The organism is Variovorax sp. Root434 (assembly GCF_001426595.1).
GTDB lineage: Bacteria > Pseudomonadota > Gammaproteobacteria > Burkholderiales > Burkholderiaceae_C > Variovorax.
Window position 1 is genome coordinate 352,930 of record NZ_LMEK01000006.1, and the last position, 43,382, is coordinate 396,311.

Genomic DNA, 43,382 nt, shown 5'->3' on the forward strand with positions numbered 1-43,382 from the left:
CACGCCGCGCGAGATCGTGGTGCAGGAAACCGTGATGTCGCGCATCGGCGTCGACCGGGTGCTGAAGTTCGCCTTCGAGCTCGCGCAGTCGCGGCCGAAGAAGCACCTGACCAGCGCTACCAAGTCGAACGGCATCTCGATCACCATGCCGTACTGGGACGAGCGCGTGGCGGAGATGGGCAAGAACTACCCGGGCATCAAGCTCGACAAGTTCCACATCGACATCCTCACGGCGCACTTCGTGCAGCGGCCCGACTTCTTCGACGTGGTGGTGGCGAGCAACCTGTTCGGCGACATCCTGTCGGACCTGGGGCCGGCCTGCACCGGCACCATCGGCATCGCGCCGAGCGCCAACCTGAATCCCGATCGCACCGCGCCGTCGCTGTTCGAGCCGGTGCATGGCTCGGCGCCCGACATCGCCGGCAAGGGCATCGCCAACCCGATCGGGCAGATCTGGTGCGGCGCGATGATGCTGGAGTTCCTGGGCCACAAGCAGGCGCACGACGCCATTCTTTCGACCATCGAAAAGGTGCTCGCGCCCCAAAGCGGAGCGCCGCGCACCCCCGACATCGGCGGAACGGGCAGCACCAGCGACGTGGGCAAGGCGATCGCCGCCGCCCTTTGAGCCGCCCTGAAAAAGGGCTTCACGAAAGGCCTCTAAAATCGCGCGCTCCGCTGATCGGCATGGCCTCGCGTCTTATTGACACCCTGCAGACCAGTGGTTGTAATCCTCGCTGGCAGCGCGCTGCCGAGGCGTCAGTCTTGCCAGGCTCTGGGGTCGCATCGTTTGCGGCCAGGTCGCAGCTGACGGAAGCCGACCAACTTTTTCCTACAAGGGGCCCTTGTGAACAAGACCGAACTGATTGAGCACATCGCAAAGAACGCCGATATTTCCAAAGCCGCAGCGACGCGTGCACTCGAATCCACTATTGGCGCCATTCGCACCACGCTCAAGAAAGGCGGCTCCGTTTCGCTCGTCGGTTTCGGCACTTTTGCAGTAGGCAAGCGCGCGGCCCGCACCGGCCGAAATCCCCGCACCGGCGACGCGATTAAAATCAAGGCAGCCAAGATCCCGAAGTTCCGTCCGGGCAAGGCGCTGAAAGACGCGCTGAACTAAGACGTTAGACTCGGAAAGTATTCCCGGTGGGGTGCTTAGCTCAGTTGGTAGAGCGGCGCCCTTACAAGGCGTAGGTCGGGGGTTCGAGCCCCTCAGCACCCACCACCCGAAATACTATTAAAATCAAGGGCTTAGAGCGATCTAGGCCCTTTTTCTTTGCCCACTTTGCCGCCCGGAGTGACAGCCTAGAACAGCCTTTGCCAACCAAAAACAGCGATCTACCACCCGTGCGAATCGCGTAAAGTGCGTAGCTTCACGGACACGCGGGGAGCAACATGGCGGGGAAGCGGCAGCGGCCGAATGGCTGGGAATACGTCATCAAGCGCGCTGGCTTGCTCGACAAGCCGATCTATCTCACCTTTGCCGATGAGACTGAGGGCGATGCGTTCGTCGCTCGGGTCGAGAAGCTGCTCGATAAGGGCATAGTGCCCACAGAGCTGCAAGTACCTTCGCGCATCGTCACCATCGCCGACCTCGTGCGAGAGTACGAGCGTGATGCGCACCCGAAGTCAAAGGATCGGGCCGCGCTTGGAACGATCATCAAGACCAAGGGGGCGGCCCGGCTGACTGCCATCACGGCCGGCTGGGTCGATGACTGGATCTCGGAGATGAAGCGCCTCGATAAGCTTGCTCCGGCCACCATCCGCGCGAAGGTGGGGGCATTGGCACGCTGTACTGACTGGGGCATGCGCAAGGGTCACTTGGTGATGCCCGACCACCCGCTGCGCACGCTGCCCGATGGCTACGCCCAGTACACCAAGACCGATGCGGCGCTCGCCGGCGGCGCCCGGGTTGATGTCGAGCGCGATAGGCGTCTGGAGCCTGGTGAATTCGAGCGGGTTTCCGCGGTGATCGTCGGCGGCATCCTTCCCCGGAAGCAGCGGCCTTTGACGTTGGACGATCCGAAGGGCCTCTGGTGCCTTTTCGTCCTGGCCGTAGAGTCGGCAATGCGGCTGCGCGAGATGTTCACACTGACGCTCGATCAGATCGACCTCGGCAAGCGCACGGCCTTCCTCGACAAGACGAAGAACGGCGACAAGCGACAGGTGCCGCTCTCCAGCGTGGCCGTGCAGGCGCTGACAGCCTACTCAGAGATTCGAGTTGCGGCCGGTGCAAAGGGGCGCGATGTCATGTTTCCGTGGTGGGATGGAGACACCAGTTCGACAAAACTCGACAGAACTTCGGATTATTTGTCGAAGCTGTTCATCGGGATTTTCGAGGCGGCGAAGTGTCCGGGCCTGAAGTTTCACGACCTCCGGCACGAGGCAACGAGTCGTCTTTTCGAAAAGACGACTCTCTCCGAAACTCAGATCATGAAGATCACCGGCCACAAGTCGCACCGCATGATGATGCGGTATGCGAACCTACGAGGCAGCGACCTGGCGGCGCGGCTTTGGTGACTTTGAGGGCCTACGCATCCGCGCTGCGGTGTCTCGAATGACCGCGTTCTCGATGAAGTCGAGCACGTCCTTCGTCATCATCACGTATGCACGGCCGACCTGGGCGGCGGGCAGCTCGCCCTTGTGGATCATCTTCTTCACCGTCTCCGGGTGAATCTTCAACAGTTCGGCCGCGCCTGGCACGTCCACGGTAAGGGTCATGGTCGGCCTTTCGGGATGATCGTGTGCTTCGCGACCCATTCGCGCATATGGGCCCAGCGCTGGCGAGCGATTTCGTCGGCAGACGTTTCTACGCGCACGTCCCTGCGGTGACGCCCGTACTCGGGGTAGTAGGGGCGCACCGGGCCGCAGAATTCCACGTCGACCCATTTGTGCGATTCGATGTGCTCGTCGTTCTCGTAGACGATTTCGCGCACCATGGCCGGAGCGAGGTTGAAGGCCTTGGCGACTGCATCCCAGTCCTCGGGGTCGATAGGCTCCATGCCGAGGCCGCGAGCTTGGCCCAGCACGCCGAGCGTGCAGAACTCGCCTTCTTCCGTCATCAATGATTCCGCGGCCAGCGTTTTGGCCGGCATAGCATCCAGCGCCTTCGCCAGCTCGTGCAGCGCAGCCTGGCCGCGTTTGCCTTGGATGGCACGCCTTACGGCGCCGCGCCAGAGGCCGCCAGTGCCGTCCTCGTCGTAGTCGTCGCTGTATCCGCTGCGGCTCATGCTGCGCCGCCTTTCGAGCGAGCCTCGATACGATCGGCGTTTCCGATGGCTGCGATTGCAAGGGCGGCGATCTTCACTAGGCGGTCGCGGGGCCGGCAGGCTTGAGCGCTGAGCTGGCATAGTTGCTTTTCGAGGTAGTGCGCCCATGCGGCGGCGCCGTGCCCGTCATCGTGGTCCGCGCCGCCCCACTGCTCATCCTGTCGATTGCATTCGGCGCTCACGTCGCGGAAGGCCATCAAGCGGCGCCACCTTGTGCCATCGAGCGTGTCGCAGAAACTCGTCGTCAGTTCGTCATTGACGTTAACGGGACGGCGACGCGTGCGAGGTGGAGCGACTGGCTTCCAGCCTGCCGGCGGCGCGTATCCGATGTAGGCGTGCAGCTTGCCGTCGTGAACGAGCTGTGCGATTCGGGAGTCGATGGCACGGTGTATGTCGGCGACCGTGTGCGGCATGCACGGTTCGTCGCAATCGTGATCGCATTCCCCGCAGCCCGGCCAGTCACCGGCGTGGCTTGCGATGGCCTTTGCCAATGTGGCTTCGTCCCAGTCGTTGACCGTGCGTTCGCTGGCCCAGTCAAATGCGGCCTTCACGATGGCCGAGATTGCTGCGTCGCCCAGCTGTGCTTCGGGGGTGATGTTATTCGTCAAAGCGAACTCCTTGTGCGCTCGGTTGCGCGGTGATGTGCTTGCGGTGAGGGCATGCGATGTGGCTGCACTCGACGGCTCCGCGCGCGACGGCGCCCATTGCGTCGCCGCGGCGGGCGCATCCGTTGCACGCGGTGGGGAGGGGCGGCGCCGTGTAGATCGGGCCGGCGAGCGGGTGCGGCGTGCCGGGCACGTCGTGCACGCGAAGCGGGCTGGTGCAGATGGCTTCAGGCGGTGCCATGCGATGCCTCCCCTTGTGCGACTGCGCGCGCCTGGCTTGCGGCCTGGCATCGGATGAGGTGATGGGAAATTCCTGCGGCCTCGGCCATCTGCTGCGGCGTGCTGTGGCGCAAGATTTCTTCGTAGACCTCCAGTCCGGCGGCAATGGCTTGCAGGCCGAGTCCGTCGAAGCCGTAGTGACCATGCCGGCCGCGAATGCCGTCGCAGCGGATCATTGCGTCGCGCGCGGCGGCCAGCGGTGCGACGCAAACGGGGTCGATCTGCTCGGCGCGCACGAGGCCGACATTGATGCAAGCCGCGAGGCGGTCGAACATGTCGTCATCCATCGTGCCGGCGCGGAGCTGGCAGAAGGCATCGTGCAGCTTCGTCATCGTTTCCGTGACGGTTTCGGCGGGCGTGTCCTGCCGAGCTTGCACGAGCAGCGCCCAGATGGCGGGGTCCACGCGGGGGATGTGCGGGCGGCGCTTCATGCGGCCTCCATGATTCCGGTGATCACATCGCGCGCGACCGGTGGGCACACGGCATTGCCGAGCATGTGCATAGCGGCCTTGTGCTGCGGTGGGAGCTGGTAGTCCGCGGGGAAGCCCATCGCGGCGCGCGCTTCGTCGGCACGCAGCATCCGCATGCGGTTGCCGCGTACCACGCCCCAGCGGTCAACTGTGGTGATGGTGCCGATGGGGCGGCCGAGGCTTCGACCGGTAAGGCCCGAGCCGCTGCTGTAGTACGGGATCAGGAAGCGACCGCAGCCGAGGTCTTTGCGGCCTTGGTGGATGCGCCGCAATGTTGCCGGGCTGCGCTTCGCGGTGCGGATAGGCGACCACTTGCCGGCGTCGAAATTCACGATGGCGCTCGCGGGCGTGTGCTCGCGTTGGGGCAGCTTCAACGTGATGGGGTGCTTGCTGCGCGTGCCGACGATGAAGAGGCGGCAGCGGTGCTGCGGGACGCCGTGATTGGCCGCATCGATCACCATCGGTGCCAGCGAGTACCCGAGGGCTTCTGCAGCGAGGCACCACGCACGATAGAGCACCCAGTCTTCGAACTCGGGCACGTTCTCAACGATGAACACCGGAGGCCGGTGATGCTCGACGGCCGAGATAACGGCAAACGCGGTGCTGCGCAGCGCGTCGTGGTGCGGCTTTTCCTTGCCTCGTGCCGGGCTGTGACCTTGGCAGGCGGGGGAGGCCAGAAGCAGATCGTGAGCGGGCACGGTGCGCCAGTCGGTCTGTTGCAAGTCTTGGCATGCGTGCACGGTGTGGGGATGGTTCGCGGCGTGGATCTTCACGGCGGCGGGCCAGTGGTTCGCGGCCCACACGACGGTGCAGCCTGCCAGCTCGGCGCCAGTGGTGAAGCCGCCGGCACCTGCAAAGAGGTCAACGGTTTTCACTTCTTGGCCCCCAGTCCAGCGAGCGTCCGGCGAACCTGCAACGACAGATACCGGTCGTGGAATTCCGCGCGCCAGTCCTTCCACGTCTTGACCTCGCGCTCGGGCGAGTCGAGGCGCACCCATTCGGCGGGCGCCACGGGCTGCACCGTGCCGTCGCCGAGGATGGGCCACGGAAGATGCCGCGAGGGATCGTGCGGGGTGAGGTCGCGCCGCGCAGTGGCGAGGGCCTGCGAGTCGATGGAGCGCAAGAGCTGTTTGTTGCCGGCGAAGACGGAAAGCAGCTTGAAATGTTCGCGCACGGTCTTGGCGTGATCGGCTTCGAACATCGTCCAGGCCTCAATGCCTGCGGTTCCCATGCTGAAGCCGTTCACCGCCTGCTTGGCGGGGCTGATGAGGTCGTTCGTGTAGGCCTCGTGCGCGTCGTGCATCAGCGCTGCAATTTCCACGAACACCGAGGCGCCAGAACGGCGGGCGATGTCCGCGCACAGAAGGCTGTGCTCGGCCACGCTGTAGGGGCGCGAGGTGGCGCCGTTGAACTGGGCCACGATGGCCAGATGATGAGCAACGTCCTCGATGTTCACCGGGCGGCCACACGCGGCGAGTGCGGCCGGGCCGGCGAGGTGGTACTCGGCGCCGCTGGCGGTGAGCATCCACGTCATTGCGACACCTCCGCAATGCTGTGTGCTGCGTTGGCGCGAAGAGCTTCGCGGTGCTCGTTGTAGAAGCGCATGAACGCTTCGCCGGCTGGATCGGCAAAGGGATACCGGCATGCGTCGTTGGGCGTCTTGCCCTCTTCGGCGGCGGCCTTGGCCTCGCGTTCGATGGTGGCGAGTGGGGTGATGGGGAAAGGCATGTCGTTGTGCTCGTGATGCCGCTGCTACGCGGCTTGAGGTGCGGCGGGCGCGCGTGCCGGCATCAGCTCGCATGCGCGGATGGCGGCGTGGATTTCCGGCGTGTGGACGCCGGGCATCGACCGGGGATTGATGAGTTCCAGGCGCAGCGCGTCGCCGGCCTTGAGTGCGGGATGCCTTGCGCGCCATGCGGCGGCCTCGGGGCCGATCCAGCGCACGACGTAGCCCTCGACAGCGCGAGGACCTTGGTTGTCGACAACGCGCATCTTCAGCACGAAGTCGCCGGCATCGTTGCGGTGCTCGGTGACGGCGGGGCGCGAGGGGTAGTCCTTTCCCACGAAGAAAAGGCCGGTGGTCGTTGTCGTCACGCTTGGGCACCTCGCTTCATCTCGGCGGCAGCGCGCTTGAGCGTCTTGCGGATGTCCGTCGCGAAGCTCGGCGTGTAGTGGAAGCGGTGGTCAGAGAGGCCGCCGACCGGACCGGTGCGCAGTGGCTGCTTGGGCCGGCGCGGGCGTGGGGAGGTAATCACGATCATGGAGTGCTCCAGCCATAGACAACCATCGCGGCGAGCACGATGGGCAGGACGATGAAGACCGCCACCGCGGCAGCGGTCGCGAGGGCGCGCGGGGAGGGCGCAACAGGCGATGTCCTCATGAGGCCATTGCCGGTTTGGTGGAGAGAGGTCGAGCGCATGGCTGGCCTTTCAGAAGGGGCAGGCCGCGACGGCGCGGCCCGGGGTTGTGAGGGCGATTTCGAGCGCGATATCGAACACCTCTTCGTCAGAGGCGCCGTGCCGGCTCGCGAGCAGGGCCGCGCTCATCGGGTTGCGCTCGCAGTACGGCGAACCCGGGCGGTGCTCGTAGTGGTATCCGCCGCACCGGCACAAGCGATGACCGGTTTCGCGCAGGTGCTGCGTGAAGAGGCCATAGCTGCGGCGGCGCGTGCGGCACTCGGGGCAGCGGAAGAGGAAGGCCACGCGATCAGCTCCTGCGAGTCTTCGCGACCGTGGCGCGGCCGGCGAGGGCAAGGTGCCGGGTGTTGACGGCGAGGCCCTGCCAGTACGTGTACATAGGCGGCTTGCGCGTTTGATAGGCATGCACAGCGCTCTCGCGGCATGCACGGCTTATCACGCGAAGCATCCTCACGAGCGCGGTGCGTGCCTCTGGTGGGAGCGCATCAAATTCATCGCGCACCTCGGGCAGCTTCAGCATCGGATTGCGTACATCGGCGCGGTTGCTGCGGACGGACGGGGCGGGCGTGGGGTGCGCGGCGCTCATGTCTTCACCTGCCGAAGCGAGAAGTTGACGTTCGCGAGCGCGTCGCAAAGCGGCTCGGTCACGAGCGAGCCATACCCGGCCTCTTGGTAGGTCGCGATTGCCTCTGTAATGGCCTTCGCTGCCAGAGCTGCTGCCAACTGCGCCTTCAGCTCCGCGAGGCTGGGAAGGGTGGTTTTGCTCGCGGTGCTCATGCTGCGACTGCCTGCGCAACAGGTGCCGGCGTGGGCGCCTCGGCCTTGGCAACATCGATGGCGAGCACGAGCGAGCGCCCGTGTTTAAGCTTCACCTGTTCTTCTTTGCTGCCCCACGTCTTGCGCTCGATTTCGCGGAAGCCGAGTTCGACGAGCGCGGCAAAGAGCTTGTCGTCGCCCGAACACACTGCAGGTTGAATCCGCAGCGTCTTCCCGTGGTCGTAGGTGCAGAGGTTGCGATGCGCGAGGTTGATTCCGCGCGCGGCGAGTGCCGGCAGAAACTGGTCGAGAAGACCGAGCTTCACGCGCAGCGCCTTGATTTCGGCGAGGCGTCGGCGGTTCTCGTAGTCGGCCGTCGCGATGGCAAGCTCTTCGAGGGTCTTCGGCTCACGGCCGCAGAACTTCAGATGCGTCTGCCACTCGCTGATGAGGCGAACGGGCGCGTTCATGCCGCACCTCGTGCGGTGATGTTGAGGGCGTCAATCTCGCCGTTGAGGACGCGCGCGCGCTCGGCGAATTCCGCGGCCATCGGATGAACTGGTGCCTCGCCTTCGGCGTAGCGCTCGACAGATGCGTCAGCCAGACCGGGGAGGTCGATGCTTCCGGCCTTAAGTGCCCTTTCTGCGAGTGGCACACCCATGGCTTGCCACGTTGTGACACCTGCCAGCTTGCAGCGATAGAACGCCTGGCGGCGACGACCGTTGATGCGCATCCAGATTTCGACGCGCGCCGAACGGGTCGCTACAAAGGGCGCGGTGCGGCCCGAAGCCGCGTGGTTGGTTTGCACCCGAGCCATTGCTTAGCCCTCGATGCGGGTCGCTTCGATCACCGGGCATCCGGTAACGCGAAGGGCGATCTCGAGTGCTTCAGCCGCGTTGACCGCGCGGAACTGCACGAACGGCGCGGCGCCGGTTTCCGAGGGGTTGAGATGGCCGAGCGCGTCGCGCGGCGTATACGTGCAGCGGTAGCGGCGCTGAGCCACAGCCTGTGTGGTGGGCGCGCGTCGATGCGCTACTCGCGCGGCTTTGTTTCGTCCAATGAGGTCCATGTCCATCTCCGTGTTGGGATGGACAAATAGTAGCTATGCTGCTTTTATAAGACAATAGCAATGCTGCTTCTGTTACAAAATAAAGTAGCAAGGCTGCTTTTAGGTGCCTGGTGCTCTGCAGCCCATGCGGTCGCACTCGCCTTGATAGCGATCCACAAGTCGATCTGCTCCAGAGACGCGGTTTTGACAGGTAGTTGCGGCGGCTTGCATTTCGGCCGCAATGGCCTGATCGCGAGTCGCGCCTGCAAGGTTGTTGTTGTTCGACGAGGCTTGCCGCGCTTGGATCGCTCGCTGTTCTCGTTCGCACGAATTGCGGATGCGATCAGCGTCGAGCTTGGCGTCGTTCAGGCGGACCCAGCGTTCGCGCTGCAAACGCTCCTCGGCGAGCGTATCTGTGAAGGACTTTTTTTCACCCGCCTTTGCGGTGGCCGCCTGGGGTGTGGCGGTATTTTGCGAGGCGTTCGGCGCGTCGCCCGATGCAGGCCGAACGTCCAATTTCGTTCCGCTGCCGCTGGCGCATGGCGTCTGCTGGAACTGAAGTTTGCCGGTTGAGTCCGGGCATTTGTAGACCTGCGCCGAGGCCGATGCCATGGCAAGAGCCAGCGGCAAGAGTGCGAGCAGTTTCATTTTCTCCTCCGTCGTATTCGTGTTTTCAAGCGAGTGCTTTTCTACCACGGCGACGCGAGAGGAGGAGGTAGTGCTACAGCTTTGCGCCCATCCAAACTGCCCGGCCGATGATTTCGACGTGGTGGCTGTTGTCGATGGGAATGTCGGGATTGCCGTCCGGGTTGTCAGAGCGTGCCACCCATCCAGACGGGGATTGAACAAGCCGTTTGACGATCAGATCGTCGCCATAGGCCATCGCAAAGATGGAGCCCGTGCGTGGCTCGCGATTGCGCGTGTTCACCAACAGCACCGCGCCGTCCACGATGGTTGGCTCCATGCTGGTGCCGACGACGTGAACGATTCGAGCTGACTCTCGTGATGCCCCGCAAGACGAAAGAAAGTCGCGGCGGAATTGAAGCGAACCCTCGACTTCTGCAACGACCGCCGCTGCGCCTGGGCCTGCCGAGAGGCGCACCGTCAAGCGTTGGACTGCGACAAATTCCGCATCCACGTCCGAGGGTGGGTGTGCCCCGATGGCCTGAGCGGCGCCCGCAATCTGCGCGGCAATAGTGGGACTGAACTGGTCGATGGGCACATTCAATCCACGAGAAAAGTTCGTGGCTTGCTCGATGTTCAGCGGGCGACGGCCGTGCAGGTAATGCCCAAGGTTGGCTTGGGAGCGAAGCCCGTACTTGGCTGCGAAATCGTCCTGCTTCAGCCCGCCCGCAGCCCTGTATGCCTTGTAGAGGGCAAGCAGTCGCGCTGCGTCTTCGCGCTGCCAGCTTTCGAGTGAGTTGTTGTCGTCGTTGTTCACCGGGAAAACTGTAGCGACGCTATTTATCTTGACAAGCAGCATCGCTATTAAGGTAACATAGCAGCAAAGCTACTAAATTGATATGCACCACCTGAAACCCATTCGCGAGCGTCTCGGAGTGACGCAACAAGTGCTGGCCGATGGAATCGGTTGCACGCAGGGCAACGTAGGTCACTACGAGAGAGGGCAGACGCTACCCCCAGAGATGGCGGCCAGAGTGATTGCTTTCTCCGCATCGCGTGGCTTGCGCATTGGCTATGACCACGTTTACGGGGACGCGCTGCTCCCGGTGTTGTGTGCGGAAGGAGCGGAAACAGCGGGGGGTGCTGGGTGCGCTCGAAAGGCGGGTGTTCATGCATGAGCCATCCCAAGGCACGCACTCGTTGCCATGTGCCATGCCGCCGCTTTCGGTCAGGGTTGCGGAGGTTGTCCTCGTTGAATGCCAGCGCGGCGAGGGTGAGCTGCGCCGGTCCGTTCTTCAGATTTTCCATCCCAACGGCGATTTGCTCGCGGAGCACGACCGCATCCACGAAGACCCTGTGTATGCCTCGTACTTCCTGCGGGACGCGCCCGCGAATCTGTGCGCGAAAGGTCCGCATGAAGGATAGCGCGGCAACATTCCCGGACATCAGCGTGCTCGATCGCATCCACGGTGCCGTCAGGATTCTCAAGGTGTCCAGCATCCTGCGCAGCGCGTTTGGATTTGGCGCCACCCGACGAGATCCACCGGTCGATCCTGCCGGTGCGACCTTGCCCCTTGAGCCGCGCCCCCTTACGGGCGGGCCTGGCACATCGGTCGCGATGGACGATACCTCGGCCACGAGCGAATTCATGATGGTCGCACTGCCGGCGTGGCTCTCTCCACGTCGAGCGGGAAGTTCAGAACGCGAGAGCAAAGCTGCTCCATCGCGGCGCGCTCGCGCATCGATTGCAGCCCGTGTGCGCTGGCGCTGCTGTTCGTTATCTCGATCCACGCGGCGACGGACTCGCGATTCAGGTCCGGCTCGACTTCCAGCAACAGCACGAGCTGCTGCAGGAATTGCTCGATGGCGTCTATGCGCTCCGCAACCGTGGGGGCTGCGGCTTCCGTGGCTTGGGGGCTGTTTTTCAATGAGGTTTGCATGAGAACGAATATCTCAATCGACGAGGCGCATGGCTATGGCGCCGACGAGCCCGTGCCCGACAAGCTTCGCGGTCACGATGCCGCCGTCGCTGCCTATGACACCGCGCATGGCTACTCCGGTGGCATTGGCGCACTTGCCAAGCGCATGAGTCACAACCCGAACACGTTGACGCACAAAGTCAACCCGCAGAACAAGACCCATCACCTCACCCTACGGGATGCCATCGAGATGCAGTGGCAAAGCCGCGACTTTGCCATCCTGCACGCGATGGCCGGCGAGCTTGGTCATACCTGCAGCCTCGCCACGCCGGTGTATGCCGAGGGCGAACCGCTCGACACGCTCGTGCGTCTGCAGATGGCCTATGCCGACTTCGTGCAGGCGATGGGCGAGGCGCTGCTGCGCCGCGAAGTCGGCGTCTCCCGCAATCAGATGCGCAAGGCCGAGCACATGGCGGCCGAGCTGTCGGCACACATCGGGCACAGCCTCGGCGCGCTGCGCGGCCTCATGCGGGAGGCACCGAAGGTATGAGCGTGGGCGCAATGCCTGACCGGGGAGGGCGTACGACGCCATGAGCATCCGGCTGATGACGATGATCTTTGATCGCTATCCCGATGGCGGCAGCGAGATGCTGCTCGCGCTTGCGATGGCGGATCACGCAAGCGACGACGGCACGCGCATATGGCCCTCGGTGGACGAACTGGCCCGCAAGACGCGCCAGAGCCGGCGCACCGTGCAGCGGCAGATCGGCAAGATGGTGGCGTCGGGCTGGCTGGAGCTGGTCAGCGCCGCCACGGGCCGCCGCGGCTCGACCAACGAATACCGCGTCAGCGCGGCATGGGTGGGCGGTGCCGACCTTCCTGCGAGGGGTGTCAATGTGTCACCCCTGCCGGACGACGCCGAGGATTCCACGGGTGACAGATTGACACCCCTGAAGGACACCGAAGTTATCCACACGGGTGACAGATTGACACCCCATGAAGAGGGCGCGAGGGGTGTCAACGGTGACGCGAGGGGTGACACCAGTGACGCATGGGGTGACACAGCTATGACACCCGAATCTTCAGGAACCATCATGAACCATACCCCCCTACCCCCCGGCGGGGGGGCGACCGGGTTTGAAGAACTTTGGGCGATCTACCCGAACCACGACAACCGGCTGAAGGCAGAACGCCGGTACCGGCGGATGGCGCCGAGCGCCGCGCTGCAGCGGACGATGCGCTCGGCCATCGAGGCCCAAAGGCTTAGCAAGAGATGGACGAAGGACGGCGGTGAGTTCGTGCTCGAGTTCGCGACTTGGCTTCGCAACGAGCGTTGGCGTGATGAGCCCCGAACGCAAGGTGCAATCGCCGGCCCATGGCATGAGACGCGCAGCGGCATCGACGCGAAGGCGCGGGAGCTGGGCCTCGGCGTGTGGGATGAAGCCGCCTTCTCGATGGGCCGCGGCGAGAGCTATCTCGCGTTCACCGCACGGGTGGTGAAGCGTGCCGCCGAAGTTGCGAGGGAGGTCGTATGCGCGTGAGCGTTGGTTTCAGCGGCAGCGGCCTCGCCAGCGTGCAGCAGCAGCTCGCCAAGCTGTCGGGCCAGCAGGCCAAGCAGGCGTATGCCGAGGGCTTGAACGATGGTGGCTTCCGCACGCGGCGCGAGTGGCAGCGCGAAATGAGCGAGCAGTTCGACCGTCCAACGTCGTACATCCTCAAGAGCGTGTACGTGCGCAAGGCCACGCCCGCCCGATTGAGCGTGGACATCGAGCCGACCTACTACGGCGGCAAGGGCGTGGACCCGCAGAAGATTCTCCAGGCGCAAGAGTTCGGCGGGCCGCGGCGAGACAAGCGCAGCGAGGCAGCGCTGCGCCGCGTGGGCATCCTTCCCTCGGGCTACCAGACAGCTATCCCGGCGACACCGTTCCCCGGCAGCGATGACGGGCGCGGCAACTTGCGCGGTGGTTTCCTCGTGCGCTTGCTGTCCTACTTCCAGGCGATGGGAGAGCAGGGCTACAGGGCCAACATGACGGACAGGCGCAAGGCGCGGCTGCACAAGGGAACAAAGGACCGCGAGGGCGTGCGGTTCTTCGTTGCCTTCGGTCGCCTACGCAGTGGCCCGACACAGCACCTCGCGCCCGGCATCTGGGCCGCTTCCGGCACGCAGGGCGGCGTCGTGCGGCCCGTCCTCATGTTCGTGCGCGATGCGGTCTACGACTCACGGATTAAGCGCGAGCGCGTCGCTGAGCGTGCCGACCTTGAGCCCTACATCGAGCGACGCATCCGATACCGCATTCGAAAGATGGTGGGCGAATGAACATCAGCCTCGGCATGTCGCATCGCGGCACCTCTCGCCCTCGCGCCCCATCGAGGGGCGGCGCCTCGTCGGGTCGCGGGTCCCTCCTGGAGGCTTGCCGTGCGGGTAATTCGAACCGCGTCCTCGGACTGTTCGCCGACCTTCCCAAGGGGGTTAAGTGAAGGTAGTTGAGGCTATGGGTGTGGGCATCACGCAAGCGGAGTTCGCCGTGCTCGTCGGCGTGAGCGAGGCGAAGGCGAGCCAGTTGGTCGGGGATGGCGTCATCGAGCGCGGCCAGACCGCGCACGCGTGGCTGCTCGCCTACTGCGAACGGCTGCGCGAGGTGGCCGCTGGCCGCGCATCGATCGAGGCCGGCGGCCTCGATCTCGTGCAGGAGCGCGCCAGGCTGGCGCGTAGCCAGCGCGAGGCGCAGGACATCAAGAACGCCGTGGCGCGTGGCGAATTTGCGCCCATCGGTCTGCTCGCCGACGTGCTTGGCATGGCATCGAGTGCCGTCGTGGATCGCTTCGAGCAGCTCGAAGGTGCGCTTCGCAAGGCATGCCCTGAGCTGCCGGACGAAGCGAAGGCCACGGTGCAGCAAGTCATTACGAACGCGCGCAACGAGTGGATTCGCGCGACTGAAAAACTCGTTGTGGTCGAGCTGGATCGGTTGGCGTCCGACGACGAAGGCAGCGCAGAGGATGTGCTCGGCGAAGAGGTGGGGCAGTAGTGGGCGAGTACGTTTCGCGTGAAACATTGCGCGCCGTGATCCACGCGGTGAGTCTCGGCCTTGGCAGTCTGCGCGCCGAGGTCTTTCAGACGCTCAGCGAGTGGGCCCGCGACAACTTCAAACTGGCCGGCGAAAGCTCACACCAGAAGGGTGGATGGATTGCATGGTCCTTTCAGGTCGGCATCCTCGACTTCATGAGCGATGACCGCATCGAGGAACTCGACGTGGAGAAGTCGAAGCGCGTCGGCTACACGAAGATGATTACCGCCTTCGTGGCCTACAACATTGCGCACCGCCGGCGCAAGCAAGCGCTCTGGCAGCCGACAGACGATGACCGCGACAGCTACGTCAAGAGCGAAATCGATCCGATCCTCGACGCGCGCGACGGGGTGCCCGCGGTGCAGGCAGCGCGCCGCAAGGGTGGTGGCAGCGATGACACCATCAAAATGAAGAAGTTTCGCGACAGCGTTCTTCATCTGCTCGGCGGAAAGGCGAAGCGAGCCTATCGGCGCATCACTGTGGCGATTGCCATCCTCGATGAGTGGTCCGCCTTCGACCAGACCATCGAGAAATCGGGCGATCCCGGCGGCCTTGCGAAGGGCCGTCTCGAAGGCGCGCCCTATCCGAAGTTCGTTGGCGGCTCGACGCCTGGCTTCAAAGGGCTGTGCCATGTCGAGCGTGCCGTGCTCAACGCCGAGGGCTTCGTCCGCTTCTACATCGACTGCAAGCACTGCGGCCTCGAGCATCCGCTTGCGTGGGGCGGCAAAGGAAAGCTGCACGGCTTCAAGTGGGACCGCCGCAACCCCGCCAGCGTGCACCATGTCTGCCCGCATTGCCGCAAGTCCATTCGGCAAAGCGACTTCCTGCAGGGCGGACTCCCCATGCAGGGCACTTGGGTGTGCGAGAAGACGGGCAAGAGGTTCGGGCCGGACCGGGTGTGGCGCGACAGCGCCGGCATGCCCACTCGCCCGCCGAAGACGCTGGGCGTGCACATCTGGGCCGCGTACAGCCCGCAGCGCACCTGGGAAAGCATCGTCAAGGAATTCGAGGAAGCGCTCGACGCGCTCGCCCGCGGCGACTCGGGGCCCATGCAGCTCTTCGTCAACGAGACGCTCGGCGAGACATGGGAAGTCGTTGGCGAGCGCACCGATGAGCATGCGCTGCAATCGCGTGCCGAGGACTACCCATTGAAGACGGTGCCGGCGGGCGGCCTGATCCTGACAGCTGGGGTGGACGTGCAGCGCGACCGTTGGGAAATCGACGTATGGGCGTGGGGCCGCGGCCTGGAGTCCTGGCACGTCGACCACCACGTCATTCATGGCAATCCTGCGTCCGAAGATGACTGGGCGCCTGTCGCGGTCTACCTGTCGAGCCGCTACGTGCAGGCTTGGCATGGCGGTTCGATGGGGCTGAGCGCGATTTCCATCGACTCGAGCGACCAAACGCAGGCGGTCTACAACTGGGTGCGCAAGACGCAGCACCAGCTTCCGAGGCTGCGCGCAATCAAGGGGCGAGGTGAAGAGAACGTGCCCGTCCTGGGGCCCAGCAGCCCGCAGGAGGTGCGTTGGAACGGCACGAAGATTCCCAATGGTATCAAGCTGTGGAATGTGGGCATCGACTCGGCGAAGGACCTTTTGCTCGGACAACTCGCCATCGAGAAGGCGGGGCCAGGCTTCGTTCATTTCAGCCAGGAACTGCCGCAGGAATGGTTTGAGCAGCTCACGGCCGAGCAGCGAATCCTGGTGAAGGTCAACGGGAAGGAAGCCTACCGCTGGGTCAAGCGCAGGCCTCGCAACGAGGCGCTCGACAACCGCAACTATGCGTTGCACGCCGCCTTCGGCCTCGGCCTTCACAACTACACCGACAAGCGCTGGAGCGACCTCGAGGCGGCAATGCAGCCTGCGCGAGACCTCTTCACCTCATTGCCATTGCCACCGCCAAGCGCTTCTCTTGCCCGTTTGGCGGGCGGCGCAGCTAACTCTGTTTCGAGCTTTCAAGGTGAGTCGGTCATCGGCTCAGACGTAGACATTTTTTCTCCCATTGCCCTGAACTGAACATGACAGAACAGTCGATCGACGACGAGCCTTTGAGCATCATTGAAGAGGAGGCTCGCGCGATGGCTCGCGCCTTCGGTGTGCCCGTACCTGAAGAGGCGGCGGCGTCGCTGATTGAGCGAATCCTGCTGAGGTTGGGTGGGGCACACATATACGTGCCGCGACGCACAGCCCGAGCGAGGCAGAAGGTGCATGCCGAGATTGCTGAGAAGTTCAATGGGAGCAATCTCTTCGAGCTAGCACGGGAGTACGAAATCACCCCTCGACATCTGCGTCGGATCATTGCCCGCCTGCGTGCACTTCGAAGCACATCGATCCTTGACAGGCGCGAGTGACTGGAGCGGCCTAGTAGCGATTGCTACTTTCCGATGCGTCAAGAACGAATGGTTTTACCTAGGTTGTGGGATAGACAAGCGGCAGCGTTACCGTTAGAAGGCTAAATCAACACTTTCTAACACGCGTGAGCGCAAAGGTCCCATGAAATTCAGCCGCGAAATCGAAGCCTTTATTAAGGTCTTCGTTAAAGACCTAGAAGAAAATAACGTGGCCTTATTCGCCGGGGCGGGGATGTCTAAAGCATGCGGATATGTAGACTGGCCTGAACTTCTTAGAGATATCGCTGCAGAAATAGGTCTTAAGGTTGAAATGGAGCACGACCTCATCTCGTTGGCACAATTCCATGTTAATGAGCGTGGCGGAAGCGACGGTGTGTCGCGAAAGATTTTGGAAGAATTTTCCGAACAAGCAGAGTCCTCTCCGACGCACGAAATTCTGGCCCGTTTGCCCATAAGAACCTACTGGACGACCAATTACGACAGCCTGATTGAAGACTCTTTGAAGAAGGCGTTCAAGGTCGCTGATGTCAAACACAGTCCCGATCAACTCAATCATGTCACACCAAAACGGGATGCAGTGGTTTATAAGATGCACGGCGACGTGACATTTCCCAAAAAAGCAATCTTATACAAGCAGCAGTATGAAAGATATCATCATACTCACGAAAGATTTATCACGGCCCTGAGTGGCGACCTAGTATCAAAAACGTTTCTATTTATCGGATTTAGTTTTTCTGATCCCAATTTGGATTACGTTCTGAGTCGGTTGCATGTTGGAGGTGAGGGTGGGCAAAAGACACACTACTCCTTCCTTAAAAAGGAGTCGCCGAAAAGAAAGGGAGAAAAGGTCGATGTCGCTGCTTATCGAACTCGCAAGCAGGAGTTGCGAGTTGCTGACCTAAAAAGGTTTGGGATTCAAACCTTGTTGATCGACGACTACCCTCAGATTCCACAGATCCTTGAGGAAATCGAAAACAGATTTCGGAAAAAGACTGTTTTTATCTCCGGAAGCGCAGAGGCCTTTGAGCCATGGGACCGAAATGATGCTCAGCAATTCGTTCACTCGCTCGCTTTGGAGTTAATTCGATCGAATCTCAGGGTTGTTAACGGATTTGGCTGGGGCATTGGAAGTGCTGTAATTAATGGTGCGCTTGAAGCGATTTACTCAAATCCTGGAAAACACTCCGAAGATCAGCTAGTGATGCGCCCATTCCCCCAGTTCACCGCCAATCCCGCGGATCTCCCGATCCTTTGGGAGCAATATCGGCATCGCATGATCGGCCTCGCAGGAGTTGCAATATTCGTTTTTGGAAATAAGTTTGGTAAGGATGGCGAAATCGTGGAGGCTAACGGCGTAATTAGGGAGTTTGAGATTGCCGTTGAGCACGGGCTTGTTCCAATTCCCATCGGGCTTACAGAGTACGCTGCACGTTCGATCTGGAACACCATCCAGGCGGCACCAAAAAAGTATTACGGCGATTTGCCTTGGCTTCCCCCTCTTATCAAAGAGCTGGGTGAGGCAAAAACGCCACGGAGTGAAATCGTTGCGAAAGTGGTGCGGATCATTTCACAGTTAAATAAGTAGCTCGCATGGCTGTGGTAGTTCGTTTGAAGTGGTAGCGTATTTTTATATTGGAGTGAAAATGGCTAGAAAAGTATTCTTTAGTTTCAAGTATGACGATGTTGTTCGGGCGATGAATGTTCGAAATAGCAATGTAATCTCCGCGGATATCAAATCTGGTTTCATCGATAAAGCTGATTTTGAAAGCGTAGCCCGTCAAGGTGATGCTGCAATCAAAAAGTGGATCGACGATCAAATGAGCGGAACAAGCGTGACGGTAGTGCTCGTCGGAGCTAATACCGATAAAAGTCGCTGGGTAAAATACGAGATCGAATCCAGCATTGCGCGCGGAAATGGTTTGCTAACTATAGACATCAGTAAGATTGGCGATTTTTTGGGAAACACTACCAATTATTGCGGCCTTACCGTTGATGGCTACCCCCATTACCGTTGGAACTCTGACTCTGGTCGAGAAAATATGGGGGCATGGATTGAGAAGGCCGCAAAAGCTGCGGGTAAACCGTAATCTGAAAAAAGGACGCTTAAGCACAAAAAGAAAGAGGAAAAACATGGCGATCAAAATTGACTCGTTGCAAAGGGCCGCACGGAGAGGCGCAGTAATTTTGGAAAGCTATAGTACCGCTATTGCCAAGCGCAAGAGCACGGCCTTCCTTTGCCATAGTCATTTGGATAAGGAGCTTGCGAAAGGGCTGCAGATCGAGTTAGCTCAAGCGGGTTGGGATGTGTTTATCGATTGGGAATTAGGCGCGATGATCGAGCGTCCGACTCGAACCACAGTTGAGAGAATACAAAAAGAAATCCAAGAACGCGACTGGTTGATCTATTTGGCTACGGGAAACTCTGAGCGTTCGCGTTGGTGCCCTTGGGAAATCGGTTTTGCGGACGGGCGTAAATCTTCGGATAGCGTTGTTATCGTCGCAACAGAGGACAGTAACGGTACTTACGGCGCCGAATACCTGAACCTCTACAAGCAAATCGACGCGGACCCTGTCCTGGGATATGTGATGAGAAAAGTGGGTCTCCCCGCAAAACAAGTTCGTTCTGCGCGAACTATGCCGTCACCCTCCCTTTAAGACGCTGCGACTTGGCCCTCAAGGGCGGTTTCTCAGAGGTCGAAAATTTCGTCCGTCTGTTCCGCGAAGGCTCGTCGCGCGTTCGCCGGCCGAGCTTATTCAAGGGTAGGAGGAGGGTAGGCCGAAAGTTTGTGACTTGGTCCAGCGGAAATGTCCGCGATGAACTGGTGTCATCGCTGCATGGGCATTTACCGCCACCTCACAGTTTCAGAACTCCAAGCGATGCGCACGCGCTTGATGGCGTCGCTGCAGGACCGACTCGCTTCCCCCACATCCGCCGCCCACAACGGGCGCTCCGTTCAGTATCAACAGAACGTCGCTGAAATCCGCAAGGAAATCGCGGCGTTGAGCGAAGAGCTCGAAGCCCGCGGCGCGGGTGTTTCCGGCGGCGCGGTGCGCGGCCCCATCTACATCGTTTGAAGATGGCTCGCCGCAACCGTCGTCTCAGGTCCGCTGGCCCGCGCATCTCCGCGCCTGGCGCCAGCGGCCCCGCAGGCGCCGCAATGAACGCGCACGAAGCCGCGTCAACCAACGACATGGCCCTGCACGGTTGGAATCCCATCGCCGGCAGCGCCGATGCGGATCTGCTGCCCGACCTCGACACGCTGACCGCACGCTCGCGCGACCTCGGCCGCAACAACGGCCTCATGGCCGGCGGCATGCAGACGATGCGCGACAACATCGTCGGATCGGTGCTCCGCCTGAGTGCGACGCCGGACTATCGCTTGCTCGGATGGACGCGCGAGCAGAGCCGCGAATGGGGCAACGTGGTCGAGGCGAAGTTCCGTTCGTGGGCCGAGACCACCGAGTGCGACGCAGCGCGCACGCAGAACCTGCTCGGCCTCACGCTGCAAGCCCTCGGCGGCGCCATGCTCAACGGCGACGCCTTGGGCTTGCCGCTGTGGCTGCCCCGTCCGGGCACGCGCTGGAAGACGCGCTTGATGATGGTCGAGGCTGACCGGCTCGCCACGCCCCTGGGCCTCGAGCATCGCGACGACATCCGCAAGGGTATCGAGTTCGACCGCTGGGGCGCACCTGTGGCGTACCACATCCTCAAGCGCCACCCGGGCGACGTGTTTGCGTTCGGCTTCTATGGCATGACGCGGGAAGCGCAGCTCATGGAGTGGGACCGTGTTCCCGCGTTCACTGCCTGGGGCCGTCGCCGTGTCATCCACCTGCACGACAAGGAACGCACCGGCCAATCGCGCGGCAAGCCCGTTGTCACGGCCGTCATGCGGGAATTTCACATGGCCGGCAAGTACGCGGCGAACGAGTTGCAGGCCAGCCTCGCAAATTCGCTCGTTGCCGCGTTCCTCGAGTCGGACCTCGATCCGAACTCGGCCGCCGCGCTGTTCGGCGACAACCCGCGCGACCAGTGGAATGCATCGGTGGCGCAAACCCGCAACATCCGCCAGCTCAAGGGCGCGGCGGTCATCCCGCTGCCCGCTGGCGCGCGGCTCTCCAGCTTCACGCCAGGCCGCCCGAATCAAGCCTTCGAGGCCTTCATGCTCGCCTCGCTGCGACACATCGCTGCCGGCATGAATCTGCCCTATGAGCTGCTGCTGAAGGACTTCAGCAAGTCGAACTACAGCAGCGCGCGTGCCGCCTTGCTCGAGGCCTGGCGCTACTTCCACGGCCGCCGTCGCTGGCTCACCGACTACTGGCTTCGGGCCATCTATGAGCTGTGGTTCGAAGAGGCTGTGAACGCCGGCGAGATCGAGGCGCCCGGCTTCTATGAAAACCGCTACGCCTATCTGCGCGCGCGCTTCATTTTCGGTGGCCGTGGCTGGGTGGACCCAGTCAAGGAAGCGCAGGCCGCCGGGCTGCGCATGGAGATGGGTATCTCCACGCTCGAGAAGGAGTGCGCGGAGCAAGGCGACGACTACGAAGAAATCATGGATCAGCGCGCCATCGAGCTGCGCATGGCCGCTGACCGCGGACTCAGCACCGCGCAACCCATCGCCGTGGCGCTGGCTTCGGCCGGGCAGGGCAAGCCCGACGACGAAGAACAGCCTGGCACATCGCAAGGGCAGAACGAGGAAACCGCCGCATGAAGTACCCCCATCTCGCAGCGCGGATCTTCAACACGCCGCTGCTCATCCATCCACAAAAGCTCGACGCCATCATTGCCGGCCTGAGTGACCGCCTGCTCGGCGCTGTCCCGCTGATGGTCGCCTCGGCCGACGGCATGCCCAAACTGGCACCTGAGCTGTTCTCGACGCGGCGCGGCGAGCAGAGCGACCGCGGCTATCGGGTGGTCGAAGGCGTCGCGGTGCTCAACGTCAATGGCGCGTTGTTGCACCGCAGCCGTCTCGATGTGGCCGAGAGCACTTTTCTCGTGGGCTACAACGACCTGGCCGCTGACCTCGAGGATGCGATGAGCCATCCCGACGTGCACGCGGTCCTTCAGGTCTACGACAGCCCGGGTGGCGAAGCGCAGGGCGCATTCGAATACGCACAACGTGTATTCGATTTGCGCGGTCGCAAGCCCATGCAGGCCATCGCCGACGGAATGGCGCTCTCGGCCGCCTACCTGGGCGCCAGCGCAGCCGACGAAGTGGCGGTTACTGCAACCGGCTATGCCGGCTCCGTGGGCGTGGTCTCGCGGCACGTCGACTTCTCGCGCGCGCTCGATCAGGACGGCATCACCGTGACGCACATCTTCGCTGGTGCGCACAAGGTCGACGGCAACCCCTATGAGCCGCTGCCCGCCGACGTGCGCAGCGCCTGGCAAGCCGAGATCGATGGGCTCTACACGATGTTTGTCGATGCGGTCGCGCGCCACCGCGGCATGGAAGCGGCGGCCGTGCGCAAGACGCAGGCTGCCAGCTATTCCGGCGTCGCAGCCGTGGCCTCTGGCTTGGCCGACCGCATCGCCACCACAGACCAGCTGATTTCCGAACTGGCCGCCCAACGCGGCCGGTCCTTCCCTGTCGGGCCGACCGCCCGATCCAACGCCAACGACAAAGGAGCCTCAATGTCTGGCAATTCCCCCAACGAGGCGGGCGGTCATCAAGCCGCAGCAGCCCCCGCCGGTGCCCCGGCAGTTACCTCCGCCTTTACGCAGGCCAACGTGGATGCGGCACGCGCCGAAGGCCGCGAAGAGGGCGCGCAGACCGAGCGCACCCGCGTGAGCGGCATCTTTGCGCACGAAGCCGCCGCCGGGCGCACGCAGCTGGCCATCCAGTGCGTCACCAGCGGCCTCAGCGTCGAGCAAGCGGGCGCCGTCCTCGCGGTTGCGCCGGTGGCGACCGCCGCGCCGGTGAATGCCTTCGCGACCGCAATGGCCGCGGTGGGCAATCCCGATGTTTCGGGCGTCGAGGCCGGAGGCGGCGCGCAGACCGACGAGGCCGCTCTCGCGAGCCAGATCGTCGCGAGCTTCCGCGGTTCGCGCTGATTCAACCATTCACAGGAGTTGCGAACATGAACTATCGCGCAAGTTTCTCGACGGAGGGCGTTTCTGCCTCCAAGGTGCTCGTGGCCGGCAACGCCCACCTGCTGGTGGGCCGCAAGGTCACGCTGCTGGCCGGCGCGGTCTATGCGGCCGGCACGGTACTCGGCGTCATCACGGCTTCGAAAAAGCACACCGTCAGCGCCTCGGCGGCCACCGATGGCAGCGAAGAGCCGGACCTGATTCTGGCCGAGACGGTCGATGCCACCGCGGGCGACCGCGAGGCGCTCGGCTATGCACGCGGCGACTTCAACACGAGTGCGCTCGTGCTGGGCGCCGGCCACACCGTTGCCAGCATCACCGAAGCCCTTCGCACCAAGGGCATCACCCTGCTGGCCGACGTGGCCTGACGCACAGCACCCAGCAATCCAACCTCTCAATCAGGAGCAACTTTCATGGACATTTTTTCCATCGGCGTTCTCGCGCGTGTGATCGCCGAGCTTCCGGCCCCCGCGCCGTTCATCCTCAATTCGTTCTTCACGGCCATGCAGACCGAGACGAGCGAGGAAATCCACTTCGATGTTGAGAACGGCCGCCGCCGCCTGGCACCGTTCGTCGCGCCCATCGTGGCCGGCAAGGTCGTGCAATCGAAGGGATTCGTCACGAAGACCTTCAAGCCAGCGTACGTCAAGGACAAGCGTGTCTTCGACAGTTCGCGTCCGTTCAAGCGCGCCATCGGCGAACGCATCGGCGGCGAACTGTCGCCCGCACAGCGCCTGCAGGCACTGCTCGCCACCGATCTGCAGGATCAGCTCGAGATGCTCGCCCGCCGTCAGGAAGTCATGGCTGTGGAAGCACTTCGCACCGGCAAGGTCACCGTCAAGGGCGACCAGTATCCGACCGTGGTCGTGGACTTCGGCCGTCATGCAGACCTGACCGTCGAACTCCTGGCGGGCGACCGCTGGGGCGAAGCCGGTGTCGACCCGCTCGAAGACGTGCAGGCATGGTCGATGGGCGTGACGCAGCATTCGGGCGCGGCCGGCAACACGCTCATCATGGACGTGAAAGCCTGGCAGCTCTTCAGCGCTGCGCCTTCGGTGCAGAAGCTGCTCGACCGCTTCCGTGGCGCCGACAAGCTCAACGCGACCGTGATCGGCGAGGGCGGTCGCTACATGGGCAACATCGGCGACTTCGATATCTGGGTCTATGCCGGCTGGTATGAAGACCCGGACTCGGGAACGCTTACGCCCTACCTGCCCGACAACACCGTGCTCATTACGAGTCCGGACCTCGAGGGTACGCGCGCCTACGGCGCGATCCGCGATGAGAAGGCAGGGCTCCAGGCCATGCCCTACTTTTCCAAGTCGTGGACCGAAGAAGACCCTGCGGTGCGTTACCTGCTGCTGCAATCGGCCCCGCTGCCGGTGCCGTATCGCGTCAACGCCTCGATGTCGGCCAAGGTTCGTTGAGGCTCTGAGCATGTCCGCGCGCGCGCCCTTCGCCGAAATCGAAGCCATGGTGGATGCCGGGGTGTTGGGCCACCTGGCGAACGCCATCGCGACGGTGGCGGGCGTCGACGTGCCGGTCATCTTCGATGTGCCCTCTGCGCGGTCCTTCGACGGCCAGATCGACGCCAGCGCACCCGAATGCAGCGGGTCCGCCGAGCTGCTCGCGAACGTCGTGCGCGGGGACACCATCGTCCTGCGCGGGCGCAGCTACGAGGTGGTGACTTCGGAGCCTGACGGCGCCGGATTCATCCGCCTCGTGCTGGGGAGCCTCTGATGCTGGCGCTCGAACCCGCCATCGTGCAGCGGCTGCGCGCGAGCCTGGCCGAAGCGTGGACCGTGAAGGGCATGTTCTCCGACGCCGGAAAGCGCGAGCCAGACCTCTTTGCATCCGTGATGTTTGGTGATGCGGATGTGCCGGCCAGCGAGGTGCCGGGCGTGCTGGTGCGGCCGTTGTGGTTTGTCACGCTCGTTGGCAGACGCGCCGATGCAGAGGCCGCGCCGCAGCTCGACAGCGCTTTCGCGCTCGTCATCGAGGCGCTTCACGGCTGGGCGCCTGGTCAGGTCACCGGCAGACGCTGGGAGCGCCTTCAACTGGTGCGCGTGAAGCCGCCACCTTTTCTCGAGAACGGCCTTGTCGGGATCGAACTCGCTTTTTCTACTTCCGCCCGCTTCGACGGGCAACCCTGAAAGGATTCCCATGCCCATCGTGCACACTAAAACAGAGCTGTCGGCCCCGCGTGGTCGCCTGCGTCTGGACATCATGAACGCCCTCGAAGAGCTGACGGGCGAGGAAGAAATGGGCAACTGCCCGAGCTTCGTTCTCACCATCGACTCCGAGAAGGCCGAGGAATTCTCGGCCGAGACCGCCGCAAGCGAACTCATCGGCACGCTGACCGGCAAGGTCAAGCGAACCGCCAAGATCACCTGCAACAACATGAGCATGGCGACCTATCAGCGGTTCCTCGCGGCCACGAGCGAGGTCGTCGTGCAGTCGGCCGTGGCCGTGGCTGGCGAAATTCGCAAGGTAGCGCCGGGCAAGATCTATCAGCTCGGCCAGACCACGGCGAACCCCATTGGCGTGCGCAACGTCACGGCGGTGAGCGTGAAGAGCGAAGACGGCACCACGCCCTACGAGGCCGGTGTCGACTTCAACGTCGATCCCGAAACGGGCGCCGTGCAGATCATCGTCGGCGGCGGCATCACGGCGGGCAATGTGCAGTTCGGCTACACGCCCGTCGCCGGTTCGTACACGCGCCTGAAGACTGGCGGCAACACCTCGTTTCTCGCCGCCGTGCGCGTGGTCGCCGACAACGCCTCGGGCAGCCACAAGGATTGGTACATGCCACGCGTGAGCATGACGCCCTCCGGCGACCTCCCCATCGTGTCGAACGACGTCGAGTTCGTGAAGGTCGAGTTCGACGTGGACGTTCTCAAGTCCGCGAACGCCGAAGCGGTCTACGTCGGAGGCCGCCCGGTCGCCTGACCTTAGACGCCCGTCCCGCGCCTGGCCGCGGGGCGTGATGACGCATGCGGCTTCGCGCAGAGGCCGCATGCGCCGCCACCGTCCATTCCCTGATCTTTCCTCCCCATGGCATTCAAGCCGATTCAGATCGTTATCAACGCCAAGGACGATGCGTCCAAAGTGTTCGACCGCCTGCAGGCGCGCGTGATCGCGTTTGCCGCGCTCGTGGCCGGCTACTTCGGCATTCAGCTCTTCGCGGGTTGGATCAAGGGCGGCGCCGACTTCGAGCAGGCCATGAGCCGCGTGCAGGCCGCCACCGGCGCCAGCGCGGCCGAGATGCGGATGCTGCGCAAAGCGGCGCAGGAAGCCGCGGCGGATGTCCGCTATGGGTTCACCGAGCTGCAGGCCGCCGGCGCGCTGGAGAACCTCGCGAAAGCCGGCCTTAACGTTCGCGACGCCATTGCCACGCTGCCAGCCGCGATGCAGCTGGCGCGTGCAGGCGATATCGAGCTGGGCACCTCGGCCGAGTATCTGACGAAGATCGTCAACGGCCTGGGCCTAGCCTTTACCGACTCGGGCCGTGTGGCCGATGTACTCGCGAAGGGCGCCAACGCCACGAACACCAGCGTCACCGGCCTGGCGCAGGCGCTGAGCTATGCGGCGCCATTGGCGAACACGCTCGGATTGAGCCTTGAAGCCACCGTCGCGATCATCGGCAAGTTCGCCGACGCCGGCATCGACGCGAGCCGCGCCGGTACGGCGTTGAACAGCATCCTTGCGCAGTTCTCCGACCCGGCCAGCAAGTTCCGCACAGAACTGGCCGCGGCCGGCATCACGACCGGCAACTTCGAGAAGATGCTGCACGAGCTGGCCGCGGCGGGCCCGGCGGGGCAGCGTGCGATTGCGGCCGTGGGGCAGGAGGCCGGCCCGGCACTGCGCGCTCTGTTGAATCAGGGCGTGGACAAGCTCGATGAGCTGAAGAAGGCGCTGCAGGGTGCCAAGGGCAGCGCAACCGAGACGGCTGCGGTCATGCAGGCGAACCTCAACGGCGCGCTCAACGGGCTGCGCACCGCGTGGGATTCGACCGTCAACGCGCTGACCACGCCCATCCTCCCGGTCCTGAAGCAAGGTGTGGAGCAGTTGTCCGGCGCACTGCGCTCGGCCGTGGCCGATGGCACGGTGGGGCGCTTCGGCACCGCGTTGGCGACGGCGTTCAAGAACGGCATCCAATGGGTGCAGGCCTTCATCGCAAGCGTCGATGTGCCCGCCATCCTGGCGAAGGTGCAGGCGCTGGCCGACCGTGCCGGCGCGCTGCTCGACAGCTTCGGCCAGAAGGCACAGACCACCGGCAACATCGTGCAGACCGTGTGGGGCGTCATGGTGGCCGGCGCCAACGTCGTGCTGGCCGCGATCTACAAGCAGGCCGAAGGCATGGCGACGGTGGTCAGCGCCGTGCAGACGGGCCTCGCGCTCATCATGTCGGGCCTGGCGAAGATCACCTTCGGCGCCGTGTCCGCGGCGTTCAAGTCAGCCGCCGAAGAGGTGCGCACCTCGGCCGAGGCCACCGGTGCGGTGGCGGATGCCTTCGGCGAGAAAGCTGGGGCGGCATTCGACCGTGCGGCCGAGGGCGCGGAACAGGCGCGCGCCGGCTGGGCGGGCCTGACCGGCGACGCTGCGGCCACCACGGCGGCAGCGGCCAGCGGTGCGGCGGCGTTCACCAACATGGCGATGGAGATGAAGGCCGCCGGCGACACCGCGCAGGAGAGCGGTCAGAAGGCCGCCAGCGCGGCCGAAACGCAGAAGGTCAAGGCCGAGGAAGCCCGCGCCTCGGTCAAGCGCCTGCATGCCGAGTACGACCAGGCCATTGCCACGGGAAATCTTGAGCTTGCGGCGCAAAAGCTCGACGAGCTGAAAAAGGCCAATCTCGCTGCGGCCGACGCGGCTGTCACCAACAAGAAGGCGCAAGCCGATGCGGCGGCCGAGATCGATGCGGCATTCCAGCGTGCCGGCATCCAGACGAAGGCGCAGCTCGACACCATCGCCAAGACCGCGCTGCGCGACTTCGAGATGATCCGCGACAGCGGGCAGGCGACCGCCATCGGTCTGGGTGAGGCGTGGAAGCGTGCCGCCGAAGCCGCCATCGCGGCAGGCAACGGTGTTGCCCCGGGCTGGGTGCAGGCGCAGGCGGCCATGCGCGGTTTCGAGGTCACGCTCGACAGCGCCGGCCGCTCGACGGTGAAGCTCAAGGATGCGCAGACCGACGCCACGCAGGCGGCGAACGGCCTGGCCGGTGCGCTGCGCGATGTGACCAACGCTCGCGAGCGCGACATCGAGGCGCGCGAGAAGGCCAACGCCCTGAAAGAGCGCGAAACCGCGCTGGAGAACAAGCGTCTCGGCCGTGATGCAAGCGGTTTCTCCACCGACAAGAACGGCAGGACCGTCAACGCCGGCAGCGACCTCGGCACCATGACAGGTATCGCCGCGTTCCTGAAGAACGCCGGCGTCAACGACGACGCGACCGCGCGTCGCATTGCGCGTGAGTTCGCCGACGAGAAGGGCAACGTCCAGTTTTTCAACAACCCCGGCCAGAAGAAGTACGGCGGCGACACGCTGAGCTATGCGCTGCTGAAGGCCGCCGAGAAGATCACCTTCGGACAGGGCGGACCGGCCGACGGCGTGCCCACCACGATCCCAAGGCCGGAGAGCAGCCGCACGGTGCGGCTGGAACTGAACCTCAACGGGCGCGACCTGGGCACAGTCAACACCGATGCCGCCGGTGCCGGCGCCATCGAAGGTTTGTTCTCCGAGCTTCGCGCCGCGCGCGGCAGCGCTTCGAGGGGTTGAACGTGGCAATCACCAAGTTCCACACCCTCGGCGCCATTCAGATTCCCCGCGGCATGGTCTGGGTGGACGAGTTCGCATGGAGCGCCTACGAGCGAGCCTCGGAACGCTCGACCACCGGCGCGCTGTTGCTCGATGGTGGCCTGAAGAAGAAGGGCCGCCCGATCACGCTGCAGGGCCAGCAGGACGCCGGCTGGATCAGACGCCAACCGCTCGAGCAACTGGTCGCCCTGGCCGATACCGCGCTGTTCGACACCCATGTCCTGACCCTGGCCGATGGCCGCGTCTTCAACGTGAAGTTTGCGCCCGTGGATTTGCCTGTCTCCGGCGAGCCGCTGGCGCGCCCCGAACTGCCCGCCGCCGACTACCCCTATGTCGCCACCGTGCGACTCATCACCGTATGACCATTCTCGAATCCGATATCAAGCTCGTGGCGACCCAAGTCATGGACGACGTGCCCGAGGGCGGCGGTGCGCCGACTTCGACCGTCATCCCGGACGGCAAGAGCAATGCGATCTTCAAGGATATCAGCGAGGTGGACCGCGCCCAAGGCGACGTGTCCATCATGAAGGTGGCGGCCACCGTGCAGACGCTCAACACGGATACGGCGCTCGGCGGCACAGTCATCATCGCGCGCCCGCCGCTCGACCCGAACGTGTCGGCCACGCTGTTCGTCACGAACGACTTCTTCGACCGCCGCGCCGCGATTCAAAGCCGCATCGAGGCTTACACGACGCCGGGCGAGGAATTCACCGGGTACCTGCTCGCGAACCATGTGCAGGGCCAGCGCTCGATGTTGATCTTCCAGCGGCCCGGCGTGACCCCGCCGAACGTGAACAGCACTTTGCAGATCAGCGGCGGCGGCGTGAGCGAGGCCGCGCGCCTCAGTGCCGTGAAGGTCGAAGCCCGCACCTACAGCTACTCCACGGGCAACGGTTTCGTGGACTACCAGGCGCAAGTCTGCGTCTGCGAGCTGCAGGATGGCCTCAAGCACGACTACGTCGGCACCGCGGCCAATCGCCTTTTCGAGCGCACGCCGGCCGCGGCGGCGATCAACCGCATGCTGGTGGCCGACGCGGCGCGCTTCTACGGCGTTTCCCGGCTGGTGGTCAACGCCACCACCGGCGACCTGTCGGTGAAGGTGGACCGCATCGACACGCAGATCGCGCCGACCTCCACCACCGAGATTTCGATCACCGACACCTCGGCGGCCGGCTCGTCCATCGCGCTCGTGCGCTCGGGTGCCGGCACCGTCACGCTGACCACCGGCGCGCTCTTTGGGCCGAATGCCACGCTCACGCTCGGCAATCCCTTCTACGCCGGCACGCTGTCGATTGCGACCACCGCCGGCACCATCACCGATGACGGCGGCCGCCTCAAGCTCGGCGCACTCACCATCGGCACCGCCTCCTATGTCGGCGGCACGCTGACCTTCGCGAGCGATGCGCCGCAGATCGGCGGCTCGAAAGCCATCACCTTCGGCCCGGCCGCGGCGCCGATTGAACTGGCCGATTCGGCGTCCATCGCGGTCACCGCGGAAAACCGCCGCGTCAACTATCCGCTGACCATCCTTCCTCCGCCTGCGCCTGGCACGCTGCGCGTCGCCTACCGCGCCGGTGCGAACTGGTACGAGCTGGCCGACGATGGCGCCGGCCGGCTGCGCGGCGCAGATTCGAGCATCGGCTCGGGCACGGTGGACTACACAAGCGGCACCGTCGCGCCGACGCTGGGCGTGCTGCCGGACGTGGGCAGCGAAGTGCTGTATTTCTGGGGCGCGAAGGCCAACTACCGCGACCGCAGCGGCGTGCTGCCCGCCGCGGTGTTGATCCGCCTGGCGCTCGACAATGCCGCCGCGCAGGCGACCACCATCTCGGTGGACTGGAACGACGGCGCGGCCCGGCATGCGAGCGACAACGGCAGCGGCGCGCTCACGGGCGATGCCAGCGGTCCGGTCAGCTACGCCACCAGCACCATCGACCTGAAGCCGAGCACGCTGCCGGCGTCGTCGGTGGCCTTCACCGTGGGCTACACCCACGGCGCGCCGGAAACCAAGGCGTTCCCTGCGCCGGCCCGGGATGTCGATGGCGGCATCACGCTGAACCTCGGCAAGACCAACATCGCGCCGCGCTCGCTGGCCCTGAGCTGGAATCTCGTGCTGATGTCGACCGGCGGCGTGCCGGCGGACATGTGGGTCCCGCAGAACTTCGCCTCCACCAAGACCATCACCGACAACGGCAATGGCAAGCTCGTGGACGGCGTGGGCGTCGAGTTCGGGACGATCAACTACGCGACGGGCGTCGCCAAGCTCTACCCCGAGGCGGTCGTGACCGTGCCGGTGCCGCAATGGGCCGTGAACCAGCTCGGCATCTTGGGCACCGTGCTTTCACCGAGCCTGCCGGGCGCCTTCCGCAACACGCTCACGGGCTACACCTATGTCCCGCTGAATGCCACGCTGCCTGCCGACAGCTCGGCGCTTGTGTCGGCCGATTTCCGGGTGGCCGGCGCTGGCACCGCGAAGAGCCAGGTCTTCAATCAGCCCAAGCTGTCGATTCAGCTCCTGCCGAATGCGAGCGAAGTCGGCGTGCCTGGGAGCGTCAATTTCACGGTGGGCGGGAAGACCTACTTCGACCGGACCGGCGCGCTCTACACCGACCTCGACCCGGCCACCGGCGCGGCCACGCACGCCGGCACCTACGACTACGCCACCAACACGGCCAGTCTCGACGCCTGGCCGGCTTCGGCGTCGAGCACCGTGACCGTGAACAGCCTGTTGACGGCCCTCAACGGCCAGCCGGTCGAGTACGTGGTGTTTCGTACGCCCGTGGCACCTATCGCGCCAGGGACGCTGCAGCTCCTGGCGACCAAACTCAACGGCGGCACCGTCAACGTCACGGCCGACCTCACGGGCCTCATCAGCGGCGCCAACGTGCGCGGCACCGTGGACGCCTTTACGGGTGTCGGCAAGGTGCGCTTCGGTGACTGGGTGACGGCCGCCGGCCACGAGTCGGAGCCGTGGTACGACCCGGAAGCGGTCGGCAGCGACGGCAAGATCTGGAAGCCGGTTCCCGTGTTCGCAAGCACGATCCGATACAACGCGGTTGCAACCACCTCGCTGCCGGTGGATGCGACGTTGCTCGGGCTGGATCCGGTGCGGCTGCCGGCGGACGGTCGCGTGCCGATCTTCCGCAAAGGCGGCCTCGTGGTCATCGGCAACACCAAGCGCCTGCCGGCAGCCGTGGTGTCGAATGGCCAGACGCTGAACGCAGGTCGGGAACGGCTCTCGCGCACGCGCCTGATTGGTGCCGATGGCCTCGCCATTGAGAGCGGCTACACGCGCAACCTCGATGCCGGCACGCTCATCATCACGGACGCCTCGGACTTCGCGCAGCCCGTGGTCTACGAGCACACCATCGAGGACATGCTGACCGTCACGGACGTGTCGATCGATGGCCGCCTTTCCTTCGCGAGCCGCCTCACACACGACTACAGCGCCGGCGACACCTATGTGAGCAGCGCGGTGCGCATGGGCGACGTGAAGGCGCGTGTATCGCTGCTGTTCGATCAGCAGAGCTGGACCGGCGCATGGTCGGACACCCTGATCGGCAGCGCAGCCGACCCGACTTTCAACGACATCGATTTCCCGATCACCGTCACGAACAAGGGCGCTGTCACCGAGCGGTGGCGCATCCAGATCAACGGCAGCGGGACTGCCTACAGCCTGATCGGTGAGCACGTCGGCCAGATCGTGACCGGCCAGAGCCTCACGGCCGATTGCGAGCCCATCGGCCCCTCAGGCGTGCCGTACATGCGCATTCCCGCGGCCGGCTTCGGTTCAGGCGGTTGGCCCGCCGGCTCCGTCATCCGCTTCAACACCGTGGCGGCCACGTTCCCCTTTGTCGTCATTCGCACTGTGCAGATGGGCGCCGAGACGGTGCTCGATGACTCGTTCGAGCTGCTGGTGCGCATCGGCGTGGACCGTCCCTGATTCAAGAAAGAGAGCAAAACTCAAATGGCATCCGTAGTCGATACCAGCGTCAAAAACTTCAACAGCACCATGTCCGGCATGCCGCCGTTCAACGGCGTGGCGGGCGCGACCATTGCGCTACTCGATGCAGTACTCGTGAACGGCGTCGATCTGAAAAATGCGACATCGCTGACGGTGGCCGGTGGCGTTGCGACACTGGCCTTCACGGGCGCGCACAGCGCCCAGTTGGATTCGGTCGTTCTCGTGACCGGCAGCAGCATCGCCGCGCTCAACGGCGAGCAAAAGGTCACTGCCGTAGGTGCAGGCGTCGTGAAGTTCGCGACCGCGGCGGCTGATGGTGCGGCCTCGGGCTCTATTTCTTTCAAGATGGCGCCGGCCGGGTGGGAGAAGGTCTATGCCAGCGCCAACAAGGCGGTGTACCGCAGCCTGGACCCGGCAAGCACCAAGATGCTGCTGCGCGTGGACGACACCGGCACCACGGTTGCCCGGCTGGTCGGCTACGAATCGATGACCGACGTGGACAACGGCGCGGGCCCGTTTCCAAGCGCGGCCCAGATCGTGGGTGGAGGGTGCTGGGGAAAGAGCATGGTCGCGAACAGCGTAGCTGTGCCGTGGGCGATTCATGCGGACGCCCGTCTTTTCTATTTCACGCCCCTGTCCGGCTATTCCACCTCGACCGCGAATCTGGGCGGTGTCACGCGCTTCTTCGGTGACATCGTGCCCGAGAAGCCGGGTGGCGATGCTTTCGCTTGCGGACTCAGCTACTCGATCAACAACACACCCAACTCCGCGCCAGACGGTTCGGTTTTTGGTGCGGGTAATACCGCCGGGACGGCCTTCCCTCGCTTGCACACAGGGCTGGGCTCTTCGGTGGTTCAGATCATCTATCCGTACACGGGGAGTCAATTGGGCAGCGCGATTGCGTCCGGCAGAGATACTCTGCTCGGGTCCTTTCCGAGCCGCGTCAGCGGGTCGCTGCAGCTATCGAAGAAGTTCGTCAATGGGGCGGGATTTGCGGAGCCTCGCGGGGACATGCCCGGTGCCTACCATGTCCCCCAGTCGCTCGTGTTCGACTCCTTCAAGCAGCTCGACAGGATCCCTGGCACGGGCTTGTTGGCGGGCCGCGTCTTGCAGGCCGTTTCGTGCCTCGATGCCTCTACATCGCCCTCCAATGTGTCAACGTCGGGCAATTGCGGAATTGCATTCATCGACATCACGGGGCCGTGGCGGTAAGCGATGGCAGCACATCGCTACTGGCGCGCGACCAACATCGAGGCATACGGTGTTGCGGGTCTGGACATCACGGAGTTCCAACTGCTCGCCGGGACTGCGCGCGTCGATGCTTCGGCCGCGCTCACATCCAACGTCGCGCCTGCAACCGGATCGCTCGCCAATCTGAAGGACGACGACACAACGACGGGTGCGACGTGGGGAGCGCAAGAGCTTAAGACGCTGGTGTTGTCATGGGACTTCGGGAGCAGCGGCGATGTTGCCGTCACTGACATTCGCATCGGCGCCGCGGCCGAGGCGTCGCGATTTCTCCTGATCGCTCGCATTCAGTTCTCGGACGACGGGACCACCTGGACGGAGTGGGCGACTGCAACCGGCATCGCGTGGCCTGGTGCGCGCGCGAAGACTTCATCGAATCCCGGTCCACTGGACCCTGCGGGCACGCTCGTGCTGATTCACTTTGACGGTGCGAACGGCGCGTCGTCGGCGACCGATGTGAAGGGCCGTGCCGTCACGTTTCGTGCCGGTGCGGTGCTTTCGACAAGCTCGCCCAAGTTCGGATCGGCTGCCCTGTCGCTCGGTGGCACAGGTCGGGGTGACGGCCTTGGTCCAACGCAGGACGGCGTGCAGGTCGCAGGCGGCGACTCTCTGGCATTTGGAGCGAGCGATTTCACGCTCGAAGGCTGGGTCTATCGGTCCATCACGCCGATCTCTTTTGCGGTCCTATGGGATTTCCGTCCGATCGGAACGAACGGGCTGTACCCGACGCTGTACGTGAACGCCAGCAATCGTCTCGCGTTGAATGTGAACGGCGCCGACGTGATCGCGCAAAGTTCGGGTTCGGTGCCTTTGAACACTTGGGCTCACGTGGCGCTAAGCCGTGCGTCTGGCGTCACACGCTTGTTTCTTGATGGCGTACAAGTGGGCTCCAACTACGTCGACGCGAACAGCTATCTCGCTGCGCCAACGATCACGATTGGTGCTTCTGGCTACGACCTCGTGAACGGTGGGTGGGGCGGCAAGCTGGATGAATTCCGATTCAGTCGCGGCGGTCTGTACGGTGCCAACTTCACCCCGCCTGCGGAGCCCTTCGGCGGGGGCATCCTCGTCAACCGTGTTCAGGGGCGTGCGGCACCCGTGGCGGTACTCCGCGTGCCGACGGCGACATCTCAATCTCTTCCCTATGGTCAAACGAAGGTGGCGCAAGTCGTCAAGGGACGCAACGACTATCTGACGGGAGTGCTCGGGCAAGGCATCGGCCGGGTGCGAGGTTTCACGCTCGACTACGTGAACCCGCTGAACAAGCCATATCCGTGCCGCGTTCGGCTGATGCGCGAAGCCGATGGCTTGGTGGTGCGTGAGCTGTGGAGTGGTGCCGATGGAAGCTACGACTTCCAATGGATCGACGAGCTGCAGAGCTATACGGTCCTGGCGTACTACCTGGCGCACGGAAAACTCGCAGTCGTCACCGATGGCCTGACCCTTGCCAATGGCAAGGTGGAGCTGATGCCATGAACGTGCTCGCCATCAATGCGATGTTGGCCGGGCCGGGCCTCCTGGCCTACCTCGGCGAGGGTGCCCGCTTTCTCGCGTACGGCGGTGTGCAGCCGGCCGAAGGCGGTGCCGGCACCGCCTTGCTGGCCGCGGCCGTGCTCGCACTGCCGGCGGGTGCCGTGGAAAACGGGCGGCTCTCGCTCGTGCAGGCCAACACAGCGGGCGATCTGGCCGTCGCAACGGGCATCGCGACATGGGGGCGGCTCGAAGTGGCCGGCGGCACGTGGGTGGCCGACTTCAGCATGAGCGGGCCGAGCGGTACGGGGCAGGTCAAGCTCGTGGTGCAGAACCCGCCGGAAGGCGACCCCGAGGCGAAGCTGTATCAGGGCGGAACGTTCTTCATCGGCGAGGTGGTCATCGGTGGCCAATGACCTCATCTTCCGCCGGCCGCCGCCCGGCGGCCCGCCGAATGTTCTGGTGTTCGGCGAGCCCGAGGAAGCGAGCGGCGCGGCCTATGCGATTGGGCGCATTCCGCTGCCGAGCTTCTTCATGTCCGGTGCGGCCATGGTCACCATGCCGCCCGTGGCGACGGCCGCCGGCGGCATCCCATTGCCCGCGTTCATGCTGAGCGGCACCGTGCGCTACGACAGCGCCACGCAGCGGCCGCTCGTGGGCAAGGTTTCTTCCGGATGGCAAGTCGCGGTGCCGACCAGCGCCGCGGTCATGACGCGGCACCAAAGCGCCGCGCGCGGAAGTGCTGGCCGTGTTTCGCGGTGGCAGCGCGCCGAGGTCCGGGCGGGCGCTACGGCATCGGTATGGCAGGAGGCCGGCCGGGCGCGCAACGCTGCAACGGTGCGGCACCAGGCGGCGGGCTCGGTCTCGACCTCGGCCGCGCTGCGCTGGCAGGAAGCGGGCCGCGCCCGCAATGCCGCGCGCGTGCGGTGGCAGGCGGCGCAGCAACTCACGCCGGCGGCGCTGGCTGTCCGGTATCAGGAGGCCGACCGCCTGCGGCGCGCCGTGCGTTCCGACTGGCAGGAAGCCGAGGATCTTGTGCATCGGCATGGCGAGGGCTTCGGCGTGGCGCAGCTCATCGAGCGCGGATGGCTCGCGCGCTGGCAGGCCGCCATGGCGCCGCTGCCGGGGCGTTCGGTCCTCGTGCCGCCCGAGGTCGATCCCTGTCACGTTCCCGACACCACGCTCGTGTTTCGCGGGAAGCAAACGCACAACACGACGCTCATTTTCTTTTGCGAGCGGCACGCGCCGCCGCCCGGCACCGGACAGACCGTGGTGGTGCCCGTCTTGGAGGTCTATTCCGTGGAAAACAGCATCGCGCTCACGCGCGTGGATGGCGGCGACATCATCGAGGCCAAAGGCTTTTCGATGTCGCTCGATGCCGACTCGTGGACCTGGCAGTGGAGCGCCACGCTGCCGGGCTCGGCACTGCCACTCGTGCAAGAGGACGGCAATGGTGATCCAGCCGAGCTGCTGGCGATGGTCAACGGCGTGCCGTATCGACTCGTGGCTGACCCTCCTGCGCGTGATCGACGCTTTGCTCGCACAGAGGTGCGCGTGCGGGGTAGGGGGCGTGCCATGCTGCTCGACAAGCCCTATGCGCCAGAGCAGAACTTTTCATCTGCATCGGGGCGCACGGCCGCGCAGCTCATGGCGCTCGCGATGACGATCAACGGTGTCAACAACGGGTGGGCCATCGATTACCGCATCGCTGATTGGTTTGTGCCCGGCGGGACGTGGGCCTTTCAGGGCTCACCGATTGCGGCGATGCTCGACATCGCGACGGCGGCCGGCGCCATCGTGCAGCCGCACAACACCGAGCCAACGCTTCGCGTGCTACCGCGCTACCCGGCTGCACCGTGGATGTGGCACACGCTCACGCCCGACTACGTATTGCCCGCCGATGTTGTCTCGGTCGAAAGCATCGAATGGGTGCGACGGCCTGCCTACAACCGCGCATTCATCTACGGCGCCACGCGCGGCGGCGTGCGCGGCGACATCACGCGCAGCGGCACGGCTGGCGACTACGACGCGCCCATGGTCACGCATCCGCTGATGACGCACGCTGATGCCGTCATTCAGCGCGGCCTTGCCGAACTGAGCAACACGGGGCGGCAGGCGCATGTAAGCCTGCGCATGCCGGTGCTGCAGGAAACCGGATTGATCCTGCCGGGTTCACTGGTCAGCTACGACGGCGGAGACGCGCAGCGCCTTGGCCTTGTGCGAAGCGTTGCGCTCGAAGAGTCCTGGCCGACGCTGCGCCAGACGATCAATGTCGAAACCCATGAGGAGGTCTGAGCGTGGCACGCAATCTCTACAGCGCATTCCTTGAACTGCAGCCGGCCAAGCTGCGGCAGATCGCAACTGTGACGGCCATCGATGGCGACATTGCGCAGCTCGTTCTTCCCGGCGGGGGAGTGCTCACCGCGCTCGGCGTCGGCCAGCGCGTGATCGGCGCCGAGGTGTTTGTGCGCGATGGCGTGATCGAGGGCGATGCGCCCGCCGACATGCCGCTCGTGCAATTCCAAATCTGAAGAGAGAAGAGGCCATTCATGGACATGGGCGACATCGCCGGCAATCCGATCGCACAGCTTGCATTCCTCATTCTTTCAGCCGCCGGCGGCTATCAGGTGTGGCGCAAGCAGCAGCCGACCGATGCCAAGGAGCGGGCCGACAGTGAGGGCCAGATTGCGGCCCTGGGGACGTGGAAGGAACTGCTCGAAGGCGAGCGCGCGGCGCGCGCCGAAGAGCGTGCCGCGCGCGTGAAGGCCGAAGAGCGGGCCGACAAGTTCGCGGCCGAGCGCAACGAAGCATTGAAAGAGCTGTGGGAGATGAAGGGGCAGATCAAGGCAATGAACGACACCCTTGCCGCGCAGACGGCCGAGCTGAGTTCTCTGCGCGATCAGGTCCGCCAACTGAAGGAGCAACTGCATGCACAGTGATTCGCACATCGATTCGGATCGCGCCGCGCTCGAAGTCTTGCCGCGCGTGCGCCCACCGCGCCAGTGGCGCCGGTTCTTCGAAACCGTGGGCGTCGTCGGAAGCCTGTTCCTCGGCGGCTTCGGTTCGGGCTACTTCTGGGCGGCCCGCACGGCCGAAGCGCAGATGACGCGCCAGCGCGAGGACCACCTCGCGGAGATTGCCCGGCTGCGCGAGGCCTTCGGCGACCGCCTCTCTTCGCTTACGGGCCGCGTCAACCGCGCGGCCGACACCGCGGCGAGCGCTGCACAGACCGCGGGTGAAGCCGCGAGCACTGCGCAGACCGCCGCACAGACCGCCAACCAGGCCGCGAAGACCGCGGCAAAGGAGTTCAAGAAGCCATGATCGACACACAGACCCTCATCGAATGCACCGGTGCCACGCGCGCCAACGCCGAGCGCTACGTCTTGCACCTGGCGGACGGCATGAACCGCTTTCGCATCCACTCGGCCAATGCGATGGCGTGCTTTCTGGGGCAAGTTCCGGTCGAGTCCGACGACTTGGCGAAGGTCGAAGAAGACCTCTACTACACGACGCCGGCGCGCCTGCGCGAGATCTTCCCGAGCCTGTTCGTGCAGGGTGGCTATCGGGCCGAGGACTACGTGCGCAATCCGCGAGGGCTGAGCATGCTGCGCTACAAGGGTTTTCATGGGCGCGGCCTGATCCAATTGACCTGGGAGGACGCTTATATCGCAGCGGGGAGGGCGCTCGGCTTTGACTACCGCGGCAAGCCCGAGCTGCTGCTGCAGCCGCAGCATGCGGCGCTGTCGGCGTGCTGGTTCTTTGCTGTGTTCAAAGACTGCTTGCCGGCGGCGGAGCGCGGCGATGTCTACGACATCACCGGGCGCGTTAATGGGCCGAAGCGGCTGAAGCTCGCCGAGCGCAAGGCGGCCACTGCTCGGGCTTACAAGGTGCTCAGCAAATGAGCGCGTGGCCCTGTGGCCCTTCTCGCCGGAGCGGTACATGAGCAAGTTCCTTGACATCGTACCGTCGTGGCTATGGGCGCTGCTGCTGGTGCTGGCCTTGGCATTGGTCGGCATCGAGCGCACCCAAGTCCTGAAGGCGAAGGCTGACTTATCCAAGGCACAGAAAGCCGTCTCGGACGAAAAGCTCGACCGTCAGGCTGAGAACACCCGCCGCGCGCTCGCCGCGCTCGATGACCTGCAGCGCGTGATGGCGATGCAGGCCGCCCATGCCAAAGCTCAACAGGAAAACGTCAATGCCTACGAAAAGAAACTGGCTGCTCTCGATGGTCGCCGCCTCACTGCTGCCAGCGATGCTGAGCGGATGCGCCAGCAGTTCACCGCCTTTGCCTCCCGTGATCGGGACCAAGCCGCAAGCGACCCCGCTGCCTGCCAGCGTGTCGCAGATCGATCCGCAGTCCTCGCAAGCCTGGCTGCACGAGGTCGAGAGCTACTTCAGGGAGGTCGATTCATTGTCGAGCAGCGAGATGCCGAAGTAGGGTTGTTGCTGAGCATCGTCGGCAACGACCGTGAGCTGCTGGGGCCCTAGTTTGGGTGGCCTGCGACGCTGAGGTAACGGCAGGGTAAGACATGGGCATGTGACCGCGCGGCGCGTACTTGACGCAATGGCGCGGAGCTAGCGGCGTCGTGTACCGACAACATGGGCTCAATAGATTTTGCGTACTTTCATATTCAGCCTTTGACGCGCGCTGTCTGCGTAAGCCATTTGTCGTTGGTCGCGAGCAACCCTTGAGTTATCTTGTAACTATCTTGAACAATCGTCGCGGCCGGTAACGTGCATCACGTTGCGCGGTTTGATTGCCCAAGCAGCACGCCGATTGAGCTTGATCGCAAAGAGATTCGACCGGTTCGAGAGAACGAAGTAAGTCCAGGGAAGCACGCATGCCAGGAGCCCCAGCAGAGCAGAGCGCGATTGGTATTGGTCGTGATGACCTTCTTCAGGCATTGCCTGTGCGTTGCTGCCGGCTTGGGCGGGCTATGGAACGTGTGGTGCGATTTCTCTTGGGCGTACTGCTGGCCGTGGTATGCAGCCATGCGTCTGCGTCTATTGCGACGACGCGGGGTTTCACGTACTCGTGGTCTGCCAATGGCCATACAGGTGGCCCGTCCACCGACCCGGCGTCTCTTTGTCCCGGCATGACGGATGCTTGGAATGCAGTCTATGGGTACGTGCGCTTTACCGACTGGTTTGTGGATTATCCGAACGGTCCTGCCTCGCAAGCCTACTGCGCTTTTCAGCACGTTTGGGATCAGTCGGCGCATACCTCGGATAGTTGTTACAGCCACCGCTGCGGTACGCCCGGAAATCTTGATGCGACCTATGGCCCCATTTGTCCCGCGAACAGCACGCTCAAGAATGGTGCGTGTTCCTGCAACTTCCCTCTTCAGCAAGATGCAACCAACACGTCTTGCATAGCGGCCGCTCTGGAGCCTCCGTCTTGTCGGATCGATGGCGCCAATACCGCGACCCCAATTCTTCCGGCGACGGGTGAGAAATACCGCTCCGAAACCGACTGGTCTGATTCCGGTCCCGGTGCGTTGTCCTTCACGCGCACCTACCGCAGCAACTGGGCGGGCGACTCGACCCGGGCTAGCAATCCTATGGGCCAAGTCTGGGCGCACAACCACAGCACCAAGCTGGTCGCCTCGCCCACATCGGCTCCTCTGGGCGTAACCATCACCACCGGCGAAGGTTATGTGCGCACTTTCGGCAAGCCAGCCGGCGCTACAACTTGGAGCGCCAACAACAGCGTTGACACGCTGACACAGCAGTCCTCCGGCGGCTGGACCTACCACCGCGCCGACGACGACGCCACGCTCAGCTTTGACGGCTCCGGCAAGCTGCAGACCGAAGCGGATCGCAACGGCTGGGCCACTGCTTACGCCTACAACGGTGCCGGCCAACTGGCTTCCGTCGCGAACGGCTTCGGCCGCACCCTCACCCTCGCGTACAGCGGCGCCGGTCAGTTGACCACTGTCACAACACCAGATGCGCGTGTCATCGTCTACGGTTATGACGGCACAGGTCGCCTGTCCTCGGTCATGTATCCCGACGGCAAGGCCCGCAGCTTTGTCTACGAGAACGCTTCGTTTCCTCAAGGACTCACCGGCATCCTCGATGAGAGCGGCATGCGATGGGGCACCTTCGCCTACGACAGCACAGGCCGTGCGATCAGCACCCAGCTTGCGGGCTCCGTGGACAGCTACCAAGTCAGCTATCCCTCGACAGGCTCTGCCACGGTGATCGATCCCCTGGGCACGAGCCGCAACTACAGCTACGGCACCACGCAGGGCAAGCTCGCCGTCACTGGCGGCTCGCTGCCCTCGGGCGAAGGCAAGAGCGATGCCGCGNTGGGCACGAGCCGCAACTACAGCTACGGCACCACGCAGGGCAAGCTCGCCGTCACTGGCGGCTCGCTGCCCTCGGGCGAAGGCAAGAGCGATGCCGCGACTCGCGTGCAGGATTCCAACGGCCTGATCACTTCGGAGACCGACTTCAATGGTGTGATCACGACGACAGGCTGGGATGTTGTCCGTCGTTTGCCGACCACCGTGGTCCATGCCTCCGGCACACCCGATGCCCGCACGGTCACGACCCAGTGGCACGCGACGTTCAGCTTGCCGACGTTGGTGACGGAATCTGGCCGCACCACCGCCTACACCTACGACGCCGTCGGCAATATGCTGTCGAAGACGGTCACCGACACCGCCACCAACAAGGCCCAGCTCTGGCAGTGGACCTACAACACGTCGCAGTTGGTCGACACGGCCACAGAGCCCAATGGTGCCGTCACCAGCTACACCTACGACCCCCGCGGTAACGCCCTCACATCGACCAACGCCCTGGGCCACGTCACCAGCTACGCCTACGACAGCGCCAACCGCGTCGTCAGCATCTCTGCCCCCAACGGCCTCGTCACCACCTACACCTACGACCCTCGCGACCGCCTACTGACCCAAACCGTCGGCGGCCAGACCACTGTCCTGACCTACAAGCCCTACGGCACCGTCGAGACAGTCACGCTGCCCACCGGCCTCGTCCTGACGTATGCCTACGACGCAGCCCACCGCTTGATCGGCTGGAGCAACAACCGAGGCGAATCCGGCACCTACACCCTCGACGCCATGGGCAACCGCACCGCCGAGCAGATCAAGGACAGCGCGGGCAACGTCGCCTGGAGCGTGGCGCGCACCGTCAACAACATCAACCGCCTGTCGGGCCGCACCGAAGGAGCTAATCAGAGCAGCACCTTCGGCTACGACGCCAACGGCGAACTGACCCGTTCCACCAACGGCCTGAACCAGAGCACCAGCTACGGCCTGGACAGCCTGCGCCGCGTCAAGGCCGTGACCGACGCAGCCAACGCCAGCGCCACCCTCAAGTACAACGCCCTGGACGCCGTCACCGAAGCCAAGGACTTCAAGGGCGTGGCCGAGGCCAGCGCCGACACGGGCGGCGCCAGCACCCAGTACGACGCCCTGGGCCTGCCCAGCCAGATCACCGACGCCCTCGGCCAGGCCACCACCATCGCGCGCGACCTGCTCGGGCGGCCCACCAGCCTGGTCTTCGCCGACGGCAAGACCACCACGCTGCGCTACGACCTCACGGCCAACAGCAAGGGATATCTCTCCGAGATCGTCGACCGCAGCGGCACCACCGAGTACACCCGCGATGCCTTCGGCCGCGTGACCCTCAAGAAGCAGACGCTGATCAACGGCAGCGTGCAGCAGGTCAGCTATGCCTACAACCCCAACGGCACCCTCGCGAGCATCGGCTACCCCAACGGAGGCGGCACGCTCACCCACGCCTACGACGCCACCGGGCGTCTGACGGGCCTGAGCCTGAACGGCAACCCCCTCGTCAGCGGCATCGCCTGGAACCCGCTGGGCCAGCCCACCGCCTGGACCTGGGCCTTTGCGAGCCCGAGCCTCGGCGCCAGCCGCAGCTACGACACCGCGGGCCGCCTGACCGCCACCGAGTTCAGCAGCTACGTCTACGACGCAGCCGGGCGCATCACGAGCCTGACGCAGAACCTCTGGCA

54 protein-coding genes and 1 tRNA gene (1 of these 55 running past the window's edge) are annotated in these 43,382 nt (G+C 64.2%); 35 read left to right on the top strand and 20 right to left on the bottom strand.

What is annotated here, in order from left to right:
• From ASD05_RS08335 to ASD05_RS08350, 4 genes are all read left to right on the top strand, one after another.
• Positions 1–625, top strand: the 3' portion of a protein-coding gene (locus ASD05_RS08335; protein ID WP_056590230.1) for a tartrate dehydrogenase. The gene continues 461 nt to the left of window position 1, outside the view; the window shows 625 of its 1,086 coding nt (coding positions 462–1,086); its start codon lies off the left edge, out of view; its stop codon occupies positions 623–625.
• Positions 626–844: 219 nt separating this feature from the next.
• The gene (locus ASD05_RS08340; RefSeq protein ID WP_007830705.1) at positions 845–1,117 is read left to right on the top strand and encodes an HU family DNA-binding protein; all 273 of its coding nucleotides are present in this window, start codon (positions 845–847) and stop codon (positions 1,115–1,117) included.
• 29 nt (positions 1,118–1,146) lie between these two features.
• A tRNA-Val gene (locus tag ASD05_RS08345) sits at positions 1,147–1,222 on the top strand.
• Positions 1,223–1,392: 170 nt separating this feature from the next.
• Complete coding sequence (locus tag ASD05_RS08350) at positions 1,393–2,517, top strand: site-specific integrase (protein WP_056590234.1); 1,125 nt, start codon at positions 1,393–1,395, stop codon at positions 2,515–2,517.
• Here the strand turns inward: ASD05_RS08350 and ASD05_RS30350 are convergent.
• The 19 genes from ASD05_RS30350 to ASD05_RS08425 form a co-directional block, all read right to left on the bottom strand.
• The gene (locus ASD05_RS30350) at positions 2,482–2,718 is read right to left on the bottom strand and encodes a helix-turn-helix domain-containing protein (protein ID WP_056590238.1); all 237 of its coding nucleotides are present in this window, start codon (positions 2,716–2,718) and stop codon (positions 2,482–2,484) included. The two genes, ASD05_RS08350 and ASD05_RS30350, sit on opposite strands and share 36 nt — an antisense overlap.
• Positions 2,715–3,227, bottom strand: coding sequence for a hypothetical protein (locus tag ASD05_RS30355; RefSeq protein WP_056590240.1), 513 nt, complete (start codon positions 3,225–3,227; stop codon positions 2,715–2,717). Before ASD05_RS30355 ends, ASD05_RS30350 begins: the two co-directional genes overlap by 4 nt.
• The gene (locus ASD05_RS08365; protein WP_056590243.1) at positions 3,224–3,874 is read right to left on the bottom strand and encodes a hypothetical protein; all 651 of its coding nucleotides are present in this window, start codon (positions 3,872–3,874) and stop codon (positions 3,224–3,226) included. The genes ASD05_RS30355 and ASD05_RS08365 overlap by 4 nt, the downstream gene beginning before the upstream one ends.
• Positions 3,864–4,112, bottom strand: coding sequence for a hypothetical protein (locus ASD05_RS08370; protein WP_056590246.1), 249 nt, complete (start codon positions 4,110–4,112; stop codon positions 3,864–3,866). Before ASD05_RS08370 ends, ASD05_RS08365 begins: the two co-directional genes overlap by 11 nt.
• Positions 4,099–4,581 carry a hypothetical protein gene (locus ASD05_RS08375; protein WP_056590249.1) on the bottom strand — a complete coding sequence of 161 codons (483 nt, stop codon included), beginning with the start codon at positions 4,579–4,581 and terminating at the stop codon, positions 4,099–4,101. The genes ASD05_RS08370 and ASD05_RS08375 overlap by 14 nt, the downstream gene beginning before the upstream one ends.
• A complete protein-coding gene (locus tag ASD05_RS08380) occupies positions 4,578–5,495 on the bottom strand; it encodes a DNA cytosine methyltransferase (RefSeq protein WP_056590252.1) in 918 nt (305 codons plus the stop codon). Before ASD05_RS08380 ends, ASD05_RS08375 begins: the two co-directional genes overlap by 4 nt.
• Complete coding sequence (locus ASD05_RS08385; protein WP_056590255.1) at positions 5,492–6,154, bottom strand: HD domain-containing protein; 663 nt, start codon at positions 6,152–6,154, stop codon at positions 5,492–5,494. Before ASD05_RS08385 ends, ASD05_RS08380 begins: the two co-directional genes overlap by 4 nt.
• The gene (locus ASD05_RS08390; protein WP_056590258.1) at positions 6,151–6,348 is read right to left on the bottom strand and encodes a hypothetical protein; all 198 of its coding nucleotides are present in this window, start codon (positions 6,346–6,348) and stop codon (positions 6,151–6,153) included. Before ASD05_RS08390 ends, ASD05_RS08385 begins: the two co-directional genes overlap by 4 nt.
• 24 nt (positions 6,349–6,372) lie before the next feature.
• The gene (locus tag ASD05_RS08395) at positions 6,373–6,714 is read right to left on the bottom strand and encodes a hypothetical protein (RefSeq protein WP_056590261.1); all 342 of its coding nucleotides are present in this window, start codon (positions 6,712–6,714) and stop codon (positions 6,373–6,375) included.
• Positions 6,711–6,881, bottom strand: coding sequence for a hypothetical protein (locus ASD05_RS30025; RefSeq protein WP_157610032.1), 171 nt, complete (start codon positions 6,879–6,881; stop codon positions 6,711–6,713). Before ASD05_RS30025 ends, ASD05_RS08395 begins: the two co-directional genes overlap by 4 nt.
• Positions 6,878–7,000, bottom strand: a complete 123-nt coding sequence (locus ASD05_RS30905; RefSeq protein ID WP_268810525.1) for a hypothetical protein — start codon at positions 6,998–7,000, stop codon at positions 6,878–6,880. The genes ASD05_RS30025 and ASD05_RS30905 overlap by 4 nt, the downstream gene beginning before the upstream one ends.
• A gap of 49 nt (positions 7,001–7,049) precedes the next feature.
• Complete coding sequence (locus tag ASD05_RS08400) at positions 7,050–7,322, bottom strand: hypothetical protein (RefSeq protein ID WP_056590264.1); 273 nt, start codon at positions 7,320–7,322, stop codon at positions 7,050–7,052.
• A gap of 4 nt (positions 7,323–7,326) precedes the next feature.
• Positions 7,327–7,623, bottom strand: a complete 297-nt coding sequence (locus ASD05_RS08405; RefSeq protein ID WP_056590267.1) for a hypothetical protein — start codon at positions 7,621–7,623, stop codon at positions 7,327–7,329.
• Positions 7,620–7,814 carry a hypothetical protein gene (locus ASD05_RS08410; RefSeq protein WP_056590270.1) on the bottom strand — a complete coding sequence of 65 codons (195 nt, stop codon included), beginning with the start codon at positions 7,812–7,814 and terminating at the stop codon, positions 7,620–7,622. Before ASD05_RS08410 ends, ASD05_RS08405 begins: the two co-directional genes overlap by 4 nt.
• On the bottom strand, positions 7,811–8,263 hold the full coding sequence (locus tag ASD05_RS08415; protein WP_056590274.1) for a hypothetical protein: 453 nt from the start codon (positions 8,261–8,263) through the stop codon (positions 7,811–7,813). The genes ASD05_RS08410 and ASD05_RS08415 overlap by 4 nt, the downstream gene beginning before the upstream one ends.
• Complete coding sequence (locus ASD05_RS30030) at positions 8,260–8,601, bottom strand: hypothetical protein (RefSeq protein WP_157610034.1); 342 nt, start codon at positions 8,599–8,601, stop codon at positions 8,260–8,262. The genes ASD05_RS08415 and ASD05_RS30030 overlap by 4 nt, the downstream gene beginning before the upstream one ends.
• A 12-nt stretch (positions 8,602–8,613) precedes the next feature.
• Positions 8,614–8,862, bottom strand: a complete 249-nt coding sequence (locus ASD05_RS08420) for a hypothetical protein (RefSeq protein ID WP_157610036.1) — start codon at positions 8,860–8,862, stop codon at positions 8,614–8,616.
• A 99-nt stretch (positions 8,863–8,961) separates the two neighbouring features.
• Complete coding sequence (locus tag ASD05_RS29380; RefSeq protein ID WP_082572006.1) at positions 8,962–9,489, bottom strand: DUF4124 domain-containing protein; 528 nt, start codon at positions 9,487–9,489, stop codon at positions 8,962–8,964.
• A gap of 73 nt (positions 9,490–9,562) precedes the next feature.
• Positions 9,563–10,282, bottom strand: coding sequence for a helix-turn-helix transcriptional regulator (locus ASD05_RS08425; protein ID WP_162248885.1), 720 nt, complete (start codon positions 10,280–10,282; stop codon positions 9,563–9,565).
• Positions 10,283–10,364: 82 nt separating this feature from the next.
• On the opposite strand from ASD05_RS08425, the gene ASD05_RS29385 reads away from it, so the two are divergent.
• Positions 10,365–10,643, top strand: coding sequence for a helix-turn-helix domain-containing protein (locus ASD05_RS29385; RefSeq protein ID WP_082572007.1), 279 nt, complete (start codon positions 10,365–10,367; stop codon positions 10,641–10,643).
• A gap of 468 nt (positions 10,644–11,111) precedes the next feature.
• On the opposite strand, the gene ASD05_RS08435 is transcribed toward ASD05_RS29385, so the two are convergent.
• Complete coding sequence (locus ASD05_RS08435; protein ID WP_056590284.1) at positions 11,112–11,405, bottom strand: hypothetical protein; 294 nt, start codon at positions 11,403–11,405, stop codon at positions 11,112–11,114.
• On the opposite strand from ASD05_RS08435, the gene ASD05_RS08440 reads away from it, so the two are divergent.
• The 30 genes from ASD05_RS08440 to ASD05_RS30655 form a co-directional block, all read left to right on the top strand.
• On the top strand, positions 11,404–11,934 hold the full coding sequence (locus ASD05_RS08440; RefSeq protein ID WP_056590287.1) for a phage regulatory CII family protein: 531 nt from the start codon (positions 11,404–11,406) through the stop codon (positions 11,932–11,934). The genes ASD05_RS08435 and ASD05_RS08440 overlap by 2 nt on opposite strands.
• Before the next feature lie 40 nt (positions 11,935–11,974).
• Positions 11,975–12,925 (top strand): helix-turn-helix domain-containing protein, encoded by a 951-nt coding sequence (locus ASD05_RS30650; RefSeq protein WP_056590290.1) that lies wholly within the window; start codon positions 11,975–11,977, stop codon positions 12,923–12,925.
• Positions 12,916–13,701, top strand: a complete 786-nt coding sequence (locus ASD05_RS08450) for a hypothetical protein (RefSeq protein WP_056590293.1) — start codon at positions 12,916–12,918, stop codon at positions 13,699–13,701. The genes ASD05_RS30650 and ASD05_RS08450 overlap by 10 nt, the downstream gene beginning before the upstream one ends.
• A 175-nt stretch (positions 13,702–13,876) precedes the next feature.
• Positions 13,877–14,410 carry a hypothetical protein gene (locus ASD05_RS08455; RefSeq protein WP_056590296.1) on the top strand — a complete coding sequence of 178 codons (534 nt, stop codon included), beginning with the start codon at positions 13,877–13,879 and terminating at the stop codon, positions 14,408–14,410.
• Positions 14,410–16,464, top strand: a complete 2,055-nt coding sequence (locus ASD05_RS08460) for a phage terminase large subunit family protein (protein ID WP_082572009.1) — start codon at positions 14,410–14,412, stop codon at positions 16,462–16,464. Before ASD05_RS08455 ends, ASD05_RS08460 begins: the two co-directional genes overlap by 1 nt.
• A gap of 2 nt (positions 16,465–16,466) precedes the next feature.
• Complete coding sequence (locus tag ASD05_RS08465; RefSeq protein ID WP_056590299.1) at positions 16,467–16,799, top strand: Mor transcription activator family protein; 333 nt, start codon at positions 16,467–16,469, stop codon at positions 16,797–16,799.
• 142 nt (positions 16,800–16,941) lie between these two features.
• Complete coding sequence (locus tag ASD05_RS29400) at positions 16,942–18,384, top strand: SIR2 family protein (RefSeq protein ID WP_082572010.1); 1,443 nt, start codon at positions 16,942–16,944, stop codon at positions 18,382–18,384.
• Between the two features lie 58 nt (positions 18,385–18,442).
• Entirely contained in the window at positions 18,443–18,886 is a 444-nt protein-coding gene (locus ASD05_RS29405; RefSeq protein WP_082572011.1) for a TIR domain-containing protein, read from the top strand.
• A 43-nt stretch (positions 18,887–18,929) separates the two neighbouring features.
• Positions 18,930–19,454 carry a toll/interleukin-1 receptor domain-containing protein gene (locus ASD05_RS29410; protein ID WP_082572012.1) on the top strand — a complete coding sequence of 175 codons (525 nt, stop codon included), beginning with the start codon at positions 18,930–18,932 and terminating at the stop codon, positions 19,452–19,454.
• Positions 19,455–19,604: 150 nt separating this feature from the next.
• Positions 19,605–19,874 (top strand): hypothetical protein, encoded by a 270-nt coding sequence (locus ASD05_RS08470; RefSeq protein WP_157610042.1) that lies wholly within the window; start codon positions 19,605–19,607, stop codon positions 19,872–19,874.
• Positions 19,875–19,957: 83 nt separating this feature from the next.
• Complete coding sequence (locus ASD05_RS08475; protein ID WP_235507902.1) at positions 19,958–21,508, top strand: phage portal protein; 1,551 nt, start codon at positions 19,958–19,960, stop codon at positions 21,506–21,508.
• Entirely contained in the window at positions 21,505–22,851 is a 1,347-nt protein-coding gene (locus ASD05_RS08480) for a S49 family peptidase (RefSeq protein WP_056590305.1), read from the top strand. The genes ASD05_RS08475 and ASD05_RS08480 overlap by 4 nt, the downstream gene beginning before the upstream one ends.
• Before the next feature lie 26 nt (positions 22,852–22,877).
• Positions 22,878–23,255 carry a head decoration protein gene (locus tag ASD05_RS08485; protein WP_082572013.1) on the top strand — a complete coding sequence of 126 codons (378 nt, stop codon included), beginning with the start codon at positions 22,878–22,880 and terminating at the stop codon, positions 23,253–23,255.
• Positions 23,256–23,300: 45 nt separating this feature from the next.
• Entirely contained in the window at positions 23,301–24,314 is a 1,014-nt protein-coding gene (locus ASD05_RS08490; RefSeq protein WP_056590308.1) for a major capsid protein, read from the top strand.
• Positions 24,315–24,324: 10 nt separating this feature from the next.
• Complete coding sequence (locus tag ASD05_RS08495) at positions 24,325–24,627, top strand: hypothetical protein (protein WP_056590312.1); 303 nt, start codon at positions 24,325–24,327, stop codon at positions 24,625–24,627.
• On the top strand, positions 24,627–25,040 hold the full coding sequence (locus ASD05_RS08500; protein ID WP_056590316.1) for a hypothetical protein: 414 nt from the start codon (positions 24,627–24,629) through the stop codon (positions 25,038–25,040). The genes ASD05_RS08495 and ASD05_RS08500 overlap by 1 nt, the downstream gene beginning before the upstream one ends.
• A 73-nt stretch (positions 25,041–25,113) precedes the next feature.
• The gene (locus ASD05_RS08505; protein ID WP_235507903.1) at positions 25,114–25,836 is read left to right on the top strand and encodes a hypothetical protein; all 723 of its coding nucleotides are present in this window, start codon (positions 25,114–25,116) and stop codon (positions 25,834–25,836) included.
• Between the two features lie 105 nt (positions 25,837–25,941).
• Positions 25,942–28,659: a phage tail tape measure protein gene (locus tag ASD05_RS08510; RefSeq protein ID WP_056590322.1), complete on the top strand. Its 2,718-nt coding sequence runs from the start codon at positions 25,942–25,944 to the stop codon at positions 28,657–28,659.
• 2 nt (positions 28,660–28,661) lie between these two features.
• Positions 28,662–29,060, top strand: a complete 399-nt coding sequence (locus ASD05_RS08515) for a hypothetical protein (protein WP_235507904.1) — start codon at positions 28,662–28,664, stop codon at positions 29,058–29,060.
• Positions 29,057–32,641 (top strand): hypothetical protein, encoded by a 3,585-nt coding sequence (locus ASD05_RS08520; RefSeq protein WP_056590325.1) that lies wholly within the window; start codon positions 29,057–29,059, stop codon positions 32,639–32,641. The genes ASD05_RS08515 and ASD05_RS08520 overlap by 4 nt, the downstream gene beginning before the upstream one ends.
• Positions 32,642–32,665: 24 nt before the next feature.
• A complete protein-coding gene (locus tag ASD05_RS08525; RefSeq protein ID WP_056590328.1) occupies positions 32,666–33,874 on the top strand; it encodes a hypothetical protein in 1,209 nt (402 codons plus the stop codon).
• A gap of 3 nt (positions 33,875–33,877) precedes the next feature.
• Positions 33,878–35,386 carry a LamG domain-containing protein gene (locus tag ASD05_RS08530; protein WP_056590330.1) on the top strand — a complete coding sequence of 503 codons (1,509 nt, stop codon included), beginning with the start codon at positions 33,878–33,880 and terminating at the stop codon, positions 35,384–35,386.
• Positions 35,383–35,796: a hypothetical protein gene (locus ASD05_RS08535; RefSeq protein WP_056590333.1), complete on the top strand. Its 414-nt coding sequence runs from the start codon at positions 35,383–35,385 to the stop codon at positions 35,794–35,796. The genes ASD05_RS08530 and ASD05_RS08535 overlap by 4 nt, the downstream gene beginning before the upstream one ends.
• A complete protein-coding gene (locus ASD05_RS08540) occupies positions 35,786–37,675 on the top strand; it encodes a hypothetical protein (RefSeq protein WP_056590336.1) in 1,890 nt (629 codons plus the stop codon). The genes ASD05_RS08535 and ASD05_RS08540 overlap by 11 nt, the downstream gene beginning before the upstream one ends.
• Positions 37,676–37,677: 2 nt before the next feature.
• Positions 37,678–37,911, top strand: a complete 234-nt coding sequence (locus ASD05_RS08545; protein WP_056590339.1) for a hypothetical protein — start codon at positions 37,678–37,680, stop codon at positions 37,909–37,911.
• Between the two features lie 18 nt (positions 37,912–37,929).
• Positions 37,930–38,319, top strand: coding sequence for a hypothetical protein (locus tag ASD05_RS08550; protein ID WP_056590342.1), 390 nt, complete (start codon positions 37,930–37,932; stop codon positions 38,317–38,319).
• Positions 38,309–38,701 carry a hypothetical protein gene (locus ASD05_RS08555; RefSeq protein WP_056590345.1) on the top strand — a complete coding sequence of 131 codons (393 nt, stop codon included), beginning with the start codon at positions 38,309–38,311 and terminating at the stop codon, positions 38,699–38,701. The genes ASD05_RS08550 and ASD05_RS08555 overlap by 11 nt, the downstream gene beginning before the upstream one ends.
• Positions 38,698–39,282, top strand: a complete 585-nt coding sequence (locus ASD05_RS08560) for a glycoside hydrolase family 19 protein (protein ID WP_056590348.1) — start codon at positions 38,698–38,700, stop codon at positions 39,280–39,282. The genes ASD05_RS08555 and ASD05_RS08560 overlap by 4 nt, the downstream gene beginning before the upstream one ends.
• A 37-nt stretch (positions 39,283–39,319) precedes the next feature.
• On the top strand, positions 39,320–39,868 hold the full coding sequence (locus ASD05_RS08565) for a hypothetical protein (protein ID WP_056590350.1): 549 nt from the start codon (positions 39,320–39,322) through the stop codon (positions 39,866–39,868).
• Positions 39,869–40,476: 608 nt separating this feature from the next.
• Positions 40,477–41,691 (top strand): DUF6531 domain-containing protein (locus ASD05_RS30655; protein ID WP_235507905.1); only part of this gene is annotated, 1,215 nt, incomplete at its 3' end.
• Between the last annotated feature and the right edge of the window lie 1,691 nt (positions 41,692–43,382).

What these genes read in the sequence shown, in the direction of transcription:
- ASD05_RS08455 (WP_056590296.1), top strand. Translation starts at nt 13,877, where the DNA reads ATGGGTGTGGGCATCACGCAAGCGGAGTTCGCCGTGCTCGTCGGCGTG.
- ASD05_RS08505 (WP_235507903.1), top strand. Translation starts at nt 25,114, where the DNA reads ATGAACGCCCTCGAAGAGCTGACGGGCGAGGAAGAAATGGGCAACTGC.
- ASD05_RS08390 (WP_056590258.1), bottom strand. Translation starts at nt 6,348, where the DNA reads ATGCCTTTCCCCATCACCCCACTCGCCACCATCGAACGCGAGGCCAAG.
- ASD05_RS08420 (WP_157610036.1), bottom strand. Translation starts at nt 8,862, where the DNA reads ATGGACCTCATTGGACGAAACAAAGCCGCGCGAGTAGCGCATCGACGC.
- ASD05_RS29405 (WP_082572011.1), top strand. Translation starts at nt 18,443, where the DNA reads ATGGCTAGAAAAGTATTCTTTAGTTTCAAGTATGACGATGTTGTTCGG.
- ASD05_RS08370 (WP_056590246.1), bottom strand. Translation starts at nt 4,112, where the DNA reads ATGGCACCGCCTGAAGCCATCTGCACCAGCCCGCTTCGCGTGCACGAC.
- ASD05_RS08530 (WP_056590330.1), top strand. Translation starts at nt 33,878, where the DNA reads ATGGCAGCACATCGCTACTGGCGCGCGACCAACATCGAGGCATACGGT.
- ASD05_RS08560 (WP_056590348.1), top strand. Translation starts at nt 38,698, where the DNA reads ATGATCGACACACAGACCCTCATCGAATGCACCGGTGCCACGCGCGCC.
- ASD05_RS08510 (WP_056590322.1), top strand. Translation starts at nt 25,942, where the DNA reads ATGGCATTCAAGCCGATTCAGATCGTTATCAACGCCAAGGACGATGCG.
- ASD05_RS08465 (WP_056590299.1), top strand. Translation starts at nt 16,467, where the DNA reads ATGACAGAACAGTCGATCGACGACGAGCCTTTGAGCATCATTGAAGAG.
- ASD05_RS08520 (WP_056590325.1), top strand. Translation starts at nt 29,057, where the DNA reads ATGACCATTCTCGAATCCGATATCAAGCTCGTGGCGACCCAAGTCATG.
- ASD05_RS29380 (WP_082572006.1), bottom strand. Translation starts at nt 9,489, where the DNA reads ATGAAACTGCTCGCACTCTTGCCGCTGGCTCTTGCCATGGCATCGGCC.
- ASD05_RS08550 (WP_056590342.1), top strand. Translation starts at nt 37,930, where the DNA reads ATGGACATGGGCGACATCGCCGGCAATCCGATCGCACAGCTTGCATTC.
- ASD05_RS08435 (WP_056590284.1), bottom strand. Translation starts at nt 11,405, where the DNA reads ATGCAAACCTCATTGAAAAACAGCCCCCAAGCCACGGAAGCCGCAGCC.
- ASD05_RS08490 (WP_056590308.1), top strand. Translation starts at nt 23,301, where the DNA reads ATGGACATTTTTTCCATCGGCGTTCTCGCGCGTGTGATCGCCGAGCTT.
- ASD05_RS29410 (WP_082572012.1), top strand. Translation starts at nt 18,930, where the DNA reads ATGGCGATCAAAATTGACTCGTTGCAAAGGGCCGCACGGAGAGGCGCA.
- ASD05_RS29400 (WP_082572010.1), top strand. Translation starts at nt 16,942, where the DNA reads ATGAAATTCAGCCGCGAAATCGAAGCCTTTATTAAGGTCTTCGTTAAA.
- ASD05_RS08480 (WP_056590305.1), top strand. Translation starts at nt 21,505, where the DNA reads ATGAAGTACCCCCATCTCGCAGCGCGGATCTTCAACACGCCGCTGCTC.
- ASD05_RS08415 (WP_056590274.1), bottom strand. Translation starts at nt 8,263, where the DNA reads ATGAACGCGCCCGTTCGCCTCATCAGCGAGTGGCAGACGCATCTGAAG.
- ASD05_RS30025 (WP_157610032.1), bottom strand. Translation starts at nt 6,881, where the DNA reads ATGATCGTGATTACCTCCCCACGCCCGCGCCGGCCCAAGCAGCCACTG.
- ASD05_RS08375 (WP_056590249.1), bottom strand. Translation starts at nt 4,581, where the DNA reads ATGAAGCGCCGCCCGCACATCCCCCGCGTGGACCCCGCCATCTGGGCG.
- ASD05_RS08485 (WP_082572013.1), top strand. Translation starts at nt 22,878, where the DNA reads ATGAACTATCGCGCAAGTTTCTCGACGGAGGGCGTTTCTGCCTCCAAG.
- ASD05_RS08440 (WP_056590287.1), top strand. Translation starts at nt 11,404, where the DNA reads ATGAGAACGAATATCTCAATCGACGAGGCGCATGGCTATGGCGCCGAC.
- ASD05_RS08350 (WP_056590234.1), top strand. Translation starts at nt 1,393, where the DNA reads ATGGCGGGGAAGCGGCAGCGGCCGAATGGCTGGGAATACGTCATCAAG.
- ASD05_RS08500 (WP_056590316.1), top strand. Translation starts at nt 24,627, where the DNA reads ATGCTGGCGCTCGAACCCGCCATCGTGCAGCGGCTGCGCGCGAGCCTG.
- ASD05_RS30355 (WP_056590240.1), bottom strand. Translation starts at nt 3,227, where the DNA reads ATGAGCCGCAGCGGATACAGCGACGACTACGACGAGGACGGCACTGGC.
- ASD05_RS08470 (WP_157610042.1), top strand. Translation starts at nt 19,605, where the DNA reads ATGTCCGCGATGAACTGGTGTCATCGCTGCATGGGCATTTACCGCCAC.
- ASD05_RS08525 (WP_056590328.1), top strand. Translation starts at nt 32,666, where the DNA reads ATGGCATCCGTAGTCGATACCAGCGTCAAAAACTTCAACAGCACCATG.
- ASD05_RS08555 (WP_056590345.1), top strand. Translation starts at nt 38,309, where the DNA reads ATGCACAGTGATTCGCACATCGATTCGGATCGCGCCGCGCTCGAAGTC.
- ASD05_RS08385 (WP_056590255.1), bottom strand. Translation starts at nt 6,154, where the DNA reads ATGACGTGGATGCTCACCGCCAGCGGCGCCGAGTACCACCTCGCCGGC.
- ASD05_RS08410 (WP_056590270.1), bottom strand. Translation starts at nt 7,814, where the DNA reads ATGAGCACCGCGAGCAAAACCACCCTTCCCAGCCTCGCGGAGCTGAAG.
- ASD05_RS08535 (WP_056590333.1), top strand. Translation starts at nt 35,383, where the DNA reads ATGAACGTGCTCGCCATCAATGCGATGTTGGCCGGGCCGGGCCTCCTG.
- ASD05_RS08450 (WP_056590293.1), top strand. Translation starts at nt 12,916, where the DNA reads ATGCGCGTGAGCGTTGGTTTCAGCGGCAGCGGCCTCGCCAGCGTGCAG.
- ASD05_RS29385 (WP_082572007.1), top strand. Translation starts at nt 10,365, where the DNA reads ATGCACCACCTGAAACCCATTCGCGAGCGTCTCGGAGTGACGCAACAA.
- ASD05_RS30650 (WP_056590290.1), top strand. Translation starts at nt 11,975, where the DNA reads ATGAGCATCCGGCTGATGACGATGATCTTTGATCGCTATCCCGATGGC.
- ASD05_RS08475 (WP_235507902.1), top strand. Translation starts at nt 19,958, where the DNA reads ATGAACGCGCACGAAGCCGCGTCAACCAACGACATGGCCCTGCACGGT.
- ASD05_RS08565 (WP_056590350.1), top strand. Translation starts at nt 39,320, where the DNA reads ATGAGCAAGTTCCTTGACATCGTACCGTCGTGGCTATGGGCGCTGCTG.
- ASD05_RS08405 (WP_056590267.1), bottom strand. Translation starts at nt 7,623, where the DNA reads ATGAGCGCCGCGCACCCCACGCCCGCCCCGTCCGTCCGCAGCAACCGC.
- ASD05_RS30350 (WP_056590238.1), bottom strand. Translation starts at nt 2,718, where the DNA reads ATGACCCTTACCGTGGACGTGCCAGGCGCGGCCGAACTGTTGAAGATT.
- ASD05_RS30905 (WP_268810525.1), bottom strand. Translation starts at nt 7,000, where the DNA reads ATGAGGACATCGCCTGTTGCGCCCTCCCCGCGCGCCCTCGCGACCGCT.
- ASD05_RS08495 (WP_056590312.1), top strand. Translation starts at nt 24,325, where the DNA reads ATGTCCGCGCGCGCGCCCTTCGCCGAAATCGAAGCCATGGTGGATGCC.